Origin of the sequence: uncultured Muribaculum sp. (assembly GCF_910583865.1) — a bacterium.
GTDB lineage: Bacteria > Bacteroidota > Bacteroidia > Bacteroidales > Muribaculaceae > Muribaculum.
Map to the genome: position 1 here is coordinate 1 of NZ_CAJTYX010000013.1, position 57,671 is coordinate 57,671.

General features: G+C 53.7%; 32 protein-coding genes and 1 pseudogene (1 of these 33 running past the window's edge). 25 read left to right on the plus strand and 8 right to left on the minus strand.

Translation table 11 applies throughout. The features are described 5' to 3' along the window. Positions 1-35 precede the first annotated feature (35 nt). Positions 36-1,214 carry a DUF5127 domain-containing protein gene (locus QZ303_RS04350; RefSeq protein ID WP_295729643.1) on the minus strand — a complete coding sequence of 393 codons (1,179 nt, stop codon included), beginning with the start codon at positions 1,212-1,214 and terminating at the stop codon, positions 36-38. Between the two features lie 446 nt (positions 1,215-1,660). Between QZ303_RS04350 and QZ303_RS04355 the strand changes: the two genes are divergently transcribed. Together QZ303_RS04355 and QZ303_RS04360 are read left to right on the plus strand one after the other, a co-directional pair. Beyond that, positions 1,661-5,644 carry a hybrid sensor histidine kinase/response regulator transcription factor gene (locus tag QZ303_RS04355; protein WP_295729646.1) on the plus strand — a complete coding sequence of 1,328 codons (3,984 nt, stop codon included), beginning with the start codon at positions 1,661-1,663 and terminating at the stop codon, positions 5,642-5,644. 205 nt (positions 5,645-5,849) lie between these two features. Beyond that, positions 5,850-7,367, plus strand: coding sequence for a glycoside hydrolase family 125 protein (locus QZ303_RS04360; protein ID WP_295729649.1), 1,518 nt, complete (start codon positions 5,850-5,852; stop codon positions 7,365-7,367). A 355-nt stretch (positions 7,368-7,722) separates the two neighbouring features. Here the strand turns inward: QZ303_RS04360 and QZ303_RS04365 are convergent, their stop codons facing one another. Next, positions 7,723-9,969: a GH92 family glycosyl hydrolase gene (locus QZ303_RS04365; RefSeq protein ID WP_295729728.1), complete on the minus strand. Its 2,247-nt coding sequence runs from the start codon at positions 9,967-9,969 to the stop codon at positions 7,723-7,725. A 437-nt stretch (positions 9,970-10,406) separates the two neighbouring features. On the opposite strand from QZ303_RS04365, the gene QZ303_RS04370 reads away from it, so the two are divergent. From QZ303_RS04370 to QZ303_RS04395, 7 genes are all read left to right on the plus strand, one after another. Beyond that, positions 10,407-12,215, plus strand: a complete 1,809-nt coding sequence (locus QZ303_RS04370) for a carboxypeptidase-like regulatory domain-containing protein (RefSeq protein ID WP_295729651.1) — start codon at positions 10,407-10,409, stop codon at positions 12,213-12,215. A 34-nt stretch (positions 12,216-12,249) separates the two neighbouring features. Beyond that, the gene (locus QZ303_RS04375; RefSeq protein WP_295729654.1) at positions 12,250-13,695 is read left to right on the plus strand and encodes a glycoside hydrolase family 76 protein; all 1,446 of its coding nucleotides are present in this window, start codon (positions 12,250-12,252) and stop codon (positions 13,693-13,695) included. A gap of 23 nt (positions 13,696-13,718) precedes the next feature. Continuing rightward, positions 13,719-14,423, plus strand: coding sequence for a carboxypeptidase-like regulatory domain-containing protein (locus QZ303_RS10600; RefSeq protein WP_363322817.1), 705 nt, complete (start codon positions 13,719-13,721; stop codon positions 14,421-14,423). 35 nt (positions 14,424-14,458) lie between these two features. Further along, positions 14,459-16,879: a SusC/RagA family TonB-linked outer membrane protein gene (locus QZ303_RS04380; protein ID WP_363322816.1), complete on the plus strand. Its 2,421-nt coding sequence runs from the start codon at positions 14,459-14,461 to the stop codon at positions 16,877-16,879. A 21-nt stretch (positions 16,880-16,900) separates the two neighbouring features. Then, positions 16,901-18,958: a RagB/SusD family nutrient uptake outer membrane protein gene (locus tag QZ303_RS04385; protein ID WP_295729657.1), complete on the plus strand. Its 2,058-nt coding sequence runs from the start codon at positions 16,901-16,903 to the stop codon at positions 18,956-18,958. A gap of 42 nt (positions 18,959-19,000) precedes the next feature. After that, positions 19,001-19,816 carry a DUF3823 domain-containing protein gene (locus QZ303_RS04390; protein ID WP_295729660.1) on the plus strand — a complete coding sequence of 272 codons (816 nt, stop codon included), beginning with the start codon at positions 19,001-19,003 and terminating at the stop codon, positions 19,814-19,816. Between the two features lie 104 nt (positions 19,817-19,920). Beyond that, positions 19,921-23,340: a glycoside hydrolase family 76 protein gene (locus QZ303_RS04395; RefSeq protein WP_295729663.1), complete on the plus strand. Its 3,420-nt coding sequence runs from the start codon at positions 19,921-19,923 to the stop codon at positions 23,338-23,340. Between the two features lie 157 nt (positions 23,341-23,497). Here QZ303_RS04395 and QZ303_RS04400 read toward each other — a convergent pair whose 3' ends face one another. The 5 genes from QZ303_RS04400 to QZ303_RS04420 all read right to left on the minus strand — a co-directional run bounded on the left by QZ303_RS04400 (position 23,498) and on the right by QZ303_RS04420 (position 31,446). After that, positions 23,498-23,968: a DKNYY domain-containing protein gene (locus tag QZ303_RS04400; protein ID WP_295729665.1), complete on the minus strand. Its 471-nt coding sequence runs from the start codon at positions 23,966-23,968 to the stop codon at positions 23,498-23,500. Positions 23,969-23,990: 22 nt separating this feature from the next. Further along, positions 23,991-29,750 (minus strand): alpha-2-macroglobulin family protein, encoded by a 5,760-nt coding sequence (locus tag QZ303_RS04405; protein ID WP_295729667.1) that lies wholly within the window; start codon positions 29,748-29,750, stop codon positions 23,991-23,993. Between the two features lie 174 nt (positions 29,751-29,924). Continuing rightward, positions 29,925-30,407, minus strand: coding sequence for a Spy/CpxP family protein refolding chaperone (locus QZ303_RS04410; protein WP_295729669.1), 483 nt, complete (start codon positions 30,405-30,407; stop codon positions 29,925-29,927). A 13-nt stretch (positions 30,408-30,420) separates the two neighbouring features. Then, positions 30,421-30,837 (minus strand): hypothetical protein, encoded by a 417-nt coding sequence (locus tag QZ303_RS04415; RefSeq protein WP_295729671.1) that lies wholly within the window; start codon positions 30,835-30,837, stop codon positions 30,421-30,423. A 48-nt stretch (positions 30,838-30,885) separates the two neighbouring features. Further along, on the minus strand, positions 30,886-31,446 hold the full coding sequence (locus tag QZ303_RS04420; RefSeq protein ID WP_295729673.1) for a sigma-70 family RNA polymerase sigma factor: 561 nt from the start codon (positions 31,444-31,446) through the stop codon (positions 30,886-30,888). A gap of 132 nt (positions 31,447-31,578) precedes the next feature. Here QZ303_RS04420 and zupT point away from each other — a divergent pair, with 132 nt between their 5' ends. From zupT to QZ303_RS04455, 7 genes are all read left to right on the plus strand, one after another. Continuing rightward, positions 31,579-32,379, plus strand: a complete 801-nt coding sequence (gene zupT / locus QZ303_RS04425) for a zinc transporter ZupT (RefSeq protein ID WP_363322815.1) — start codon at positions 31,579-31,581, stop codon at positions 32,377-32,379. A gap of 178 nt (positions 32,380-32,557) precedes the next feature. Beyond that, positions 32,558-32,956 carry a T9SS type A sorting domain-containing protein gene (locus tag QZ303_RS04430; protein WP_295729676.1) on the plus strand — a complete coding sequence of 133 codons (399 nt, stop codon included), beginning with the start codon at positions 32,558-32,560 and terminating at the stop codon, positions 32,954-32,956. A 10-nt stretch (positions 32,957-32,966) separates the two neighbouring features. Further along, entirely contained in the window at positions 32,967-38,924 is a 5,958-nt protein-coding gene (locus QZ303_RS04435; RefSeq protein ID WP_295729679.1) for an FG-GAP-like repeat-containing protein, read from the plus strand. A 2-nt stretch (positions 38,925-38,926) separates the two neighbouring features. Then, complete coding sequence (locus QZ303_RS04440; protein WP_295729682.1) at positions 38,927-39,508, plus strand: hypothetical protein; 582 nt, start codon at positions 38,927-38,929, stop codon at positions 39,506-39,508. A 441-nt stretch (positions 39,509-39,949) separates the two neighbouring features. Beyond that, the gene (locus tag QZ303_RS04445; protein WP_295729686.1) at positions 39,950-40,162 is read left to right on the plus strand and encodes a hypothetical protein; all 213 of its coding nucleotides are present in this window, start codon (positions 39,950-39,952) and stop codon (positions 40,160-40,162) included. Between the two features lie 94 nt (positions 40,163-40,256). Beyond that, complete coding sequence (locus tag QZ303_RS04450) at positions 40,257-42,572, plus strand: TonB-dependent receptor (RefSeq protein ID WP_295729689.1); 2,316 nt, start codon at positions 40,257-40,259, stop codon at positions 42,570-42,572. Between the two features lie 15 nt (positions 42,573-42,587). Next, positions 42,588-43,502, plus strand: coding sequence for a hypothetical protein (locus QZ303_RS04455; RefSeq protein WP_295729691.1), 915 nt, complete (start codon positions 42,588-42,590; stop codon positions 43,500-43,502). 73 nt (positions 43,503-43,575) lie between these two features. Here the strand turns inward: QZ303_RS04455 and QZ303_RS04460 are convergent, their stop codons facing one another. After that, the gene (locus QZ303_RS04460; RefSeq protein ID WP_295729694.1) at positions 43,576-44,793 is read right to left on the minus strand and encodes an MFS transporter; all 1,218 of its coding nucleotides are present in this window, start codon (positions 44,791-44,793) and stop codon (positions 43,576-43,578) included. A gap of 310 nt (positions 44,794-45,103) precedes the next feature. Between QZ303_RS04460 and QZ303_RS04465 the strand changes: the two genes are divergently transcribed. The 9 genes and pseudogenes from QZ303_RS04465 to QZ303_RS04505 all read left to right on the plus strand — a co-directional run. Next, a complete protein-coding gene (locus QZ303_RS04465; RefSeq protein WP_068961348.1) occupies positions 45,104-45,340 on the plus strand; it encodes an acyl carrier protein in 237 nt (78 codons plus the stop codon). Between the two features lie 48 nt (positions 45,341-45,388). Further along, positions 45,389-46,654 carry a beta-ketoacyl-ACP synthase II gene (gene fabF / locus QZ303_RS04470; RefSeq protein WP_295729702.1) on the plus strand — a complete coding sequence of 422 codons (1,266 nt, stop codon included), beginning with the start codon at positions 45,389-45,391 and terminating at the stop codon, positions 46,652-46,654. A 114-nt stretch (positions 46,655-46,768) separates the two neighbouring features. Beyond that, positions 46,769-47,491: a 2-C-methyl-D-erythritol 4-phosphate cytidylyltransferase gene (locus QZ303_RS04475; RefSeq protein WP_295729705.1), complete on the plus strand. Its 723-nt coding sequence runs from the start codon at positions 46,769-46,771 to the stop codon at positions 47,489-47,491. Between the two features lie 58 nt (positions 47,492-47,549). Next, positions 47,550-49,640: an ATP-dependent DNA helicase RecG gene (gene recG / locus QZ303_RS04480; RefSeq protein ID WP_295729707.1), complete on the plus strand. Its 2,091-nt coding sequence runs from the start codon at positions 47,550-47,552 to the stop codon at positions 49,638-49,640. Between the two features lie 258 nt (positions 49,641-49,898). Next, the gene (gene ndk / locus QZ303_RS04485; RefSeq protein ID WP_295729709.1) at positions 49,899-50,363 is read left to right on the plus strand and encodes a nucleoside-diphosphate kinase; all 465 of its coding nucleotides are present in this window, start codon (positions 49,899-49,901) and stop codon (positions 50,361-50,363) included. Positions 50,364-50,510: 147 nt separating this feature from the next. Further along, entirely contained in the window at positions 50,511-51,326 is an 816-nt protein-coding gene (locus QZ303_RS04490; RefSeq protein ID WP_295729712.1) for a peptidoglycan DD-metalloendopeptidase family protein, read from the plus strand. A 129-nt stretch (positions 51,327-51,455) separates the two neighbouring features. Further along, positions 51,456-53,144 (plus strand): family 43 glycosylhydrolase, encoded by a 1,689-nt coding sequence (locus tag QZ303_RS04495; RefSeq protein WP_295729714.1) that lies wholly within the window; start codon positions 51,456-51,458, stop codon positions 53,142-53,144. 457 nt (positions 53,145-53,601) lie between these two features. Further along, positions 53,602-57,231, plus strand: a complete 3,630-nt coding sequence (locus tag QZ303_RS04500; protein WP_295729718.1) for a discoidin domain-containing protein — start codon at positions 53,602-53,604, stop codon at positions 57,229-57,231. A gap of 286 nt (positions 57,232-57,517) precedes the next feature. Continuing rightward, positions 57,518-57,671 (plus strand): annotated as a pseudogene (locus tag QZ303_RS04505) (carbohydrate-binding protein); its annotated part runs 269 nt beyond the window's last position; the annotation flags it as partial.

Consider the following 57,671-nt stretch of genomic DNA (forward strand, 5'->3'; position numbering starts at 1 on the left):
TGCCTTTCAAGATGTTGGACTCTCTGATTTATGGTTTAGCGGACAGTAATAATTATGAATCCCATCCTCTCCCCGCTTTCGGTCACAGGGTTGCCTGCGATGAACGCACGTCGGGCGGCAATGCCGTCGGCCAGGAAGGGGGTTGTTCCGAGCGTGTCGGTGGCCAGATAGAATTTACCCCAGTCGATGCGCACGTCGTCGCCGGCCTTGTTGAGCGGGTTTTGCTCTACGTTGGTGGCCGTCACGGCACAGAGTCCGGCGGGAAGGTTAACCACCTCCATGGTAGCGTTCTGTGCGGAGGTGTTGAGCGCCCATTCCTTGCCGGCCTCGATGTACAGCTTCACGTCGTGGGCCTTGCCGTCGTTGCTCTCCACGTCATAGGTCAAGTAGTTGACCGGGCGCGATAGCAGGTCGAAGTTGTCGAGGAATGCAGGAGCGGTGAACTTCACGGAGAGGTCTACCGGACCGCACGTGAATGTATAGAGTGTGTTCATAGGGTCGACTATCGCCGATGTCTGTGTGGCTTCCTCGTCAAGGAAGCGCGAGTCTGTCACCTCGCATTCGATGCCGTAGTCAAGGAATGACAGCCCTCCGCGATCCCGGCACCATGCAGCTATCACGTTGTCCTGTGGCTTCAGTGTGGCTTTTACCTCGTCGGAAAGCTCGACAATCTGGTCCTTGTGGCATTGGTTGCCGGTGTCGACCACCTTTATTCCGTTGACATATATGATCACGTCATCGTCGTGGGAATAGTTCAGGAAGAGGGGCTTGTCCTTTACGGCAGGATCGATGTCGAAGTTGCGTCGTGTCCAGATGAATTCGGTGTCCCAGTTTGTTTTGGCCAAAGCCTCGGCAGGCACTGTGCCGAATGCGCCTTCGCCTTTCGTCCACGAAGAGTCGTTGAAGTCGGGCTTCATCCAGTCGGCTGCCGGCTCGGAGGTGACATAGCGTCCGTCCCATGCGCCTGTAACGGCGGTGGGCACGATTACCGACAGAATGGGTGCCTCCTGCCCCATGAAGCGGTAGACTTTGCCGTCGACTTTCACGGCACCGATCAGAGGGAAAGGTTTGCCTGTCCAATGGCATACGCCTGCTCCGTAGAGCCGGTCGGCCGGCATCCACGCGCTGGTGTATGGGTCGATAGTGACGAGGGGATAGGATGGTGCCCGTAGCGCGGTACGTTGTGCCGCGTCCGCCTTGTTGCAGCCTTGCATGGCATAGGCGGCTCCGGCCAGGACGACCGCAGACGCACCAAGTGATAACAGATGGTTTAGTTTTATGTTGTAGCGGGTAAATATTTTGACCCTCTAAGTTACCCACATTATCGATAATACATTGTGCTGCATGCCGCCAAATACGTCCGTAAACGTCTTGAATACATTTTTGGCAAGAATGGACTACAATTATCACTGACCTATTTATGAAAAAAAGCTAACTTTGCAATGTGAATGCTTGTTTATGCGATCATCATTCCGACGATTATAATACATATCGCTCCATTCCACGACCGATCTGCCTATACCATTATAAACCATATATACCCTCTTTCCGAAAATAATCGATGCGACATAACGCGACACATCAATCCCACGCACAATTCCAAATCCTTATATCAGCCGTCCTGGTTCTCATTTCCGTTATCAGCGCCGACGCATACAATATGCGGTGTATCACCAACAAGGACGGAATGACCAACAGTGCCGTGCTTTCCTTATGCCAGGACTCGGTCGGCTTCCTTTGGATAGGAACCTGCGACGGTGTCAATGTATATGACGGCGTGGCCGTTCATTCCCTTTCCGACATATTTCCCCAGAGTCCGCTTTCGGGAAACATAGTCGAGGGGATCATGGAGTCGCCCGGCGGTATCATGTGGATACGCACCAACCATGGGATCAACCGCCTCGACCGGCAGCGGGGCGAGATACTCGTGTATCCTCAGTTCCAGGGGAGGGAGATTCTTCGCAAGAACAGCCGGGGCGAGGTATTTGTCGTGGGTGAGAACAGACGCATCTACAATTTCGATGACTCGGAAAAAGAATTCAAGGAGATCGACGACATTTCGATTGACCGCGACACTATTTACGAAATAGCATTCGTGGCTGACAAGTTGCTGGTGTTTTCGCACGGAGGTATCTATTCCAAGGGGCTTGAACTGCGCAGGCAGGGATATTTCGGAGGCTCCACCACCACTCTCAGCACGTCGCCGCTGATTTTCGCCCGCCAGAGGGGTCGGGATGTGATCACAATCGATTCCGGGTGTATGGCGCGCCGTTTCAATGTATCGACATATTCCAACGATTCGCTGCTGTCGCTGAAGAATCTCATATCGCAGAAGGGCGTCGTGTCGGACATGTCGTTTGACCGCGACAGCAACCTGTTCATCTCGTTCGAGACTTCCGGAGTGGTCAAGGCAGATAAGTCGCACGATTACCGGATACATGATCTCGGCATAACTGCCGGCGTGTTCTGTCTGTCGGCTTCCGAGCGTCAGAACGTGGTCTGGATCGGATCTGACTGTCAGGGACTGTTTACATATTATACCGGCCAGTACGACATCACGACTCTTCCTTTCTCTCATTTCAACGATATCGTTTCCCATCCGGTGAGATCGTTGATAATCGACCGCGACAACACGCTTTGGATGGCCACGAAGGGCGACGGCCTGCTGGAAGTCAACGATTTCGACCACCACACAGGCTCCTATGGATCGATGAGGTTGCACACGTCGGCCAACTCGCCGCTGCGCCACAACATGGTTTTCGCCCTTGCGTCGAGCCGCCGGCATCCGTGGATGTGGATAGGCTCGGAAGAGGGCCTTAACTATTATGACTACACTACGCGCCGCGTGATGGCAATAGATCCGGGAGTGAGGCTCAGATGGGTGCACGGACTTTATGAGCAGGCAGATTCCATATTATGGATAGCCTCCATAGGGCAGGGTGTGTGGATAGCCGTAATAGACAGCGCCGGCGGTACGCCACGTGTGAAGTCGATAAAGCAATACACTGTAGACGATGGCAACTTCTCGTCCAATTATTTCTTTTCCCTGTCGGTCGATGACAAGGGGGAGCCGGTGTTCAGCAACCGTGGACTCGGTGCAGTGGTTTTCGACAGTGATAATGATTCTTTAAGGATCGTCAAGCTGGATGGGGACTATGACACACAGACAGTCAACGACGTATTTACGACCATAAAGGAGGGCGACAGCTATTGGCTCGGCACAGGACATGGGCTTCTTAACAAGACTCCGGACGGAGAACGTCTGTACTACGGGCGCGACAAGGGCTTTGCCAATTCCACGATCCACGCCATACTCAAATCCAATGACGGCAACATCTGGGTGTCGACCAACCGGGGTCTCGTGTGCTTCGATCCTGCCACGGAACGGGGCAATCTGTTTGACAAGGACTTCGGTGTGACTGTCACCGAATTCAGCGACGGGGCGGCATGCACCGACCGCGACGGATGTCTGATGTTCGGCGGCATAGACGGCATCACACTTGTGGCTCCCGACAAGAATTATGTGGCCGTAGATGACTATATCCCGACCCCGCGCCTGATAGGTTTGCTGGTAGATGGTAAAAACGTGGGACTCGGGGATCGTTTCGACCGCGACAGAAATACCCTAACTCTTTCTCATGACCAGCAGTACTTCACTCTGCTTTTTGCCACATCCGACTTTATCAATGCTTACAATAGCAGCTACTACTATTCCCTCGACGGGAAGGAATGGGTGATGAACGGGCGCGACAATTCGTGGTCGTTCACGGGCATGCCACCCGGCGACTACAAGTTGTATGTAAAGTATGTCGACCTGCAGACCGGCTTCGAGGGGAAGCCTATGATGGTCAACATGAGAATCACGCCGCCATGGTATCTTTCCACCATTGCCAAGGCACTCTACTTGCTTTTAGGATTAATCATTATCGGGGCCGCCGTCTACTATCTGCTACGCAGGCAGAAGCGCAGGCAGCAACGTGCGTTCGCCGACATAAAGGCGGCCCATAAGGAAGAGGTGTATGAGGAGAAACTCAAATTCTTCACCAACATCACCCATGAATTCTGTACTCCGCTCACGCTCATCTACGGACCTTGTGAAAGGATTCTTTCCTATGAAGGTGCCGACGGATATGTCAGGAAATATGTGGGGCTTATCCGTAGCAACACCCAGCGTCTCAACAATCTCATCCAGGAAATCATCGACTTCCGGCGCATCGAGACCGGCAACAATCGCCGTAAGGTGCGACGCATAGATGTAAGTGACTTGTGCAACGACATCATACAGTCGTTCTCTGACCTGGCGGAGCGCAACAACGTTAATGTCATCAACGAGGTAGCGCCCGACATAATATGGAATACAGACTATCGCTCGATAAGCAAGATTGTTACAAATCTCGTGTCGAACGCCTTCAAATACACGGCTCCTGGAGGCACTGTCAAGGTGGGGCTGGCGATGAAAGACTCGCATCTCCTGCTTACCGTGTGGAACACCGGAAAAGGGATCAGCGAGGAGGACAAGAAACGTGTGTTCAACCACTATGCCATCCTCGACAACGTGGAAGAGAAGGCCACGAAGGGCCTTACCGCACGCAACGGGCTTGGCATGGCCATATGCCATTCGATGGTGGACATCCTTGAGGGTAATATTGAGATTGACAGCAAGGTCGGTGAATATGCATGCTTCATCGTGACCCTTCCGGAACTGGAGCTTGACACGGAAGAGGCTGTCGACAGCCGGGAGATGGAATCTCCGACGATTCCGGCTCCCGATCAAATCGTCGGGTACGGTATAGGCGCCGACGGCGTGTCCGCGCCCGTATCCTCCGTCCCGTATCCCAAGGCCGGCTCGAAGGATGCCGTAAAGATACTTATAGTCGATGACAATGAGGACATGCTAACCCTTCTTGCCGACAGTCTCTCTGAATACAAGATAATAAAAGCCACCAACGGCAAGGATGCCATAAAAGAGTTGGTCGACTCGATGCCTGATCTGGTGATTACCGACATAATGATGCCCGGTACCGACGGTCTGGAACTTACGCGCCAGATAAAGTCCAACCGCCATACCATGCATGTGCCGCTTATCATCCTGTCCGCGAAGAATTCAAATGAGGAAATCGTGGCAGGCATCGAGACCGGTGCCGATGTCTATATATCCAAACCGTTCAGTTTCAGTTATCTCAGGGCTGTGATCAAGCGTCTGCTCGAACACAACAGCAAGCTTAAGGAGTATTATACTACATCGGCAAGCGCCTATGAGTACTCCAACGGCAAGCTCCTTGATCAGGAATCGAAGGATTTCATGAACAAGATCACCGCGTTTATCGATGATAATATCGACAATCCTGATCTTTCGCCCGAGATGATAGCGCATCACATGCGCTTCTCGAACCGAAATCTCTACCGCAAGTTCAAAGAGATGGGACTTGCTTCGCCAAATGATTTCATAAAGGAGCACCGTCTTGACTTTGCAGCTCGGTTGCTCTGCACTACCAACCTCACCATACAGGAGATAATCTACCGTAGCGGATTCTCCAACCGTTCCCACTTTTATAAGGAGTTCTTCAAGCGTTTCGAGAGTACTCCCAAGGAGTACCGCAACGCCCACAGGCTGAAAGACGATTCCCTGACCGGCAATGGTTGACGGAAAAGCGTTGCACAGGTGTCGTTTGTCGCTCAGGAATCCATGCCTTAGGATGTGTCCGATTCCGCATAATTTGTATGCATCCGCGCATGTCGCCATAAATTACATAGTTGGCCGTGGTAGATACACCGTTTAATGTATTACGTGTATATCTTTGCACCGAACCTCAGAAGGGTGGAAACACCCAGTTAATTCACGGTGCATAATGGATAGATATACACAACTGACCTTTGCCGGCGCGATGTTACTGTTTGCCGCGCCACAGATAAATGCCTCAGAGCTGTCTTTGGCGGCTTCGGTCTGCGCCGCAGACAACACCGCCGTCAACCATGCATTCACCTGCCGTCGTCCGCCTGTCGGAGAGCGGCTGTTCCGCTCCATTGCCGTGGAGAACGAGATAGCCCGGGTAAAGCGCCTGCTCACCAATCCCAAACTCGTGTGGATGTTCGAGAATTGCTTTCCAAACACGCTTGACACGACCGTGCATCACCGCAAGGACGCTAAGGACGGCATGAACGATACGTTCGTCTATACGGGCGACATACACGCCATGTGGCTGCGCGATTCAGGAGCGCAGGTGTGGCCCTATGTACAGCTTTTAAACGACGATCCGCAACTCAAGGACATGGTGGAGGGCGTCATACGCCGTCAATTCAAGTGCATATGCCTTGACCCCTATGCCAACGCCTACAACGACGGTCCTACGGGCGGTGAGTGGATGTCCGACCAGACCGACATGATACCCGATGTGCATGAGCGCAAGTGGGAGATCGATTCGCTCTGCTATCCGCTGCGTCTTGCCTACGAATATTGGCAAAAGACGGGTGACACCTCTATTTTCGACGCTACATGGCTTGAAGCCATCAATAAAATATACGCCGTTTTCATCGACCAGCAGCGGCGTGAGGGGAGAGGTAAATACCAGTTCAAGCGCAAGACCGACCGTGCACTCGACACCCTCAACAACGACGGCTGGGGTGCCCCCGTCAACGGTGGTTGCGGTTTGATAGTGTCCTGCTTCCGTCCGTCTGACGATGCCACTACCTTCCAGTTTCTCGTGCCTTCCAACTTCTTTGCGGTGTCATCGCTTCGTAAGGCTGCCGAGATCCTCCGCAAGGTCAACCGCGACAAGGTTCTTTCCGGGAAGTGCGACGCGCTTGCCGACGAGGTAGAGGCGGCTCTGAAGAAATATGCCGTGGCCGAGCATCCCGAGTTCGGCAAGATATATGCATTCGAGGTTGACGGTTTCGGCAACAAGCACCTTATGGACGATTCCAATGTCCCCAGCCTGCTATCCATGCCATATCTTGGAGATGTGGATGCCGATGACCCGATATATAAGAACACGCGCCGCTTTGTATGGAGCAAGTATAATCCATATTTCTTCAAAGGTAGCGCCGGGGAGGGAATCGGTGGTCCGCACATCGGCTACGACATGGCATGGCCCATGAGCATCATGATGAAGGCTTTCACCTCCTCTGACGACAATGAGATAAAGGAGTGCGTCACACAGCTTATAAACACTGATGCCGGCACCGGTTTCATCCATGAATCATTCAACGTCAACGATGCCAATGATTTTACCCGTCCGTGGTTTGCATGGCAGAACACGCTTTTCGGAGAGCTTATATTAAAGCTCGTGAATGACGGAAAGGTCGATTTGCTCAACTCTATAGAATACAATGGGTCTCACGCCGTGATGGCCTATGACAGGAAGCCGTGAGGCTCTCTAAGGAAAAAATAAAGGCTGAAGATATAGATAAATAGGTTTTGATAAATTTCTAAGGTAGGGAATTCAATAGATTGTTTTGGCGGCGATGTGTCGGGAATCCTGCGCATCGCTGTCTTTTATGCATCAGTTGGCATGCTCTCAAGCACATAAAAATTGTCCGACCTGTAAGACCGGTCAGACAGGTCGGACAGGTCCGATGATTCGTCCGATCCGTTAGACCCGTCAGAATTGTCAGACCTGTCCGACTCGTCCGACAATCCCGGTCCTCCCGGCCGGGCAAAAAAACAGCGGTGTGTCGAATTTCGACACACCGCCACCGGAGTTTATCCGAAATGATAAGTAGTTATTATTCAGGTAGCTCGTTGGAGAAAGAATAGGGTGCTGACGAGGCCGATACGCCTCGTGTCAGCGACGGGGCGTCCTGCATGGTGAATTCAAGATGCGCACCATCCATTAGCTCTTCTCTGGTCAGATAGTTGCGGTCAATATTCTTGCCGTTGAGCGTGAGCTTGCCAACGTAGCGGTTCTCGTAGCTGTTGGCCGGAGCGTTGATGGTCAGAGTGTTGCCATTCTCCAGCTTGACTGTAGCTTTCTTGAAGAGTGGAGCGCCGAGTGCATATTGCCCGCTGCCGGGACACACCGGATAGAAGCCGAGCGCAGAGAATACGTACCAGGCTGATGTCTGGCCGTTGTCCTCGTCACCGCAATATCCGTCGGGATTGGGATTGTACATTCGGTCCATCGTTTCCCTCACCCAATGCTGTGTTTTCCAGGGCTGAGCGGCCCAGTCGTAGAGGTAGATCATGTGCTGTATCGGCTGGTTGCCGTGGGCATAGTTGCCCATGTTCATGATCTGCATCTCGCGGATTTCGTGGATGACGGAATTATAGTAGCTCTCGTCGAAAACCGGGGGTACCGAGAATACTGAATCGAGCATGCACACGAACTCGTCGTTGCCGCCCATCAGGTTGATGAGTCCCTTCGGGTCGTGGAACACCGACCAGGAATAATGCCAGCTGTTGCCCTCGGTGAACGCGTCGCCCCATTTCAGCGGATTGAATGGTGACTGGAACTTGCCATCTTTGTTTTTGCCCCTCATGAGTTTGTGCTCGGGATCGTAGAGATTGCGGTAGTTCAATGCACGTTCTGCAAAGGGCTTCAGCTCTTTCTTCGACTTGCCGAGAGCCTGACCGAGCTTGTAGATGCACCAGTCGTCGTAGGCATACTCCAGCGTGCGCGCCGCATTTTCCTTTATGTCGACATCGTAAGGCACATAGCCGAGACGGTTGTAGTATTCATGGCCAAGACGGCCGGTCGAGGGGACGTCGGGATGAACGTTTTTCGTGCCGTTGACCACACCGTCCCAAAGTGCGGCCATATCCTGTCCGCGCACTCCCGAAAGGTAGGCGTCGGCCACAATCGATGCCGAGTTGTTGCCCACCATGCATCCTCTATGTCCCGGGCTTGCCCATTCAGGCAGGAAACCACTCTCCTTGTAGGTATTGGCCAGCCCCTCCTGTATCTTTGTGTTGACCGAGGGATACATGAGGTTGAGCAGCGGGAAAAGGGCGCGGAACGTGTCCCAGAAGCCGGTATCGGTGTACATATAGCCCGGTAGCACCTTTCCGTTGTATGGGCTATAGTGTACCGGCTGTCCCTCAGCGTCATATTCGTAGAAGCTGCGCGGGAACAGCACCGAGCGGTAGAGGCACGAGTAGAACGTGCGCAGGCGGTCGATGTCGTTGTCCTCGATGTCAATGCGCCCAAGGGTCTCGTTCCACTTGTCGCGGGCGTCGTTTTTCACCTGGGCAAAGCTCCTGCCGTCAAGTTCCTTGAGGTTGCGCTCGGCCTGTTCGGGGCTTATGAATGATGAGGCTATGCGTGCCGTCACTTTCTCACCCTTGCCGGTCGCAAACCCCACGATGCCGCCCGCATGGTCGGCGGTTGTGGAGAGAGTACCCTTCCTGATTTCTCCGTCGGCCACCGTGGCGGCATAAGTGAAAGGCTTGTCAAACTCTATTACGAAATAGTTGCGGAAGTTGTCGGGCACACCCCCGGAATTCTTGGTGGTGTAGCCGGTGATGCGGCGTTGCGAGGGATCCACGGTCACCTGCGAGCCGTTGTCAAACGGGTCGACCACTACTGTCGACAGCTCGCTCTCCGGGAATGTGAACTGCATGATGGCGGCACGTTCGGTCGGGGCGATTTCCGCCACCACGTCCCAGTCGGCGAGATATGTGCGGTAGTAATACGGCCTGGCCACTTCGGCCTTGTGGGAGAACCAGCTTGCGCGCTCATCCTCGTCGAATACAACCTTACCGGTCACGGGCATGATTGCAAACTGAGCGTAGTCGTTGATCCAGGGGCTTGGCTGGTGGGTCTGCTTTATGCCACGTATTTTGTCGGCATCGTAGGTATAGGCCCAGCCGTCGCCCATCTTCCCCGTCTGCGGGGTCCAGAAGTTCATGCCCCACGGAAGGGCTATGGCAGGATAGGTGTTTCCCGTGGAGAGGGAATGTTTCGACTGGGTGCCGACCAGGGTGCTTACATAGTCGACCGGGCTTTCGACAGCCGAGGCCGAGAGAGCCAGCATGGTTGCTGAAAAGAGGCCTGCAAGGTGTCGTCGATCCAGCGAAATGTTACGGAACTGATTCATGATAATGAAGGTTGATTTAGTGGCGAAGTTAAGATATATAGCGGTATGGTGTGTTCTCATGACTGCCAAGTTTGTATGGATACATGCCAATTTGTATTTTATAATTATGGATGCGGCTGAATACCAGTATGATATACTGCGCTGCCATGTGCTGTCCCTGTCATGACGCCGAATTGGGCGCAATTTTGCCAAACTTGTCCCCTGTAGCGACAAATACAAATTATGCAAAAACGGATTTAATATTACACAAAAGAAATTAATTACTTTGCGACATCGTTAAAATACCTTATTCATGTTGAGACCGCTTCAGGACTTCCGGCGCATTCACCATGAACACACCAAAAGCAAATTTTTATAAACCAATAATCATCATCATGAAATTAAGAAAAGCTCTCGGATTCATCAGGCTCTTTGCCCTGCTCGGCTGCATCGCCATGTTGGCACAGTCGTGTTCTGACGATGACAAGGAGACCTTTGGCGACAAGATTGTCGGTCAAGGTTCAGTCTCCGGTCTTGTGACTGACGAATTAATGACTCCCATACCAGGGGTGACAGTCACTGACCGTCTCTCATCCGTCTCGGTCACGACGGGTACCGACGGACGCTACGCACTTTCAGGTGTGGATATCCACAGTGAAGGCCAGCCTGTGCTCTTCGAGAAAGAAGGCTATGAGACGGTGTCAGTGACTCTGACGCCCTCAAGTTTCGGAAAGTCGAATTCGGTTGAGAATGTAGATGTACAGATGGTCTACGCCAATGCATCCATCAGCGGTCATATCACCGACGCGCAGAATGGCGACCGTCCGTTTGAAGGTGTCACCGTCAGCGTGACGGCACAGAAAACCGCTACCACCGATGCCAACGGCTACTACGAAATCTCCGGACTTGTGCTTCGTGACTACACTGTCACCATTTCCAAGACAGGATGTGCCACGGTGACACGCAAGGTCGCCATGTCCGACTTCGTCGATGGCAAGGCTGTGGTCGATGCAAGCATAGGCGGTGTTGAGATTCTCCGCGGACTCACGGCCGCCGATCTCGCCCTCGCTCCACGCTGGTATAATAATGAGTACAAGGGTGGCCGCAACGCAGATGCTTACCCGATGTTTGACTGGTCGGTCGACTACATGGCCACATGGACCACATGGACGGGTGACTATCAGGAGCAGAACGAAGGATCCACGCTCCGCATCCGCAATAATGCCGAGGGTCAGAAGAACCCCGCCGACACCAAGAACTTCGACACATTCGTCTATGGACGCAAGCTGATTACTGCCGACAACAGCATAATGACCGTCCAGGTACGTACCCACCAGCCGCCATGCTCATGGGGTGTACAGGTGATCGACCTCACAGCCGCCGAACCGCAGGCCGAACTGGTAGGCGCGATCCGCGTGTGCGACACCGGTTCTTACATGAACGAGACTTTCGATCTCTCCAAGTATATCGGCAAGGAAGTGGTGATAGTCATCGGACAGTTCCGTATGGAGACCGGCGACTACTGGCACCAGCTCGTGCTGCGTCGCGTGGCTTTCGCCGGTGAGGCCTTCACCGAATATACCCAGTGGCTTCCCGGTGCCGATGTCGCCGGACTCGAGAACTGGCACATGACCGAATCGATAGTGCGCTCTTCGATGCCTCAGGACCGCACTCACTTCGTGGGCCAGGGCCCTTCAGGCAATCGCGATGACTATCAGCCTGCCTATTCGCAGTGGGCGGAACTCGGCCATGCCATGGCTTACTGGACATTCATGCCTCTCCATAAGGATCCCGAGGCATTCAACGGCGACGGCTACCTGATCAAGACCCGTGGTAACGAAGCGCCCAATACGAAAGAGCCGGAATCGTACATCTACGCCAAGTTCTCCATCAAGGGGGGTGCCGACAAGTTCAAGTTCACCACACGCAACTATGGTTCCAACTACACCTTCTTCAAGCTCACCGCAATCTCTATGGACTGCAACGCCACCGCGCTCGCTCCTGTCAGCAACACAGCCAACGAGGCCTCCGCTGCCGACGACGGATGCTGGAAGTTCAAGCACGACGACAACAAGATGTGCGACTTTGTCTACGACCTTTCGGCCTATGACGGTCAGGACGTGATGATCCTGATATCCGTGCACAACGGTGAGCTTAACGGCGACGAGAACAAGCTCGTGATCGGCGCGATAGATCTCCAATAATATCCATATCCGATATAACCAATCTCAAAAAACAATGAACCGACACATAATATCGGCTACAGTTTTGGTGATGGCGGCATCTGCCTGCTCCTCCGACGGTCCTGAAGAAAACGGGACGTCGAAGGAGCCGGGAGCGCCGATTGTCGCCGGATCGGTCGCCGAACAGAACACCTTGCGTGCCATTTCCATTATTGATGCCGCTGTCGACAACTACTTCGACAAGCAGTCGATGGCCATGAGCCGCTACTACAATCCCTACACCGGACAGAAGTCGTCCGAACTGGGAAGCGTGTGGATGTACACCGGTGCCATCGAGGCCGTCAACGCCACCCTCAGGGCCATGAAGGCTCTCAAGGCCGACGGAAACAGCGCCGTCTATGACAGCAACTGGACACGCTACACACAGCTCCTCGAGAGCCTTGTCGACAACGCAGACTACTATGCAGGCACATACAGCCTCTGCTCATATACAGGCACCAACACCTGGACCGTCTACGCCGTCAACCGTACCTCCGGCAAAGGTGGCGCCGACGTGACGGGCGTACTCAACGTCTACGACGACCAGGAATGGTTTATCCGCGAGCTTATCGAGGCCTACCGCGTGACCGGTGCCCCGAAATATCTCGAGAAGGCCGAATATCTCGCTTCCTATGTGCTCGACGGGTGGGATTGCACCCTCGACGGCAATGGCAAGGAGTACGGCGGCATCACCTGGGGACCGGGCTACGTCACCAAGCATTCCTGCTCCAACGGCCCGATAGTAAGCCCTCTCGTATGGCTCAGCGATATCTACAAGGGTAAAAACGATGAGATCACCTACCGCCGCATAGCCTCCGACAAGAAGCGCTACGACGTGACGGAGACCAAGGCCGACTACTACCTCAGGATGGCGCGCAGTGTCTACGACTGGCAGAAGTCACATCTGCTCGACGCCTCCAAGGGTGTGTATTTCGATATGCTGGGCGGAAGCGGCGACATCGCCTACGAGGAGATCGACGGTGTGCGCTACCGTGCGCACAACCGCGAGGACGGCCCTTCGGGCAAGGCATGGAGCTACAACACCGGCAGCATGCTCTCCGGAGCCACCGATCTGGCGCGCGCCACCGGAGAAGCCTCCTACAAGGCCGACGTGAACGACCTTGTGGAGAAGAGTTTCTCCTACTTCCTCACTCCTGATTCCTCCAAGCCCGGATGCTACACACTGGACATGTCGGGGTTCGCCACATGGTTCAACGGTGTGCTCATGCGCGCATATGCCGAGGCCTACGACGTGTATCCATCCGCCGACAAGGGCTGTCAGGCGTTCCAGAACAATCTCGACTACGGTTATTCCCACTACCTCTACGCGAACATGCTCCCCGTGAGCCTTCTCGGAGGATGGAACCGCGACAGGGCCAAGTGCAACACCGAGGCCATGTTTACCTTTACGTTCGCGGCAGAGTATGCAGTGCTCGCGCAGCATGAGTTGAACAAGAAATAATCATCAATCAACCAATCATTCATATGTTCAGAATCTTTAACCTAAAGACCGGAATGATCCTGTCGGTGCTGGCGCTGATTATGACGCTTGTGCCCCTGGGGGCTTCCGCTCAACGGACCGTTACCGTAACAGGTACGATCGTCGACCATGAAAACGAACCTCTCATAGGCGCGTCGGTACTGGTCAAGAACACCACCAACGGTGTCGTCACCGACATCAACGGAGAGTACACGATCAACGCTCCCGCCGATGCCACTCTCGTCTACAGCTACATCGGCTACACGCCGGTGGAGGAGAAGGTCAACGGACGCACATCGATTAACGTGGTCCTCAGCCTCGACGTCCAGATGATGGACGAAGTAGTGGTAGTGGGCTATGGTGTGCAGCGCCGCGGATCGATCACCGGCGCCGTATCGGCCCTCAAGGGCGACGCCATGATCAAGACCAACAACGAGAACCCCCAGAACATGCTTACCGGTAAGATTCCCGGCGTGCGTGTATGGCAGAAGAGTTCCGAACCCGGTACCTACAACAACAACTTCGACGTGCGCGGCCTTGGCAGCCCGCTCGTGGTCATCGACGGCGTGCCCCGCACGGTCGAGGACTTCCAGCGCCTCAACGCCAATGACATCGCCGACGTGTCGGTGCTGAAGGATGCCGCTGCCGCCATCTACGGTGTGCGCGCTGCCAACGGCGTCCTCCTCGTCACCACAAAAACGGGGGGGTAGGGGCCACTAAAGTAAGCTATAACGGCTCATTTACAATGCAGAAGCCCTCGCGCATGCCTCGCCTTGCCGACGCTGCGGGCGCCATGACACTCTACAATGAAAAGTCGCGCAACAACATCAACGGCGGCTCAATCATCTACACTCCCGAGGACTTCGAGGCTTTCGCCAACGGCACACGCAAGCAGAGCGACTGGAACAGCCTCGTCATCGCCGACTGGGCACCCCAGACACAGCACGACCTCAGCATCTCCGGCGGCAACGAGCGCACCCAGTTCTTCGCCTCGATGGGATACATCTACCAGGAAGGTATCTTCAAGTCGGGCGACCTCAACTACAATAAGTTCAACATCCGCTCGAACATCTCCACCAAGCTTTGGAAGGGTGTGAAAGTCGACCTCAACATCGCAGGCATGTCCGACAACCGCAACACTCCCTACTATAGCTCGGTAGACCTCATCCGCAACTACTGGGCGCAGGGCGTCCTCCATCCCGCATATGCCGATCCGGCAGGAACCATGCTCAACTATGCCGGTCTCGACCTTGAGAAGAACACCGTGGCCATGATGACTTCCGATATATCCGGCCATCGCAAGTACCGCAAGAAATCGCTCCAGACAGGCGCCACACTCAACCTCGACTTCGGCGAATGGTGGGCACCGCTCAAAGGTCTTGTCGGCAAGGCTCTCGTAAGCTACGACTATCAGGTCGACAACAACGAGATCTACCGCAAGGAATACTATCAGTATGCCCTCGCTTCCGACGGCTCATATTCCCAGAAGGTCTTTGCTGGAAGCTCCCCCTCCAATCTGCGTCGCGAATTCTACGACAAGTCGCAGCTCCTCTCGCAGTTCACCCTCAACTACAACCGTACCGTCGCCGAAAAGCATCATGTGGGCGCTCTCGTCGGCTGGGAGACTACAAGCCGTCACGGCGATAACTTCTATGCCTACCGCGACCTCGCATATTCAGTGCCCTACCTTCTGGCAGGTGTCGAGGACGGTCAGGTCGGATCTATGAATTCCGGCACCGGCGACCTATATGACTCGGCCAACGAGGCTCTTATAGGACGTCTCACCTATGATTTCGAGAACCGCTACCTCATCGAGGGACAGTTCCGTTACGACGGCTCGTCTAAGTTTGCCAACGGCCATCGCTGGGGTTTCTTCCCCTCGGTGTCGGCAGGATGGCGTGTCAGCGAGGAGCCTTGGATGAAGGATCTTGATGTCAACGCCTTCATCGACCAGCTGAAGCTCCGTGCCAGCTACGGTGAGATGGGCGATGACGGCTCGATCAACTACGAGTGGCTTCAGGGTTACACCTACCGTGGCGGAACAATCGCCGACAACGGCAACTACAACGGCTATTCTCCCGGCTTTATCTTCAACGGCAAGTACACCTATGGTGCCGAGCCTACAGCCATACCCAACCCGGCTCTGTCGTGGTACAAGGCCAAGACATTCAACATCGGTGTCGATTTCGAAGGTGGCAACGGTATTATCGGCGTCACCGCCGACTACTTCGTGCGCAACCGCAGCGGCCTGATGGAACGTCGTGGCGGCGAGCTGCCCACCGTGGTAGGTGCCACCGCACCCAAGGAGAATGTCAACTCCGACCGTCATCTCGGATTCGAGGTGCAGCTCTCACACCGCTACTCTATCGGCGACTGGTCGTGGAGCGCGCGAGGCATCTTCTCGATTACCCGCAACAAGTATATCACCGCCGTGCAGAACGGCCCGTACTCCAACTCCTACGACAAGTGGCGTCACGACAACCTAAACAACCGCTATCAGGGCGTGCAGTTCGGCTATGAAGGTGCCGGACGTTATGAGAACTGGTATCAGATCTGGAATGAGAAGCTCTATACCGAGCGCGACGTTGTGCCCGGCGACTACCGCTACAAGGACTGGAACGGTGACGGTGAGATCAACGACCTCGACGAGCATCCCTACGCCTACGACCAGACCCCATGGATGAACTTCTCGCTCGACCTCAACCTCCGCTGGCGCGACATCGACTTCAACATGCTCTGGCAGGGCTCGGCCCTCGGCTCGATGAAGTATGAGGAACCTCTTTACGCCATCTGGGGTTCGAACGGCGGCGGCGCTCTCGAGCAGTTCATGGACCGCTGGCACACGGTGGATCCCAACGCCGACATCTACGATCCCAATGCCGAATGGGTAAAAGGCTACTACGCTTTTACGGGACGTTCGCCCAAGGCCAACTCTGACTTCAACCGCGTCTCTACCGACTATCTGCGTCTGAAGAGCGTCGAGATTGGCTACACGCTTCCGCGCAAGCTCCTTCGCGGCAACACGGTACGTATCTACTTCAACTGCTACAACCCTGTTACCTTTACAAAGGTGAAGTTTGTCGATCCCGAGCATCCCGATTCCGACCTCGGCCGTCTGTACCCGCTTAACCGCACCTATACTATTGGTTTGAACCTCTCTCTCTAAATCACTAACTTTGCAACTACAATGAAAAAAATCATCATAGCCGCCATGCTGGGTTTAGGAATGCTGACATCGTGTGTGGATCTTGACATAGCTCCCAAGAACATGATGACTTCCGACGACCTCCTGTCTAACGAGGCGGGCATGGAAATCTACCTGGCGGAACTCTACAGCAATCTTCCTCTGGAGGATCTCAAATATCTCCCCGAACGCGGTCTCGACTACAACGGCTGGCTCTGCTCGAAGGGTATCGAGGGTACCGGCGAGGCTGTAGGACGCGACGGACTCGTGCGCACGTTCACGGGCGAGTCGTCGAACTACTGGGACCGTGCGTTCCCCATTATCCGTAAGTGCAACTTCCTTATGGAGAATCTTCCCCAGTATAAGGGCAACTACTCCGACGTGGCCTACAACAACTATCTCGGACAGGCCTATTTCTGCCGTGCGATGATATTCACCCACATGGCCATGCGCTTCGGCGGTTTCCCTCTGGTGACGCGCGTGATCAACTATCCCGGCGACGCCGAGCTTGAAGTGCCTCGCTCTACCGAGGAGCAGGCCTGGGACCAGATTCTTTCCGACTATGACATGGCTGCCGAGCTTCTCGCCCCCGAGAGCCTCAAGCGCGGTTACGTCAACCGCTATGTGGCCCTCGCCTATAAGTCAAGCGCCATGCTTTATGCCGGTTCTGTGGCCAAGTACAATCAGACCGTCGACGGTCATCTCACCGGATTCGGCAGTAAGACCGGCGTGCGTGTGATCGGCTTCGACGAGACCCGCTGGGAGGCCGCTTCCAAGAAGTATTTTTCCGAGGCCTATAAGGCTGCTTCGACGGTGATAACCGACGGCAAGTACGCCCTTCATAAGGCAAAATGGGTGGCCGGCGACGCCCAGGCCCAGTTTGAGAACCTTGTCGACATGACATCGAATCTCAGCAGCCCCGAGCACATATGGGTTAAGGAGTATCTCTACCCCACCACCACCCACGGCTACGACAACTACAACGGTCCTTATCTCCCGGGCGGTGCATATCCCTATCATTCTCCCCTTAGCTGCGGCACATGCCCGACAGCCGACTTCGTGGAGCTTTTCGACGGCTTCGAGCGCTATTCCGACGGCACTCTGAAGGTGACCACCGGCGACAACATCATGGAGGGCGAATACCTGATGTTCGACGATCCCTATGACTTCTTCAAGAACGCCGAACCCCGTCTGCGCGCACAGGTGATCTTCCCCGGTGACTATTTCGCAGGGCAGAAGGTCGAGATGTATGCCGGATCCTACACAGGTAGTCTCCCCGCTACCCATCTTATGGATGACTACAGCTACGGACAGGCTGACCAGAGCTATACCAACGGACCCAAGGGTGGACAGCTCGTCATGAGCTCGTCACCTACCGAAGTAAAGTATGTGACTGCTCCCGACGGATCGCAGAAGCGTGCTACCGGTCCTTGCGGACCTTACAAGGACTGGGGTGAATCCGGCGTATCCGGTCTCGTTACCCGCAAGTGGCTCGATCCCGACTTCCGCGGTGGCCGCGAGGGTGTGTGCGACCAGCCTTATATCCTGATGCGTTATGCCGAGGTGCTTCTCGACGCCGCAGAGGCAGCCGTTGAGCTTGCGCTCGCAGGTGCTCCCTCTCCCGACAATACCGACATGCTCGCCGTGGCTACCCAGGCTATCAAGGATATCCGCGAGAGGGCCGGTGCCGACCCGCTCCTGGGATCACTCACCGGTTCGATTGAGAGCCGCAACATCGTCCGCAAGGAACGCCGCAAGGAGCTTGCCTTCGAGCATCAGGTGAAGTGGGATCTCCGCCGCTGGCGCGTGCAGCACTATGCCGGACGCGACGGCTTCTGGGGCGAAACCCGCAATAAGGACAAGTTCAGCGACAACAACAATTACCGTTGCCGCGGCCTCTATCCTTTCTATTGCACAGAAAACGGCAAGTACTTCTTCGACACCCATTTCCAGAACATGGCTTCCAAGCAGTTCAGCTACAATCAGGTAGACTACTACTTCGAGGTTCCCGGCGGTCAGGTGGCAAAGAGTCCTGTGATTGACCAGCAGCCCAACCGTTAACAACATCAGCTCATGGTTTGACTTGAATAATTTGAAAATACAATGAAAAAAATCTCAATATTTGGCGCAATAGCTGCTATTATGATGTCGTCGTTAAGCTCATGCAGTCTCTTCGAGATGGACAACTACGACGAACCGGAGGAGACCATCTGGGGCGAAGTCGTAGACGTGGCCACCGGAGAGCGCGTGCTCACCGACCAGGGCAGCGAGGGTATCCGTGTGCGTCTCACCGAACTCAGTTGGGGCGACAATGTGCAGCACAACCCCGACTTCTTCGCGATGCCAGACGGTACTTTCCAGAACACCAAGATCTTCAAGGGTCATTATTATGTACGTATCGACGGCCCGTTCATCCCCATCGTCCGCGAGACTCCCGACGGCAACGTCATCGAGGATGGCGGCAAGGAGCTGGACATAAAGGGCAAGACCACCGTGCGATTCGAGGTGCAGCCTTTCCTGAAGGTGGAATTTGTCGGCACTCCGACCGTAAGCAACGGCCAGATCAAGGCCAAGGTGAAAGTGACACGCGCAGTGTCGCCCGAGGAGTTCCGCGCCAAGATCGAGCCTACGCGCTCCGACTATTCCGACAACCTGCTCAATGTCACCGACGTGCAGCTCTTCGTAAGCTACTCCCATTCTGTGGGTTACCGTGCCCGCGACGACCGTTGGACCAATGGCTTGAAATATAACGGCTCTTCCTTCGACGAGCTGCTCGGGCAGCCTGTGACTATCACCTCCGCAGGTGAGATCCCCTCCGGCCGCAGGGTATATATCCGTGCCGCCGCCCGTATCAACTACACTACTGCCGAAGTATATCGCTACAACTATAGCGAGCCTATGGAAGTGCTGATTCCTTAGGCCTTGGGCATAAGATTAGTCTATGACAATCGGGCCGCGTCGGACGGGGATATCTCTTCAGGCGTGGCCCGGTTTTTACTTATACAAAGACAAAAATTTCGATAATGGATAGAAAAACATGTGCGTTTATTGTCACCGCGATGCTGTTGCCGGCAGTGGCGCGTGCCGACGTAAAGACTACATTTCAGACCTCGCGGGAGTGGCGCCCGACAATCGATAACCGCGCCGATGCCGTGATGGTCTACGGTGTCGGTGGGAATCCTTCCGACAAGCATCGTAAAGGCCACACCTTCGAGGACAGGGTGAAATCATGGCGCGACCGAGGATATACCGTGCATTTCATGACGGGAATCGCGTGGGGAGAGTATCAGGACTATTTCACGGGCGAGTACGACGGTAAGCGCCACCTTGACGAAGGGCAGGTGACACAGCAGGGCGACACGATATGGCACGGTCACATGGTGCCCTATATAGTGCCCACCGCCAATTTCCTCAAGTATCTGAAGGAACGCCACATCAAGCGTGTGATCGACAACGGCATAGACGCCATCTTCATGGAAGAGCCTGAGTTCTGGGCAAGGAGCGGCTACAGCGATGCCTTCAAGAAGGAGTGGAAAGAGTACTATGGCACGGACTGGCGTCCGCAGCATGAGTCGCCTGAGGCAACCTATATGTCGAGCAAGCTCAAGTATCATCTCTATTACAGGGCGTTGAAAGAGATATTCGACTATGCCAAGGAGTACGGACGCTCGAAGGGCATGGATGTGAAATGCTATGTCCCCACTCATTCGCTTGTCAACTATTCGCAGTGGCAGATTGTGAGTCCGGAGGCGAGTCTGGCCTCGATGCCGTCGTGCGACGGATATATCGCGCAGGTGTGGACCGGCACTTCGCGCGAGCCTAACTATTATGACGGACGGCGGCGTGAGCGCGTGTTCGAGAATGCCTATCTCGAATACGGCTCGATGGAGGCCATGACTGCCCCGACGGGACGCAAGGTGTTTTTCCTGACCGATCCTATCGAGGACTGGCCGCGCGACTGGGAGGACTACAGGCAGAACTATCAGGCGACGTTTACGGCCCAGCTGCTCTATCCGGGGATTGCCGACTATGAGGTGATGCCTTGGCCGGAGCGCATCTACGAGGGTCTTTACAAGAAGAGCGCCAACTCTACTGAGAAGGCGCGCATACCTCGGTTTTACTCCACGCAGATGCAGGTGATGGTCAACTCCCTCAACAAGATGCCTCTGTCGGGTAACAAGGTGAGCGGCACGCCGGGCATAGGCGTGTTGATGGGCAATTCGCTGATGTTCCAGCGCTTCCCGATCCATGAGGGTTACGATGACCCGCAACTGTCTAATTTCTACGGCATGGCTCTCCCGTTTGTGAAGAAGGGGGTGCCCGTGCAGACCGTGCACATCGAGAATCTCGGCTACGGTCCGGCGCTGGCCGACATAAAGGTGCTGATGATGAGCTATTCCAACATGAAGCCGCTCGATAAGGATGCGCATTCTTTCCTCGCCCGTTGGGTGAAGGATGGCGGACAGCTCGTGTACAGCGCCACGGATGCCGACCCGTTCCAGGGTGTGGGCGAATGGTGGAACAGCAACGGCATGTCCTACGCCACGCCCTCGGAGCACCTGTTTGAGTCGATGGGGCTTGAACGCCGTCCGGCGGAGGGCAACTACAAGGTGGGTCGTGGCAGCGTGACCGTGCTGCGCCACGATCCTAAGGAGTATATCCTCAATGAGGGTGGCGACAAGAAGCTTTTTGACGAGGTGTGCCGCCTCTATGAGCGCGAGGCGCATGCCGGACGTGTGGAGACCAAGAACAATTTCCGCCTCGACCGAGGGTTGTATGAGGTGATCGCCGTGGTCGACGAGAGCGTGAGCGACGAGCCTGTGCGCGTCACCGGTCCTGTGATCGACCTATATGACCCTGAACTGACCGTGCATACGGTCTATACCGTGGCCCCGGGCCATCATGCGCTGCTTGTGCATCCGGGGCGCATCATCGATCGCACGAAGCCACAGGTGCTTGCATCGGCTTCGCGCGAATATGACGAGAAGTCGACGCCCGGACATTTCAGCTATGTGGCGAAAGGTCCGGTGGAGACTTCAGCCGTGGCGCGCGTGTACCTGCCTGTGCGTCCCGAAAGCGTGAAGATCGACGGCAAGGAGACATTCGATCCTGGTGAGTGGGATGAGTCAAGTTCGACCTACCGCACGCGGTTTGAAAATTCGCCGGAGGGTGTGGCCGTGGAATTCGCGTGGAATCCTGTCGCTCCGTTGCCGTCGGCCTATGCGATGGATGACGTGTGGGAAGCGTATGACGGATTCAACAACGTGTTTCTCGATACCGACAAGATGATTTATCGCAACACATCCGCCGACCCGCATGCCACCGACCGCTTTCATGGGGCGGCAGCCATATGGTGTCAGCCGATGTATGCCGACATGGCCCTTAACGCCGCCGCGCTTGCCCGTAAATCCGGCGACAAGGCGCGTGCCGACAGATACGACAAGCTCGCCCGTGACATTCTCGACGGGAACGTAAAGCATTATCTTGATTTTGACTTCGACAATGGCGATGAGACGCTTGGATGGTTCATCTACGATGATATCCAGTGGTGGACAATCACCATGGCCCGCGCATATCTACAGACAGGCGACGAGCGTTACCGCCGTCTGGCCGAGCAGAGTTTTGCGCGCGTGTGGTACGGCTCGCCGAAAGTGGGCGATACCGGCAGCTACGCTGACCCCTCGAAGGGACTTGGCGGGGGCATGTACTGGCAGTGGCAGCCTTTGCGCAATCCTAAAGCACCGAGACCTTCCGATGCAAAGATGTCGTGTATCAATTTCCCGACGGTGATAGCCGCGATGCTTCTTTCCGAATCGGAGCCTGCCGACCGTAAGGCCGACCGCAAGCCTCTGAAGTGGAAGAACGGCTATGGCAAGTTCAAGCGTCCGGCATGGGAGACAAAGCAGCGTTATCTTGACATGGCCAAGGAGATTTACGACTGGAGCGTGGACTCGCTCGTTGATACGACAACAGGCCGGGTAGTAGATCACTTCGCTGGGCATGAGCGTCGCGGAGGTTCGTTAATCTACAACCAGGGTACGTTTATCGGTGCGTCGGTGCTTCTCTATCTCGCTACCGGCGAGCAGTGCTACCTTGACAATGCCATAAAGGGTGCGGAGTACTCGGTGGGCGAGATGTCGAAAGAGCATGGCATGCTCCCGTGGGCGCATGACCGCCGCAATCCGATGGACCAGGGTGGCCTTGAGCAGGGCATTTATCCCGCCATATGGGCGCAGTACATGAAACTTCTCGTCGATGAGTGCGGGCAGGAACAGTTCCGGCCTTTCATAGAGAAGAATATCGTCAACGGCTGGGCGCGTCGAGATCCGTCGCGTGGCATATGCGACGGCGAGTCGTGGAACCAGACCCCGGAGGGTGCGGTGATCGGCAGCTACTCGGCCTCGTCCATCCCGGCACTAATGCTCCTCTTCCCTCCAAAGTAATCTCAAAAGAAGGGTGTTGTACTGCCACACCCTTCCGTCAGATACAACGGAGGTGTGTCGATTTTTCGACACACCTCCGTTTCGTGTATGGATAAGGCCGTCCGACGGTCCGACCGGTATGACAATTTTGGCATACTGCCTTTTGGTTATGCAATTATCAGTCGGCAATCCGGTTGCCGCAATAGTAGGTGTTCCAGTTATCGTGTGCGTAGCCGTCGCCGAGAGTCTCGAATGAATTGACTGAAGCTCCGTCAATCTTTGCTCCGAGATAGTAGGCGTTCCAGTTGTCCTTGGCGTATCCGTCGCCGAGATATTGGAAGGAGTTGACCGAAGCGCCGTCGATTTTACGTCCATCGAAATAGACGTTCCAGGCGTCGGCTGCATATCCGTCGGCGAGGGTCTTGAAGGTCATGGCGGATGCGTCCTTCACGAGGTGTCCGTTGAAGTACACCTTGTCGTTGGAAACAATGTAGCGGCATCTGTCGTGGCGCCCGCAATGCCTGTGGCCGTCCTCGGGGCATTCGTAGGCGCGGCCGCAATGTGGACGATGGTCCGGACACTGTGCCGTGAGGGTCAGTCCGGTGGCCATGAATATAGTCGCTAACAGTAATGATGCTGATTTCAACATGGGGGATATCTATATTTTGTCATTATTGGTTTATATGCAGTAGCGTGCCGGAGGAGTGGGCGGTGAGGGAGGGTGCGTATTGGCTCTGGATCGTGGCTATGCCGGAGGAGAATGTGCCCGCGTTGTTGACGTTGAGGAGATAGCTCAGGCGGTAAGTGCCCTTCGGCAGGCGGGTGATGAAGATGTTGGTGGCCGCATCGCGGTTTTCGCGGTAGAAACAGAGTCCTTCGGACCAGATGGGGGTAGGCAGCTGGTCGACCGGTTCGAGGCATGCCGCACGGTTGTCGACGATGGCGGCATAGTCGATGTCGCGTGCGGCAACGATGGTGAGGTTGACCTGAATCACATCGCCTGTGCGCAGGGTGTCTGCATCGACCCATTTCTCACCGTCGGGGGTGGGGACACGCTTGTAGATGGCCTTTTCTATCGAGAGGTCATCACATGACGCTGCCTTTATGTCGGTCATCACTCCGGTGTAGCGGCTGATGACGGCGCCCCACGACGGGCCGGCCTGCGACTTGCCTATGGCGAGGGTCTTGCCGGAAGGACGCAGCGACGTAATGTCAGTGCGCATCTCGCCGAGGAGTGATTCGATCCTGTCGGGCATCACCTTCTCCTTGCCGACCTTTATGACTACGGGTGAGGCCGGACGCGTCCATTTCGTGCCGGTGCGAAGTATAGAGGCGATTACTTGCGACGTGACTACCGAGGTACCCCAATCGGTGGCCTCTTTCTGTATTATCATCCATTGGCGTATGAGGTCGATGTCGGGCGACGAGGGGTCGACGGCTGCGAATGCATCGAGAATCAAGGCGGTGGTGCCTATGCGTCCCATCGACCACCACGACTGCGTGTCGAGCGACGGCCACCACATGCCGCGCTCGGGAGTGGTTACGGCGAAGTCGCGTAGTGAGGCTACGGCGAGACGGGCAGCTTCTGTCTGTCCCTGTGCCTTGAATATCAGGGCCGCGATAGCCTTAGAGCCTGCGGGCATGTCGCGCCACGACTTTAGCAGCGAGGCCACGGTGCGCGAGGTGAGGGCTGTGCATTCTCCGGGTCGTTCGGTGTCGGGGTAAAGGGCGCGGATGTAGACGTAGGTCTCGTCGGTGGAGTCGCGGTGCTTGCGTGCGTATGCGGCTACAGTGCTGTCGGTGTAGGCGAGGGCCTTGTCGATGATGGCGGAGAGGTCCTTGTTGTCAGGAAGCCATCCGAGCTGCCGGAGCCGGCCGAAGGTAAGAAGGGCGTTTTCGGTGGCCCAAAGCGACGACTGCATGTAGAGCGGTGTCCAGGCCAGTCCGCCGTCGTCGCATTGGAGCTTCTTCAGCAGGGCTATCGACGCGGTATAGGTAGAACTGATCTCTTTCGGGTCGAACAGCAGGGAGAGGCGCTCCATGCGTTCGGTCTGTGAGCGTGCGTCCATCATCCAGGGTGTGGCGTTGAGGAGCACGATCTTCAGGTCGGCGTTGCGCTCAAGCATAGACGTGAGTGTCGAGTCGGAGCGGTCGGAATGGCTCCATTGGCGCAACGCTTCGGCTATGGCCGGCTGGTCGCGGAGCAGCCCGTCGGCCACGGCTGCCGAGAATATTGCTGCGGAGGCCGACAGCGCGTCGCGCGACTCTCCGGCGCGTATTCTCGGGAGGGCGGTTGCCACGTACCATGCCGGATTCTCGCAGAACTGCAGGGTGACGCGTGCCTCCTTGCCCATCTTGGGGAGCTTGACGGCCCAGTCGAGTGTGTCGGCGGGTATGTAGAACGGTGTGGATTCCACCACCGGCTGCGACGCGGGGAGCACGGGTATCACGGTCTGCTCGCCGTCGGCATAGCGTCCTGCCGATGCCTTCACCCGGTAGCCGAGCATCAACGCGTCGGCGGGAGCGTCGATGTCGGTGGATATGATGGTGGACCCTTGCGGGGCAACATCGACGGTGTAGTCACGTGAGTCGAGCACCTCCCCTGTCGCGGGGTCGAATATCTCTACGCTGACGGCGACCGTAGAGGCGCTGTCGGCATTGTTCATGACGGTAGCCTTAACTACAGCCTTGTCGCCGTTGCGCAGGAAGCGCGGCAGGTTGGGCTGCACCATCACCGGCTTGGAGGCAATCATCTCGCGTGCGGCTGTGCCGGCAATCATGTCGGCATTGTAGGCGATGGCCTTGAGCGCCCAAGTGGCGTTGGCGTTGGGAGCGGTGAAGTCGATGCGCAGCGAGCCGTCGGCCTCTGTGGTGAGCATCGGGGCAAACAGCGCCAGAGGGGTCTCGGCATCGCGGTAGGCGAACTCGTCGCTTTCCTTACGCGCCGCCGGAGCGCCTCCATCCATGTCGGCCGAATCTTCGGATACAGCCTCTTCCACCTCAATGCTTTTCTTGTGCTCGCGCACCACGTTTTTATCATCTGTACCGGCTGCCATCATAGGCGCTTGTTCCACGGCATTGAACACCCGGTTGGTGGTCGCCATGGTATTAATCACCTCCTCCTCCTTTACTTCGTCTTTCGCATAAACGCTGGTCGCGCCGTAGATTCTGCTTCGAAGCATTCTGACGACACCTTCGCCTATGAGCGGACGTCCCCATGTAATGTAAGAGAGTGTGGGCATCGACGGACATGTGAAGCGCTTCACGGGGAGCGAGCGTGAATTGTCATGCCATCCGAGTCCATTGTTTATGTTCATAGAGGGCACGGGGTAGGGTGAGCGTTGCGGATAGAGGGAGAAGCGCTGCGGTGTGATGGCGTCGAGGGCCTTGTTGTATATGTCGAGCATCAGCGCGGCGCGTTGCGGGGAGGAATCCTTGCCGCCGGTGACGCGCAGTGTCCATCGCTCGGTGTCGCCCGGGGCTATGCGGTCGCGGAAGCTCTCTATGGCTATATCGAGAGAGGAGATGACGTTGTCGCGGGTGTAGTTGACTTGCAACTCATCGTATTTGTAGCCGCGTGCCGTGGCCATGATGAGCGTGGCTGTGGGGGTATCGGCAGGCAGGTCGCGGGTGAAGCGGTGCATGCCCGGGCCGACTGTTATCCAGCCTTTGTCGATTACACGGTCGCCGGCGGTGAGGATGTAGAGGATCCACGTCTCGGGCGCGGTGGTTGCATAGAGCTGGTCGATCCCACCGGTGGCGGGGATAGTGGCCGAAGTGGCCGGAAGCCATAGCAGGAGGTCGGCCACAGGAGACGCTGTGTCTGATGGCCGGTAGAGCACTACGTCGGCGATGGTAGCGGGGTCGGCGAGAGTGGTGTCGGCGGTTGCGACGCGCAGGGAGTAGACGCCGCTCTTGAGGGCAGTGACATCTATTTCCGGCTTTGCGGACTCGAATGTGCCGCGTGCGGCCACTGTGGAATCTGCGCGCAGGAACTCGTAGGTGATTGTTGCGTCGCGTTTGACTCCGTTGACGGTAGTGAGGTCAAGGTTGAGACGCAGGGGTTTGTCGGCATCCACGTTGAGATTGGCGAGGGCCGCGTTGAGCAAAAGCTGCTTGCCGAGGGTGAATGCCGTCGATGCGGTGCGGTTTTCGCCTGAGGGTGATGTGACGGTGATGTCGGCGGTGAACACGCCCTTGTCGACCGGGGCGCCGGAGAGGAGGGCATCAGTGCATATTATCGTGAAACGACCTTCGGCATCGGTGGTATCGGGGAGCGAGGCGAATGACACGGGTGTGTTCCACCAGGCCCGGCCGCCTGCCGAGAGGTTGACCGACACCGTGGCGTCGGCTACGGGAAATCCGGAGTATGTGACGGCACGTCCTTTGACGGTGACATCCCCCTTTTCCGGGGTATCGCGCTCCACGTCGGTCACTTCGATCATGTAGGTCGGGAGCTTGTAGTCGGAGACGGTGAAATATACGTTGCTCCAACGCTGTTTCTTGGCAATGGCATCGTCGGTGAGGGTGAATCGCAGGGAATAGTTGCCTGTCAGACCTTCCTTAGGTATGTTGAAGCTGCCCTCGGCACGTCCGAACAGGTCGGTGGTTACGGTAGCGGTGTCGACCGGCTGCATGTTGGCGTCATACATCACCACGCGCATTTCTGTGTCCGGCATGGGTTTGGATGCCTGCTGAAGGAACGATTGCGCTATGGCCGCCCATTCCACGGTGTCACCCGGATGGTAGAGCGCGAGCGAGGTGAATCCCTGCACGCTATAGGCACGTGACGGGTCGTTGTAGTAGTTGTTCATGCCCACCGATTCGGCGAAGCGGTCTGTGCCTTTCTGCGCGAATATGGTGCGTGCCTTGGGGTTGATCTGCGCCATTCCGTCAGCATCGGTGGTCTTGGTGTCAATGAGGGAGAACTTGCGTTGGCGGTTTTCATAGCCGTAGCCTTTAAGCGTGGCCCCTTCGACGGGGCGGCCTGTGGCGGGGTTGACCACGAATGGCCATGCCTCACCCTTGAACGAGAGGGAGCCGAGGCGCAGGGCCGAGCAATGGACGTAGACGTAGTTGCCTGTATCGATGGTCTGTTCGGGAAACACGGCGGCGACGATATATGTGCCCGGAGTGTCGAGCACCACCTTGCGGGTGATGTCGGTGCGGAAAGGCGCGACGGAATCGCAGGTGACACGCACGCTCTTCACCAGTCTGAGTTGCGGTATGTTCTTTTTCGTCACCTCATATCCCCAGCTCCATTCTCCCCATTTGTATGGTGCGGAGTAGACGTTGACAGAGAAGTCGCGTGCATTTCTCACGCGGAGATTGAGCTGCAGGGAGTCGCCGGGCATCACTGTCGAGGGGTATCTGACCGTTACGGCAGGCTGCTTCATCCAGGCCATGTCGCGCTGCAGCCATCCGTTGCGGAAGTAGCGTGGATGGGCGGCAATCTGCTCCTCGCATGCGGCGATGAACTTCTTTATGATGGGCAGTGGTGCTTCGTCGTTGCTCACCGTGCCGTCGGCCTTGATGAGGATTTCGGCGGCATATGGCGAGGCCTTGTGTGTTTGCCACAGGGAGTAGAGCGCGTCGAACATGCGTGTGCGTGTCTGCTCCATCTGCTCGCCGCGCGAGAAAAGGTTGTCGTTGACAAATTCCAGGCGGCTTAGGTCGGCGGCTATGAGCGCGGCGGGACGCGTGCGGGCATGGTCGATCCATGTCGAATAGATGTCGAGCACACGTCGCGCCAAAGGCTTCTGCACGGTGACGTGCATGGCCAGGAAATCGCCCCATGGGCAGAGAAGCCGCAGGGGGAGCATGTCGGTCTCGCCAAGTTGCGGCAGCAGTGAAGTGGCCTGCGAGGCCACGAAGTCGAGCACGGTGGGGTACATGTCTGCAATCCTGCGGTCGACCGAGATTACCTTGGCGTAGGCCGACAGGGATGTGGCCGCGAGCGCGTCGGGACGTTCCATGGCGCTGTCGACAAGCGCCGTGATTGTGTCGCGCCATTGTGTGCCGCTCCATAGCTTGTAGTCGGATGTGTCGGCGGCAGGTTGTTCGCAGCGGTCGTAGTTCCAGCGGTTGCGTTGATAGAGCGCAAAGTACATCTTTGCAGTAAGCAGGTCGACAAGGGCCTTGTCGGCAGGTCGTGTGAGCGTCCTGGAGGTGCGGCGGCAGTCGGCGAGCACGGTCGATGCGCTGTCGGGGTCGATTTCGGTGAGCGCCATCGAGAGGTTCATGAGCGCGCGCAGGGCGAGAGGCCCGTTGTCGGCGGCTATGGCCTTGTCGAGCATCGTGCGTGCTCCGGAGGCAACCTTGGTGGGAAACGCGAAGTCCGGCTTGGCGTAGGAATCGGCGGCTGTGGTGGCTGCGACGAGGGTGAACGTCGATGCCATGGCTGCCATGAATATGAGAATTCGGCGTAGCATAGGGGGAAGTGTTATTCGGTTAAATAATGGAGAGGAGCGGGGGCACGAGGCCATCATATAGAACAAGCGGCAGGGCTATGAGGGTTCATTGCTGATTGCCCGGCGCCTGCCGCTTGGTGTATGTGTGGGAAATGGGATGATGCTGTCGGTGACGGGAGCGTCGGAGTGTGTGGGTCAGTCGGCTTTTCTCTGCTTCATGCGCGAGTGCTGTTTCATCACCTCTCTTGTGAAGCGGCGTTCAGCCTGGGTCAGGCGATAGAGCTGCTGCGGGGTGAGTACACCTTTGAATTTGGCATAATACTCTTTTTCGGTCTGTACCTCGCGTGCGCGGGTTTCGAGCACGGCTTCGGTGGCTTTCTCGTATTCGAGGTCGCTTACCGAGGCCTTGCTGCGGTTGATTTTGCGTTCAAGCTGACGGCATTCGTGCTGCGACTTTATGTTGATCTCGTTCATAGCGTCGTAGAGCGGGAAGAACTTCTGTTGCTGTTCAGCGGTGAGTCCCAGCTCTTTTGTGAGGAAATCGTGTTTGTAGACACGCATCTGTTTGAACCATTCCTGGCGATTCATCTTGTTGTCGGGGCATTCCTGGGCCATCGTCAGGGCAGACGAGGTGAATGCGGCCAGCAATATGACAATTGATATAATGCGGTGTATCATAAGTGAACTTTGATTATTCCTGGGAGTATGAATCGTCGATACTGAATGAGGCCGGTGTATAGCCGTCCTCGTACATCTCTTCGAGAAGGTCGTATTCGTCGACGTCGGAGTCGTAGTACTGGTAGACCTGGTCTGAGGCGAGCACCTTGGCTATGGCGGGATTGTCGGACATGCGCTTGTAGGATGGCGTGCCGGCGATGTCGTTGAACATCCACATCATCAGCCACACTCCGCCGAACATGGCGGCCATGTAGGCGTAGGGGCGCACCTTCATCCAGAGGGTGCGACGGCGTGGAGTGTCGGTTGCCGTCTGCTTCTGCGGCAGGCGTTCCATCATCGATGCGGCGAATGTGTCGAAGTAGCCTTCGGGCACGGTCATGCCGTCGGTGCGCGGCAGGCGCGGGGATATGTCGTGACGTTCGCGATTCATGATCAACATGTTTTTTCTGATGATTTGACTAAGGCATTGGGATGAGGTTTAATCGGAATCGGCAAAATATTGCTCGATTTTTTTCGCGGCGTGGTGGTACGACGCTTTCAGCGCCCCTACCGACGTGCCGAGTATCTCCGACATCTGCTCGTATTTCATCTCGTCGAAGTAGCGCATGTTGAACACGAGCCTCTGTTTCTCGGGGAGCGAGGCTATGGCCTTTCGGAGTTTCAGCGCCAGCTCGTCACCGTCGACGTAGGTGTCAGCCTCGATAAGGTTGACCAGATGCGACTCCTCGTCGTCGAGCGACAGGTGCATCCTCTTGCGCTCCTTGGCCAGGAAGGTGATGCTCTCGTTTATGGCTATCTTGTGGAGCCACGTTGATAGCTTGGCGTCGCCCCGGAAGTTTTCGATGTTGTCCCAGGCTTTCAGGAATGTGTTTTGCAGCAGGTCGTTGGCATCCTCGTGGTTTTCGACCATGCGACGTATCTGCCAGTAGAGTGGCTGCTGGTAGATGGCGATCACTTCGCCGAATGCCGCACGGCACTGTGCGGGGTCGCGCAGCCGGGCTATCAGGGTCGGATCGTCCGTTTTGGTGTCGTCTGCCATAGGGGTGTCGGGGAAAATTTTTCTGCGAAAATACGTATTCTTTTCGTAAATTGGCGGCGTGAAATTGTTAAAGTGTTAAAAAACGGGCGTGAGCCGCAAAATGAGTCTCTACGTCCTTGATTATATTGCATCATGATGACTTTAGACAACATAGTAGTGGCGCTCCTGCTTACGCTTGTGGCCGGTATGGCTACGGCGGTGGGCGCTCTGATGGCTTTTTTTACCAAGAAGGGCAACAATCATCATCTCTCGGGAGCCTTGGGGCTTTCGGCGGGTGTGATGGTATATGTCTCATTCATGGAGCTTGTGCCTGATGCCGTGGAGGAGATGGGGGCCGTGGTGGCCGACCCGAGGACGGCGATGTTCTATGTGCTGCTGAGTTTCTTCGGTGGCATGGGTCTTATCGCGCTCATCGACTGGCTTGTGCCTGAGGACGAGAACCCCCACGAGGTGCATCTGCGCGGGGCGACGTGTCCAGACGGGAGCCGGTTGAAGCGAACCGGGACTATGCTCGCGTTCACCATCGGCATCCACAACTTTCCGGAGGGAGTGGCCACATTCGTCTCGGGTCTTGAGGGCGCCGACATAGCGCTGCCGATAGTGGTGGCGGTGGCCATACACAACATCCCTGAGGGGATAGCCGTGAGCGTGCCCATATTGCAGGCAACCGGCAATCGGCGCAAGGCATTTTGGTACAGCGCCCTGTCGGGACTCGCTGAGCCTGTCGGCGCGTTGTTTGCCCTGCTGTTCCTTTTGCCGCTGTGGACTCCCGTGGTAAGCTCCGTATGCCTGGCCGCAGTGGCGGGCATCATGGTCTACATAGCTTTCGACGAACTCCTCCCCAACTCCGAGGCCTATGGCCATCACCACTGGGCCATCGGCGGTGTCATCGCCGGCATGGCCGTGATGGCCTTCGGCCTGCTGCTCTTCTGAGTTTGGTAGCCTTGATCGAGACGTTGCTGTGGAAATTTGTAGCAAATCGGGCTGCGCTTATAAGGGATTAATCTGCTGGTGTAAATTTTAATATTAATTTGTAATGGTAAATTCTTGTTAATTTGAAATGGATTTAATACTTTTGTGAATCTAATAACCGAATAATATCAGAGTGACTATGAAATGCAGCGCACTTCTCCTCATTTCCGCCATGTCGGTCCTCCCTATGCTTGGCGAAGATACCTATATCTATCAATACGATGCCGCAGGCAATTGCATTGGACGCTTGCTCAGTACATCGGCCACACTGGCGGCACACAAATCGCAGCAACAGAAAGAGGCTGCGGTCGAGGTATTCCCGTTGGAGACCGACGGTGAATTCTTCATATTCCTTGACTCGACGACCGGCGAGGAGAACTCTTTCACCATGTCGAGCATCGACGGCATGCGCACCAACAGCGGGAAAATTACCGAGGACATTACCGGGGTGGATATCTCATCGTTCAAGAGCGGTATATATTCCCTTGGGGTGACCTATGCCGGCAATCTGTATTCATTCAAGATCATAAAGAAATAACACAAGTACTATGAAAGCATATGCATTCCTATGCGCCATGGCTCTCTGCATGTCTGTGCATTCCATGGATTTCAATCCGTCCGACCATCTGAAAGGCGGCAAAGCCGGAGGTGTCGTGGGCAATATACCGATGGAGATAGGTGTGGACAACACAGGTGCGGCCACGTTCTCCATACCTATCGAGTTGCCACAGGGTTGCGGAGGCCTCACCCCCGAGCTTTCAATCAACTACAACAGCATGGGTGGCAATGGCATGTTCGGGCGCGGTACGGAGCTTTCGGGCGTGTCCGCTATCTACCGCACTGCCGCCACGCGGTTTGTCAACGGCTATGACCGTGGTGTCATGTTCGACTCCGACGATGCCCTGTGCCTTGACGGCCAGCCGATAATCCGCAACACTGATAATCCCTTAAAGTATCACTGCCGCATCGGTGATGTCTACGATATCACAGCCGACAATGCCGACAATCCTACCCGTTTCACACTTCGCGACGGCAACGGCATCACCAAGGAGTTCGGCCTTACCGAGAACTCAAGGATGCTTGGTTATAAAAGTCAGATAAACACCAATACTTATGTGTTTGCATGGCTGCTTGAAAAAGTAAGCGACAGCAACGGAAATTACTATACCATAACTTATAAGGATATAAACCATACATTGAAAGGCGTTGCCATTGAAAAGATCGAATATTCCGGCAATGAGAATGCCGGGGTCTCTCCTCAGATGGAAGTCAGGTTTTCAAACTATGGAAGCGACAAGGGTGAGACGGTCTACCACGGAGGGAAGCCATATTGGCAAAAACGTAACTTGCATTCCATAATGGTCTTTGTCGGAGGTGAACGGATTAAAAAATACGAATTTTCCTATAGCTCCGGCGGTGACCATACTTCAAGTTTTTTAGAATCGGTGAGTTTGGAAGGCTCGGAGTGGGGAATAAGAACCAATCCGATTGAATTTACATGGCAGCATTCTTCTTCGGGCATAAAGGATCCGGTGCGTAATACCATTTCGGGAATTGGATCGTCCGGAGCATATTTCGGTGACTTTAACGGTGACGGTTTGCCCGATTTGCTTGTGACACCTACCGATAACACCTCATGGAAAAACTTCAAATATTACCTGAATGACGGCAATGGTGGATTCTCATTAAAGAAAGAGTTCGATATCACTTTGAAAGGAGGTATTAATGTTCTACCTAATAAGACCAATAAGCTTGTTGGAACATATGTTGCAGATTTTAATGGAGATGGTCGCGACGATGTAATGTTCGAGGGTCTTGTCATAGGCGAAAGACGACGGATGGAGATATATCTTTCTGACGGCAACGGATTTTATGATAGTGCCATAGATCTTGACTTTACCAATGACAATGCCCGTATAATAGGTGATTTCAACGGCGACGGGGCAGCCGATATTATGTTTGCCGTTCCCGGTACTACCAGTGCGCATTTCCATATTTCGCAACTTTCAGACAAAATGATTACCCCTATGGCACTGGCATTTGAGGCATTCGTGTCCGAGCCGTGGGAGGAAATACAGACCGGCAATTTCGACGGAGGCCATGATACGGATATAATCAATCTGCAAAAAGACAGCCATATATGCTATGCCGTCAACGAGGAAAAACGCGTTTTGGAGATAATCCACAGGGGCGGATTCCCCACCCGGTCAGAAACCCATTATCTTGGCGACTTCAACGGCGACGGCATGACCGACGTGGTAATGACAACATACAATGGAAACAAGTACCTGATGCGGGAAGCTCCCGTAATGTGCCTATGCACCGGCACCCAGTTTGTCACGGAGAACATGGAACGTTACGGTACGTCTGTATTCCGTTATGACAGAAAGGTGCTGGTCACAGATGTCAATGGCGATGGAAAAGATGACTTCATATCAATTCCAAACAGTAATTCCTATTCAAACGAGTCGATATTGACACTATTCAGCCAGGGTGATGGACTCAGATACTATCAGGACATGTATATTTCTTCTGATATTACCTTTGCCGACAAGTGCTATTACAGCATGCAGGATATCTATGGCGAAGGTAAGCACACACTGTTCGGCCTACCTCATACCGATGAAAGGATTTCCGGAGAATACCTCATCTACAACGAACGCACCCCTTGCGAGAACGTCATAACCGGTATATCAGACTGCATGGGGAATACCACCGAGTTTCAATACGAGCGTTGGACCGACTATACCAATTCCCCGTTCATCGAGGTATGGGAAGATTACCCGTATTCGGGATGCAGCATGGCCATCCCTTTGGTGAAGAAGATGTCGCAATCCAACGGACGCGGCGGCATGCTTACCACACTTTATGAATACAAGAACGCCCGCACCCATCTCGGCAAGATGGGATTCCTCGGCTTCAAGAACGTAATGACTACCAAGCCGGAGGAGAAGATGGTGCGCAATGACAACTATATGCTCGATCCCGATTACGGCATGCTTAACGTACTGAGTACCATTTATACCATTGATGGCCAGCGGCTACAGATGGAAAAGAATGTATATGACACGCAACCATCCCCGGCAGGTACGATAATGGTGCAGCCTGTGGCGAATGCCCGCCATAGCTATTCACCTGTAAATTTGTCAAACTACCTTACGGTCAAAACAGGAAGAACATATGATAAATGGGGGAATATATTGACAGAACGGGTCACGACCAATGACAAGCATAAGCAGATAACTACTTATACCTACAGTTTGGAAGAATCTCTCCATTGGATGCATCGTCTCGCTTCTCGACAAGTTGAGACATCTGTCTCCGGCGGTGACTCGCATATAGAAAAAGAAACTTATTTGTACGCAGGAAGTTTGTCTGACCAATCCTTGCAAACATCTCGTAAAAGCTCATACTTCGACGGCAATGAGACGCATAGAGAAGAGTATGGCTACGACACGTTCGGCAACTGTGACTCGACAGCTACCGGAGGTATCGCCTCGAGTGTGCGTAGTATAAAAAGGACATATACACCTGATGGACGCCTGTGCGTAAATGAGCAGATGCCGATGAATTATTCAAAGGCTTACCAATATGATAATTTCGGTAATCCATTGGTCGTATCGGCTTCGGACGGATTGATTGACTCACTTGCCTACGATTCGTTCGGCAACAATATCTCTACAAAAAAGATAGGAGTGACCACGTTGCAAGGCTCGGTCTGGAGCAGCAACATTCCGCACAATCCCGACCATGGAGCGTATTGCCGATACACCAAATACGGCTCCGACCCATATCGGTTGACTTTCTTCGACACGAAAGGTATAAAATTGCGCGAGTGTTACGATATGGCCGGTAGAACCGTAGCTGTCGACTATGCTTATGACGATTTGGGACGACTCCTGTCCGAAAGCCGGCCGTACTATATTGATAGCGAGGATAAGAAGCTTACAAACTACACATATGATGACTTCGGCAATCTTGTGATGACCGTATATCCTAACGGCTACGTTCAATCTATGGAGTACGACTATTCGATCGATGGCATAGCTGTTACCTCTACTACCGAAAAGGGAAGCACTATTCAGATGCACGACCATTTCAACCGCCTACTATGGAGCGAAAACGAACTTGGTGAGCGTGTAGACTATTCTTATGATGCCGTAGGGCGGTGTATAAGTGCGGATATTGATAGGCAGTGTACTTCATTTTTTTACAATATAATAGGAGGAACTTTCCAAAGAACCGTACAAAGCCAAGATTTCGGAACTGTTAATTATAGAAATGATGAATTTAAGCAAATTAAACGGAGTACGCGAGATTATATAGGGCAAACATCATATGCATACGACCAACTTGGAAATGTAAGAGTGAAAAGTACTCCTCATGCTGGACGTTTTTCGTATAATTATTTTGATGGTCAACCATTTTGTCTTGCTGAAGTAAAAGATTTGTATAATACCTATTTTCACTTTTATGATTATGACGAATATAATCGTATAAAAGAAGAAATATTATGTTTATATAACGAATTTTATGGGTTTTCTTATAAATACGATAATAATAAGATTAAAGAATTCACTTATCCGAATGGATTAAAACTTTCGTATGAATATTCTGGCGATATAGTCGTTTGTATAAGAAACACATCGGATAATACTGTAATATGGAAAGCGGATAGCTTGGATGCGTCAGGTAGGCCAATATCCTGTTCGTATGGAGATTCCATAACAGCATATTATCAATACGATTTATCTACCGGAGGCCTTCTTAAGGCAGATTATGGGTCAATATTGTCAATTCTCTATACTCGTAACAATCGAGGTATTATTGATTCACGGCGAGAGGGGCCTGATTTCTATGAATATGGATATGACAAATTGAATAGGTTATCTTCTGTGTCTCATAGGTTCGAATATGTCATAGATCACCCTTTTGTGCCCGGGTATCCTATTGAGCCGGGAATACCGCGTGATTCTTTAGTCGTAAGACCGTTGTCATTTGGGAGCATAATTCTGCCTAAAGATACCTTGTCTCATATAGCGAAGCCTATTTATGACAATAAAAATACTTATAGATATGATAGCCAAGGCAATATAAGTGCGATTGTCCAGAATGATACAGTTGGTATAACATATCGAGAGAATTCTACGCATATCTATAGCAATGAACTTGATTCTGCAATGATGAGATGGAATCGGCTCACAATGTCGGCAATAAATCGCATAGATACGATATCGAATGATTCTTATTCATTGGCATTGAAATATGGATCGGATAATATTCGTTTTAAGAGTGTTCTCATGTCTGATGACAGCACGACAATAACACGCGATTATGTTTCAACATATTATGAAGTAATAAAAGCAGGTGGAAAAAGTATACCAATATGCTACATCTATGCCAATGACAGATTGGTAGCTCTTCAAGCGCAAGGGCATATCTATTATGTATTGACCGATCACCTCGGTTCAGTGATGCGCATTGTCGATGGAGAGAAGAATGTTGTCGCTTCCTACAGTTACTCCGAGTGGGGTAAGCGCTATGTGGGTACGCTAAAGACCGAGGAGCATCCATGGGTGAAATACTTCAACCGTGGCTTCTGCGGACATGAACATCTGCCCGAGTTCTCGCTCATCAATATGGGTGCGCGCGTCTATGACCCCGTCGACATGCGCTTCCTAAGCCCTGATCCGTTGGTGCAGAACCCCGCACTTCCCCAAAACTTCAACCGCTACTCTTACTGCCTCAACAATCCCATAAACTATACCGATCCTAACGGTGAATTCTTTATAATAGATGATTTTATAGTAGGGTTCTTTAGTAGCCTCGTCACCGGTCATGGTCTTAAAACTGCGGTTAGGGAGGGTGCTCGACGTTCTTCTTTAAGTATCAAGTTGTTGGGCGGATTGTTTAAGACTGGCTATAAACATGGATTCTGGAATCGCACTCTGGAATTATTCTCTCGCTTCACATGGCAGCTGCCTCAGACTTTGCTGGGTTATGAATGGGCTGCGATGAATAATACATTCGGATGTGTCGATGATGTGCAGTATTATGGAGGGACTACTGTAGTGACCTCTAAGATGATGTCCCATTCTACAGCAGTCACTATGGGTAACTATATAGTAGGTGGAACTGATTTGGAGGCAAGTCCGTATAATTCATTGTTCCAGCATGAGTATGGCCACTATCTTCAGAGCCAAAAATGGGGTCCGCTATGGATCAATGCTTTTGGAGTTCCAAGTTTGGTTAGCATGGCGTATGATAAAGTGACTGGAAAGAAAACACATAAATGGTTTTATACTGAAATAGATGCAAATAAACGAGCATATAAATATTTCAGTGAAAGAATACCGGGATATCAATTCAGCAGGAATCCTGCCAATCAAGACGGATGGTATATCGACAGACATCCAATACATGGTCGTTCATCAATTATAGGAGAAAATAATAACTCAACTAATGGAAATCTAAGTACTTTAATCAATCTATTAAACATAAGATGAGTATGCGTATAATAAAAATAATGCTATGCAGTGCGTTTGTCCTGATGACGATGATAATGGGTTCATGTTGTGAACCTGAAGAAATGTGGACTATAGGAAATCATGCCAAGTTTTCTGTGCAGGTAATCAACACATATATCAAAAACAATGAAACAGTTGTCGAGGAGGCTCAGATAGGGCCATTCCAAGGAATTTACATAGCATCCGATGATGTTGTTGATGTTACTTCGTTTTTAAACAGAGACTGGGCTTTTTCGGAACGCCCCGGTTTGACACTATACTTTGTTCCATGCTTTGAGGGCCTTGATGAGTATCCGTTGTCTGAACGTTGGAAGTTCGCAGCAGCATCCATTGTTTTGAATGAGCAATGGATGAGCAGTCATGATTGGCATATTAACTTTCCGGAGGACTGCGTTGTCAATCCCGATTTGTGGAAGCTCTACGACCTCGACAAGTTCGTTGAGTGGTACGGGCCGCTCAATGCGCAGGGCTGGGACGAAGTGTGGCGCAAGTGGGAGGAAAGCAAGCGGACCGGCGAGGTCGAGACGGAAATGGCAGCTTTTCTTCCGTTGTGCTGCGAATAGGAGCTGACGTGCCGAGGTGTGGAAGTATATGGCCGGCGGGGAATCTTTTCTAATCGATCTAAAGCTTTAAATATCAAATGAAATTATACGAACAGGCTCATTTTCTTATTGATATCCATATTGATACTTGTCATTAACTTTGGCTGTGAACCATTTGATCCTGTCGCAGTATGGGTTATTGATAATAAATCTGCTATCAATATATCCGTACAGACTAAGTATGAATATGAGGATAGGTTTGAGGAATGTCCTTATGTGCGTACTGTTGATGTTAATGCTATGTCTGTATGTCAAGTCAGGACTACGAGCTATAATATGAGGGAGATCCAAGAGATGCTCAGCCATTACATTCGACTGAATTTTAGTGTGTCAGATTGCGGCTTGGGGGGCGACAAGAAAGATGATATTTGTATCGCCTATTGTAATCTGACTAAAGATTGGTTGATAGAACATGGGGAGGTAATCAACTTCCCGGAGGACTGCACGGTGAATCCCGATTTGTGGAAGATCTACGACCTCGACAAGTTCGTTGAGTGGTACGGGCCGCTCAATGCGCAGGGCTGGGACGAAGTGTGGCGCAAGTGGGAGGAAAGCAAGCGGACCGGCGAGGTCGAGACGGAAATGGCAGCTTTTCCTCCGTTGTGCTGCGAATAGGAGCTGACGTGCCGAGGTGTGGAAGCACGTGGGCGGCGCGGAATCACAATAAATGGGGATTGCGGGGAAGATGCGGGGTGAGTAACTTTGCGGCATGATGAAGAGATGGAATGAAACGTCGCGTGGCGCGAGAGCTGCTGCGCTTATATGTGCGTCCAGACGGATGGCCGTGTCGGCGATAGTTGTCGCAACCGTGGCAAATGCGGCTTATGGCGCCGACAGGGCTATGCCGGAGCCTTCGGGTGCGCCGACGGAGTGGGCCGACACGACAGTGACGCTCGGCGAAGTGGGGGTGACGGCCATAAAGGCCACCGCCGCCATCGACCGCCTGCCGGTGGCATCGACCGTGGTGGGCGAGCGCGAAGTGGAGCGCCTCAACATCACCACCATCAAGGGTATGAGCGAGGTGGCGCCCAACTTCTACATCCCCGACTACGGGTCGAGGATGACCTCGTCGGTCTATATCCGTGGCATCGGGGCACGTATCGACCAGCCGGTGGTGGGGCTTAACGTTGACAACGTGCCCTATCTAAACAAGGACAACTTCGATTTCGACCTGAGCGACATCGAGCGCATAGAGCTGCTGCGCGGCCCGCAGTCGACCCTCTACGGGCGCAATACCATGGGCGGCCTCATCAACATATACACCCTTTCGCCGATGAAGGTGCAGGGGGTGCGCGCCATGCTGGAGTATGGCAGCCGCAACAGCGTGCGTGCCGGGGTGTCGTACTACGGGCGTGTAAACCGCCGGCTCGGCATGGCGGTGAGCGGCAATTTCAGCCATACCGACGGATTCTACCGCAATCTGCACACCGGCGAGAAATGCGACAAGGAGAACCAAGGCTCCGCCCGCTGGAAAACGGTGTGGCTTCCGTCGGAGCTCGTCAGTGTGGAGAACACGGCTTCCTTCCAGATCGTAAGGCAGGGCGGATACCCATATGAATCGCTTGAGACACGGCGTATCGACTACAACGACACATGTTTCTACCGACGCTCGTCGTTTACCGACGGGCTTACCGTGCAGTGGAAGCCGTCGGAGCGCGTGGCGCTGTCGAGCATCACGTCGGTGCAGTATGTCACCGACAACATGACCCTCGACCAGGATTTCCTTCCGCAGGACTATTTCACGTTGACGCAGCGCCGCCACGAGTGGGCCTTGACGCAGGATTTCGTGGCGAAAGGCACGGCGGGAGAGCATTACAGCTGGCTCGCCGGCCTGTTCGGATTCCACAGGCACACGTCGATGTGGGCGCCGGTCACGTTCAAATCGACAGGCATCCGGGAGCTTATCACGTCGAATATCCCTTTGCAGTCGGAGTGGCACGGCGACAGCTTCGTGCTCCACAGCGACTTCTCCGCGCCTGTCGACGGCGGCGCCATCTATCATCAGGGTTCCTGGCGGCAGGGACGCTGGACATTCACCCTCGGGCTGCGCCTCGACGTTGAGCACACGGCGCTTACCTACAACAGCCGGTGCAGAACGGGTCTGACGGTGCATGTGCCGATGGGTCCGATGGGAGTGCGTCCCGTGAGCCGCGACGTGGATATAGACGAGCACGGACATATGTCGAAAACCTATGTCGAATTCCTCCCGAAAGTGGCAGCCACCTATTCATTCGGCTCACGAGGCGAGAGCAATGTCTATGCCTCCATAGCCCGGGGCTACAAGTCGGGTGGCTACAACACGCAGATGTTCAGCGACATCCTACAACAGACGATGATGGCGCAGCTCGGGCGTGGGAACGGAGAACTTGATGTAGACGATGTCACCTCCTACCGTCCGGAGCAGAGCTGGAACTATGAGGCCGGTGCCCACCTGTCGCTTCTCGGCGGGGCGCTGTCAGTCGACGGGGCGCTGTTCCTGATCCAATGCCGCGACCAGCAGCTGACCGTGTTTCCCGAAGGGAGCCAGACCGGACGCCGCATGACCAACGCCGGCCGCACGCGCATCTATGGAGCGGAGCTGTCGGCACATTGGCGCACTCCGCTTGACGGCTTGAGCATCAGCGCCTCATACGGGCATACCGACGCATGTTTCCGTAGCTATCGGTCGGGCGACGAGGATTTCCGCGGGAAGCAGATACCGTATGCTCCGAAGAATACGCTTTTTGCAGCTGCCGACTACCGTATCGGCGTGGATGGCAAGATGTTAAATGATGTTATTCTCAATGTCAACTGCCGTGGCACGGGTGACATCATGTGGGATGACCAGAACACTGTGAAACAGCCGTTTTATGCCCTTATGGGCGCATCAATCACCTTCGAGGCGGCGAAGTATTCGCTGTCGCTATGGGGCGAGAACCTGACCGGCACGCAATATGACACATTTTATTTCGTTTCTATTGAGAACTCCTTCGTGCAGCGCGGAAAGCCTTGCCGTCTGGGAGCTACGCTAAGACTGAAATTCTGAAACAAAAACATTATTATGAAATTGACTAAGACACTATTGACCGGATTGCTCTCTGTCGGCATCCTATCTTCTTGTAACAGCAAAAGCGATGATCCAAGGTATGAGATGACGATTCCGCGTACGTTGCTTGTTAAGACGTCCAACAGTGCCACATCGCAGTCTGCCACCACACTTACCTCGGCAAAGGTTGGCCTTGACCTCTATAATAATACTACGGCCACATTCAGCGTCAACAATGTGCGTATGCCCAACGGATCGATGGAGGTGATAAGCGCCGGGCCGATGAAGTACACTACCAATTCCATCGGTTACCGCTTCATTCCTCAGGCAGGCACCTCTTATTCGGGCGTGAGCGATCCATCGGAGTTCGATTTCTATATGGGAGGAATCAATCAGGTGAATTCCCGTCTTAAGATTGAGGATGGCGATATGTCAGTGCTCGGCTACAGCAACACGATGTACCTGTTCACGTCTACCACCGTCACCGGCAACGGAGCACCGTTCACCACTACCGAGGCCAACAAGAATGTCATACAGTTTATCATCCAGAACGGTGACATGGACGGACAGTTCAAGTCTACATTATACTGGATGAAGCCCTTTTTCTCCAATACTGTTACCGATGAGTCAAACATGGGCATAGCCGGACTGTCAGCTAATGTCAATATCGACAACAGCACGCTTGAAATTGTCAGCGGCGATACCCCGATTGTCCCAAAGAAGGTTGAGGACGGTTCGGCAACCCTTACCACTGACATGACGGCCTATAAGGTGAGCAATCTGCGCCTGACCATAGGTGATTTCTCCGGCTCAGTGAACCGTCTTGAGTTCGATCTTGAGCATACTCCGGCAGTAGCCGAAGGTGAGACTCCCGTCACCAACAGCTACCATGTCAGCGCCGTTCTGCGAGAGTCTCCGGACAATAACTGAAAAATTGCATTACATACATAATCCGGCGGGGTGTCACCATTGGCATCCCGCCGTTTTTATGTCAGAACGGGGGTCAATCCTCGTCGTCGTAGATCTGGCGTGTCAGGAAGAAACGTTTGGTAAAGAGGAAGAAAAGTGCCGTACCGGTAGCCTGCATTACGGCCGTGGTCCAGAATGCGGCGCTGTAGCCGGCGTATTCCACGAGCATTCCTCCGGCGAGAATACCGAGTCCCATGCCGGTGTCCCAGGATGTGAGTATCGATGAGTTGGCAGTGCCGCGCTGGTCATGCCGCGCCACGCGCACAAACATCGTGAGCATGGCGGGATACATGTGACCGTTGCCCAAGCCTATAAGCATAGCCGACAGGAAGTAAGCCCACGGTTGTTCCACTGCGGCAAAAAGCGTGTAGCCCAGGAGCGACAGCACTACCCCTTCGGCGCAGTTCGCTGTAAGCTTGCCCTGGCGGAGGGCCTTGGCGCCCTGAAGCCTGGATGCGAACAGTCCGAACGACAGGAGCATGAAGAATATCCCCGTGCCGTTGGTGATGCCAAGTTCTTCCTTGCCGTAGATGGCTACATAGTTGCTCATCACACCCCAGCACAATCCGAACAATGAGATGTTGACCGCCATGAGCCATGCGCGTGTGAGGAAGAACCGGTCGAGGCTAAGCTTGGCTTTCTTCAGTACAGGCTTTCTCGGTTCCATCTTTATTGTCGACACGGCGTAGAAGCCAACCATGGCGAGTACCAGGGCGATCCAGAACAGCAGCTCGAAATTGTCCGTGGCGGAGTATATGTAGATCCCGGTGGTGGGGGCGAAGGCCATGGCGAGGTTGTTGCTCAGACCGTAGTACCCTATCCCCTCGTTGCGCCTTTCCGACGGAAGCACATCCATCGCCACGGTGCTGTTGGCTACGGTGACAGCACCGAATGGAAGTCCATGCAATGTCCTGACTATGGCGAACATCAGCACCGTGCCTGCTCCGATATATCCGGCAAACAGTATGAAAAAGAAGAAAAAGCATGTCACGAGCACCTTCTTACGGTTGAATGTGTCGACAATGAATCCGCTGAATGGCCTTACCAGAAGTGCGGCCAGCACATAGCCCGAAAGTACTATGCCGATAAGGTCCTTGTCGGCGTTGAACTGAGCGTCAAGATATATCGGCAGTAAGGGCGTGAGTATGTAGAATGAAAAGAACAGCAGGAAGTTACCGGTCATGGCACGCATGTAGTTGGCGTTCCATAGCTGCGAGTCCTCTCTTTTGTCGTTCTTTATTTCAGTTATCATAGGTTACGGTCCTTATATATTAATGTGTGAGAAGTGGCGTTGCGGCCGATTACGGCGCTGCAAAGTTACTAAGCGGCGGAGTTAAACCGCTTTCGGGTGATATATAATGTAACAAAAATGTAATTGATTAAGTATTAGTGATATGCCTTAATAAATGTAAAAGCATGGGAAAACAGACCAAAAAATCGGCCAAAATCATTGTTTTGCGCACAAAACGACTGTTTGTGCATAAAAAAGTTTTAGTAATTCGATTAAAATTACTTACTTTGCACTGCAAAATCGCAAATCATTAATTTTAAAATTTATAACTATGTCTGAAATTGCATCTCGAGTAAAGGCTATCATCGCCGACAAGCTCAATGTTGATGAAACCGAAGTAACCGAAAACGCAGAATTCACCAAGGACCTCGGCGCAGACAGCCTCGACACCGTAGAGCTTATCATGGAGTTTGAGAAGGAATTCGGCATCTCTATCCCCGATGACAAGGCCGAAGGCATCACCACTGTCAAGGATGCTATCGACTTCATCGAAGAGGCCAAGAAGTAATTCCGGCTTCAGCTTCTAACAAAACAGACTGTAAATCTAACCTCACTAATGGAATTAAAGAGAGTTGTCGTAACAGGACTCGGAACCCTCAACCCTCTGGGCAACGACGTGGAAACCACGTGGAAGAACGCCCTTGATGGAGTGAGCGGAGCCGGCCCTATTACACATTTTGACGCCTCTAAGTTCAAGACACAGTTTGCCTGCGAGGTTAAGGACTTCAACACCAACGATCATTTCGATCGCAAGAAGGCCCGTCAGCTCGACCTATACGCACAGTATGCGCTCGTGGCTGCCAAGCAGGCAATACAGGACGCGGCCCTCGACTACGAGGGGCTTGACAAGAACCGTGTCGGTGTCATCGTGGCTGCCGGCATCGGTGGTCTGCATACTTTCGAGGAGGAAGCGGGCTACTTCGCCCTCCACGGAGAAGAACAGGGGCCAAAATACAATCCTTTCTTCATCCCCAAGATGATCGCCGACATCGCAAGCGGCCATATCTCCATGGAGTATGGCTTCCACGGCCCTAATTACGGCGTGGTGTCGGCTTGCGCCACTTCCACCAACGCGATCATCGACGCGTACAACCTCATCCGTCTCGGAAAGGCTGACGCAATCGTCACAGGCGGTGCCGAGGCGGCCATCTACCCTGCGGGTGTAGGCGGATTCAACTCCATGCACGCCCTCTCCACCCGCAACGACAGCCCTGCCACCGCTTCGCGTCCGTTCAGCGCCTCGCGCGACGGATTCGTGATGGGCGAGGGTTCGGCGGTGCTCATCCTCGAAGAGCTTGAGCATGCCAAGGCACGTGGAGCCAAAATCTACGCTGAAGTCGTAGGTGGCGGAATGTCGGCTGATGCCTACCATCTCACTGCTACCCATCCCGAAGGGTTGGGCGCCAAGCTTGTGATGGAGAATGCGCTTGAGGATGCGGAGATGAAGCCTGAGGATATCGATTATATCAACGTGCATGGCACTTCGACACCGGTTGGCGACAAATCGGAGGTGAAGGCTATCAAGGAGGTGTTTGGCGATCATGCCTACAATCTCAACATCAGTTCTACCAAGTCGATGACAGGCCATCTCCTCGGCGCTACCGGAGCCCTGGAAGCTTTGTTCTGTGTCAAGGCTGTGCAGGACGATGTCGTGCCTCCTACCATCAACCATGCCGATGATGATCTTGATGAGGAGATTGATTATAATCTCAACTTCACCTTCAACAAGGCTCAGAAGCGCACCGTCAACGCCGCGTTGTCCAACACGTTCGGTTTCGGCGGCCACAACGCTTCGATCATTGTTAAGAAGTACGCTGAATAATCTTTATGCTTGCAGGCCTCTGTCTGCGTGCTGCTGATTATAAAATCTTATTATAGCGGTGTGCCGGAATTTTCGGTACACCGCTTTGCGGTTATTCATACACACTCTAAAGTCATGTGTGATCTGCCAAATACATTCAATATAATAGTCGCCGCAGGTAGCGGTTCGCGGTTCGGTGCCTATCTACCGAAGCAATTTTGCCTTTTGGCCGGACGTCCGGTGCTGTTCCATACAATCGAGGCGTTCAGACGGGCGTTGCCCGGAGGTGAGATACTGCTCGTGATCAGCGATGCGCATCGCGATTTGTGGCATGGCCTGTGCGACCGTCATGGCTTCGAGTCGCCGCTCATTGTTGGCGGTGGCGCGAGCCGCTGGGAATCGGTGCGTAATGCCGTCATGGCGATTGAAGCTCCTACGTCGGGCGATGTCATTACAGTGCACGACGGTGCTCGGCCTCTTGTGTCCGACCGGGTTATCCGCGAAGCCGTGATTGCAGCGGCACGCGACGGCGTGGACGGCGCAGTTCCGGCGGTTCCGGTAACCGACTCTGTTAGGATGCTCGACGATGATGGTGGGTCTGTGCCGCTGGTACGTCAGCGCCTGCGTGCCGTGCAGACTCCGCAGGCATTTCCGGCACATTTGCTCCGTGAGGCCTACGAACTGCCTTTCTCGACAGAATTCACCGACGACGCTTCGGTGATGTCAGCTGCCGGTCATTGCGGCATAGTGCTGACGGAAGGTTCATGCGAGAACATAAAGATAACGCATCCCGATGACCTTGCTTTGGCGGAGATGATACTGGCCCGTCGTGAGGGAAGCGCCGTGCGCACGGTGTGATTGCGTGAAAATGCCATTACGGGATAGGCTGATGGAATGACAATATCAATGTAGGTGGATGGAAAAGTTGCGCAACAGCAATGTCATGTATCTGCGCGGGATAGGACCGCGACGTGCCGAACTGCTCGACAAGCAGCTCGGCATACGCAGTTACCGTGACCTGCTGTATCACTTCCCGACGCGTTATGTCGACCGCTCCATGATGTATCGCGTGGCCGACTTTGACGGCGACATGCCGATGGTGCAGGTGCGCGGCAGGTTCATCACCATGAACGAGCAGGGCGACGGTGCCAAAAGACGTCTTGTCGGACTGTTCACCGACGGCACGCAGATGATGGAAGTGGTATGGTTTCGCCGCATCAAGCAGATCCGGGAAGCCTACCATCTCGACACGGAGTATGTTCTGTTCGGTAAACCGGAGGTTTTCAACAACCGCTGGTCGATGGTGCATCCTGAGATCGACACTCCGCAGTCGTTGACTGCGGCACAAGGTCTGAGAGGGGTCTACTCCCTCACCGAAAAGCTGACCGCTCAGGGGATAGGCACACGACAGCTGTTCGGTTGGGTGCAGAACGTGCTCGCCGCCACACCTGTGATCCGAGAGACGCTTCCACAGTCCATTATAGCGCGCCTGCGTCTGCCCGGGCTGCGCGAAGCCCTTGCCGACATACACAACCCGGCATCCAACGAACGGCTGCAGGCGGCACGACTGAGGCTGAAGTTCGAGGAGCTGTTCTACCTGCAGCTCGACATTCTCCGCTATAGCCGCCGGCGCAATGCTTCGATAGGCGGTTTCCGTTTCAGCCGCGTTGGCGACTATTTCAACCGGTTTTATTTCGAGCAGCTGCCGTTCCCGCTCACCGGGGCGCAGAAGAGGGTGATAAAAGAGATTCGCGCCGACATGGGGAGCGGTCGGCAGATGAACCGCCTGCTCCAGGGCGATGTAGGCAGCGGAAAAACTCTCGTGGCGCTACTTACCATGCTTATCGCCCTCGACAACGGCTACCAGGCATGCCTTATGGCGCCTACGGAGATTCTTGCCACACAGCATTATGCCACACTTAGTGAGCTTGTGGCTCCTCTCGGCGTGAACGTAAGATTGCTTACCGGCTCCACGCGCAAGAAGGAGCGCGATGTCATCCACGAGCAGTTGCTCGACGGCAGTCTGCACATTCTTGTCGGCACGCATGCCGTGATCGAGGACAACGTGTGTTTCCGCAATCTCGGCTTTGTGGTGATCGACGAGCAGCATCGTTTCGGAGTGGCGCAACGTGCGCGGCTCTGGGGCAAGAACAGCTGCGTGCCGCACGTGCTGGTAATGACAGCCACTCCCATACCCCGTACTCTCGCCATGACAGTCTATGGCGACCTGAGCGTCTCGGTCATTGACGAACTTCCGCCGGGACGCAAGCCTGTCACAACGCTTCTGCGCTATGAGGAGAATCGCGAGCAGGTATATCGCTCGGTAGGGCGGGAGCTTGCCGCAGGCAGGCAGGTCTACGTGGTGTATCCTCTTATCCAGGAAAATGAGAAACTCGACCTGCAATGTCTGGAGGAGGGATATGAGCGCATCTGCGAGACATTTCCGAGCTATAAGTCGAGCTTTGTCCACGGGCGCATGAAGCCTGCGGCCAAGGAGTACCAGATGAGTCAGTTCGCTTCGGGAGAGGCTCGTATATTGGTAGCCACCACGGTGATAGAGGTTGGCGTCAACGTGCCCAACGCGTCGGTGATGATTATCGAGAATGCCGAACGTTTCGGCTTGTCGCAGCTGCACCAGCTCCGCGGCAGAGTGGGACGGGGAGCGGCGCAGAGTTTCTGCATACTCATGTCGAAACGTAAGATTTCGGGCGACACGCGCAAACGGCTGGAGGTGATGACATCGACCACCGACGGTTTTGTTATAGCCGAGGCCGACATGAAGATGCGTGGTCCGGGCGATATCGAGGGCACGATGCAGAGCGGTCTGGCATTCGACCTCAAGATAGCGGATCTCGCGCGCGACGGCCAGATCGTGGAGCTTGCAAGGCGTGAGGCCGAGGCTCTGCTGGAGGCTGACCCTACGTTTTCGTCGCCCGACAATGCCGTGATTGCCAAAGAACTTTCGGCCAACACATCACGCAAGGTCGATTGGTCGCGGATAAGCTGACCGGGTTGATGTCAGCATCGATTGCTGAAAATGTTTTTTAACGTTTGATTAAGGCTGCGCAACATTCGCGCAAGCAGATTTGTTTAAAATATGTTGTAAAACATGTTTTAATAACTCGTTGATTGTCAGTGCGTTCTGGTGGTATTTTTGATATGCTTGTTGTTTTTCACACTTTTTAGCCGCCTTGATTCGGCCTAAACGGGCAAATTGTGTTATATTTGGGAAACGGACGATAGAAATGTTAAAAATCCAATTCTCATGGAGCAGACCTTAGTAATACTGAAACCGGCGGCAGTGCACCGCCACATCATGGGCGAAGTGATCTCCCGTTTTGAAAAGAAAGGGCTTTACATCACCGGTATGAAGATGATGCAGCTTGACGAGAGCATATTGCGTGAGCATTACGCGCATCTTGTCGAGAAACCTTTCTTCCCTTCGCTTCTGGAGTCGATGATGTCGACCCCGGTAGTCGTGATGTGTGTCGAGGGCAAGGATGCCGTCGAGGTGGTGCGGCTCATGGTCGGTGCCACCAACGGGCGCAAGGCGTTGCCCGGAACCATCCGCGGCGATTTCTCCATGAGCGGTCAGGAAAACATAGTCCATGCTTCCGACAGCGTGGATAATGCGCAGATCGAGCTTGCGCGCTTCTTCCGCAAGGGGGAAATTCTCGATTACAGGCCGTCGGATCTGAGATTCTATTACGCACCGGACGAATCGAAGTAACGACAAAAAAAGAAAGAGGAAATGCAGTTAAATATAGTAAAGATATCAGCCACATTACTTTTAGGATTAGCAGCAATTTTACCGGCTTCGGCGCAGGACTTGCGTCGCCCGGCACAGCATAACGCAAACCACGAGGATCTTCTCGCCATGCAAAAAACGATTTCTTCGGAAATCAAGCTGAAGGAGACCCTCGATTATATGGACGATCTTTTCAAGGAGGAGGAAGCTCCTGAAAATGACCTCTACGAGACATACAAGAACGACCGTACGGTCAATCCGTTCCGCAATGCCGACGTCCCCGAGACGGCAGTCATCGACGTGACTGAATTCTGCATGCCTACCATGGGCTATGTGACATCGCCCTACGGCTATCGTCGTCGCTTCCGCCGCATGCACAAGGGTATCGACCTCAAGGTGCAGATCGGCGACACTATCCGCGCGGCATTTTCCGGCTATGTGCGCCTGACCAACTTCGAGCGCCGTGGCTACGGCAACTACGTGATCCTAAGCCATAAGGATGGCTTCGAGACCATCTACGGCCACTTGTCGAAGTTCCTCGTAAAATCGGGTGAATACGTGAAGGCAGGCACTCCCATCGCTCTTGGCGGCAACACGGGCCGTTCTACCGGACCCCATCTCCACTTCGAGACACGCTTCATGGGCTATGCGATAAATCCGGCGGCCATATTCGACTTCGAGAACAAGACCACGCACACCGACACATATACCTTCAACAAGGCCACGTTCAAGAATGCACGCGACTACTCCCCGAAGAGTCGGTCAAAGTCGTCACTTGCTTCGAAAAGTTCAAAGAGCACTGCCGGCGGCGCGTCATACAAGGTAAGAAAAGGCGACAACCTTGGCAAGATAGCGCGTGCTCATGGCACCACTGTCGCTGCCATCAAGAAGGCAAACGGCCTCAAGAGCGACAATATCGCAGTAGGCCAGCGTCTGAAACTGTAGGTGTCAGAAGCCGTACCTGAGGTAACCCAGACCTTGGTAACCTGACATATATTAAAGATAACACACGGGAAGTAGATTATTCATAGGTCTGCTTCCCGTATTTTTTTCGAAACGATAATTTATTGCGATATGAAACGATTATTTATGGCTACCGCCTTGGCTGCGGTAGTAGCGGCGGGTTGGTGTGGTTCTAAAGACCCCATAGTGGCTAACCCGATCAGCCTCAATTATCAGTTCGGAATGGGCGGTGGCGACGAGCGCTCGCGCCGCGAGGCCGCCGATCCAGTGATTGAGATGTGGAATGACGATTACTATCTCTTTGCGTCGAAGTCAAGCGGCTACTGGCGTTCTCACGACCTCGCATCGTGGGAGTATATTCCCGCGCCGTCTATTGCCACCATCAATGAGTATGCGCCCACGGTGTGTGCCATTGACGGCGAATTCTATTTCATGGCTTCCGATGTCAACCGTATATTCAAGACCCTCACTCCCGAGGATGGCAACTCATGGGTGGAGGTGGAATGCCGGTTTCCGATCAAGCAGCATGACCCGTGCTTGTGGCAGGATGATGACGGACGTGTATTCCTATATTGGGGCTGTCATGACAAGGAGCCGATTTATGGCGTGGAGGTCGATGTGGCCGACGGCTTCGCTCCCAAGTGTGAGCCGGTGGTACTTATCGACCACAACATAGACAAATATGGTTGGGAGGTGCCCGGCGCGAACAATGAAGAGACCTTTCATCAAGGATGGAACGAAGGGCCTGCGATGCTGAAGCAGGATGGCAAATATTATCTCCAATATGCGGCTCCGGGCACGCAGTGGCGTATATACGGCGACGGTGTATATGTCGGTGATTCGCCACTCGGCCCGTTCACCTACATGGAGAGCAACCCGTTCTCCTTCAAGCCGGGTGGATTCATCGGGGGCGCAGGCCACGGCCACACCTTCCGCGACCGGTATGGCAACCTCTGGCATGTGGCAACGATGAAGATATCGGTACGCCACTGGTTTGAGCGCCGTTTGGGACTGTTCCCGGTGGTGCTTGACAGCAAGAAAAATACTATGCGCGCCATTACGGAATGGAGCGACTATCCATTCACGATACCGCAGCGCCGGTTCGACGCATCGAAGAAACAGTTGTCGTGCGGCTACAAGCAGCTTGCCGCCGGGGCGCAGGCGAAAGCATCATCTGAGAAGCTCGGACACGCAGCCGCCTCGGCCACCGACGATACAGTGGAAACATGGTGGGCAGCCGGGAGCGGACACAAGGGAGAGTGGCTGGAGGTGGACCTTGGCCGCGAATGCCGCATCAAGGCTCTACAGCCCAATTTCGCCGACGACAGCATGCAGGTGTTCGCCCCGTATGATTTTCCGGTAGTCTACAAATATCATATTGATGCTTCGAAGGATGGGAAGAGTTGGACTACCATGATCGACCGTAGCGCTAATACCGCCGACATGCCTCATGAGCTTGTCGTGCTCGACAAGCCGGTGGCCGCACGTTACGTCAGAATAGTCAACGACGAGGACATCGACGGAAACTTCTCGCTTTACGACTTGCGCGTGTTCGGCAGCGACAGCCGTAAACCTCTCGACAAAAAAGTGGCCAATACGGTGACGCGTGATGCTTCCGATCCGCGCCATATAATCGTGGAGTGGACTCCGGTCGATGGTGCCGAACGTTACATAGTGCGGTGGGGCGTGGCCGGATCGCGCCTGAGGCCCAACAGCGACGAGGTGCGCGGCACCACCGTCCTCGATGCCCGCTGGTACAACCGCGACACCGCCTATCACTTCGAAGTCACAGCCTACTGATAAAGTTACAACCTTATGAGCGGGAATAATACCCCGTTTCTTTGCGCACGGCATGCCTAACTGCGGGCATGCCGTGCTTGCTTTAGCCATAGTTTATGTCGGAATTCAGTGGTCTTGGCGAGCGTATACCGGCAGATAGGAAGAATGGCGTCGGTTTATGAAAGAATAGCGTCGGAGGATGTGGGTCGGTAATTCTAACTTTGGTTGGGTAAAATAACATATAATCGGCGATGGCCGGGCGTTAGTCAATACGTATTTTCCAGTGTGAATTACACAATATGTATTGATAATATTACCATTGTCGGTATGTGTAACTGTGATAACTGTATTTGAAAATTTATTATGTAAAATTTAATTTTTGTTTAAGTAATTTCTGTGATGAGTGTGTGTCTATTGTAGACTCATCGGGAAAATGAGTTTAAATTTTCAAACATATCTTTAACCAATTCTTTTACACATGACATTAAAACAAGCAGTAGCGCTGTCTACATTCTTAGTGGCATCGGCCGTCGGAGCAAATGCACAGCAGCCGTGGGCCGGATGCTGGTTTCCTGATGATGTGAGGGACTGGACTCCGCAATATGACAGGGATGCCAGATTCAATAAGTCGAGAGTAGAGTTGAAAAAACGTATATCCACCCCGGGGGCTATGAAAGCCAATTCCGAACAGGGCACACTTGGTCATGTCATGGTCGCATCCGTATCGTCCAAAATGTGCGGCCAGTGTTCCGCGCAGGGATTTGACAATTTCATCGGCTATAATCCCACCTATTGGCAATACATGGACAAGATGGTCAACTGGGGAGGCGCCGATGACGAAGGAATAATCGTGCCTCCTCCCGCCGGAACCATCGACGCAGCCCATGCACAGGGTGTCAAGGTCTACGCCAACATGTTCTTTCAGGCCACAACCAACGGTAAGCCCTGGGCAAAGCAGATTCTTACTGAAGAGAACGGTGTCTATCCCTATGCAAGAAAATTGGTGGAGATGGCGCTTTATTACGGTTTCGACGGATATTTCATAAACGACGAATCTAATCAAGGACTCCACTCCTATTGGACATCGTGGATAAAAGACTTCTATAAGGCATGTGACGAGGTCGGCGACAACAACCTCGAGATCATCTGGTATGACGCAAGCGACAAGCCGGATATTGAGAAACTGAACACTCATCCCAGAACGTCGCATTTCATCGATTACCAGTACTGGTATAACTATGACATGAATTTCCATAATCTGGCATCGCAGATCAACACCACGTTTGAGAATACCTTCAACAAGGTCTACAATGGTGTCGAGTGTGCCATGGAGGGCTATCAGGGATTTGGTGCACATCTTGACCGCAATTTCCCGCGCAACGGCGAGCATATAGGCTCTATGGCCTTGTTCTGTCCTGAGGAACCCCATTGGAAGAATTTTGTCAACGGGCTGTTCTTCACCGAGAATGCCCGTGGCGAAGAGGCTTACAAGGCGATGAAGTCGACATTTGAACGCGAGCGCGCCACCTGGGTCAACAACTCAGGAGATCCCTCCACCACGTCCACTACATGGCGCGGCATCTCGGGCTGTGTGGTCGAGGCTTCTACGATAGACGGGTTCCCCTTCATCACCTCCTTCAACGTAGGCAACGGCAAGCACCGTTTTGCCCAGGGGAAGAAGCTCTGCACACGCGACTGGAGCTTTGCCGGAATGCAGAGCTATATGCCGACGTGGCGATATTGGATAGAGGGTGGTGACAAGCTTGTCGAGTCGATTGATTGGGATGACGCATACTCCGGCGGTAATTCGATAAAGATTTCAGGCACGCTGTCGGCAGGCTCTCATCTTATGCGCCTGTTCAAGACCATGGCCGCCTGTGATGGTGGAGAACTGAAGCTTACCTACAAGAGCACCAATACTGTAGTTCCCGTCCTACGTTTGTCGACCACATCGAGCACGAATACAGATATCGAGATCTCCGCGAAAGGCACTTCCACATCTAACGGATGGACCATAGCCAACTATGATCTTTCGTCGGTCAAGGGCAAGACAATCTATCTGGTCGGATTCGACCTGAAGGCCGACATCGAGCTTGCCAACTATGAGATGAAACTCGGACAGCTTACGATTACTCCCGCAGGGTATTCTCCGAAGCCAGTAGAGATCAGCGCTCTGAATCTGGAGAACAAGCTTGGCAACAAGGGCGGCGACATGCGCCTCACATGGGACTGGGCCGACAACAGCGACCTTGATCATTTTGATATATATGTGGTGTCACCTTCCGGCAACCGCACGCTCGCAGGTCAAACCAGAGGCGAGGCGTTCTACATCCCCGAGATAGTGCGTGACGGCAATGACGTAAATGTCACCATAGAAGTGGTGTCAGTAATGAAAGATGGCAAAGAGGGTGTAAAGAAGAGCGCCGTGGCAGAGTTCGAGCCTGAGACCGCTCCGGTGGTCACGATTACCACCTCAAGCAGCTATGCCAAGAAGGGTGATGTGATAACCCTCACAGCAACGGGCACGTTCAATCCCACATCATGCCGTTGGGAGATTCCAGAAGGATTGACTCTGGAAAATGGATCTTCCATAACCGATTTCAGTGTCCGCGTAAAGGTGGATGCACTCGGCTCGTTCAAGGCCAAGGCTTTCCTCACCAACAATATCGGCGAAGGGTCTGCCGAACGTTTCGTGGTGGATGGACTTTCCGATGATGCTTACGCAGGCGTATCAAACGTGGCATTGCTGAAGAAGATTGTCGGCGAGAGCGCTCCGTTCCAGTCCAACCAATCGGCGGAAATGCTCGTTGACGGAGACAAGACCCCTGTCAATTCGGATGAAAAGTGGCATTCTGTTTCCAAAAAGCCGTTTGCGGAGATTGACCTTCAGGATAATTATAAGATTTACGGGTTCGGACTGTTTGATTGCAAATCAGGCAACGACAATAGCGCCAATCTGCCCAATTACAAAATCGAGGTGAGCCGTGACGGGACAGACTGGACCGAAGTGGTCGATCACCGTAACAGCTCTGACGAGAATGTCAAATACGATTACATAGAGCCTGTCGTGGCTCGCTACGTTCGTCTCGCACCGTATCATACCAACACGATTACTACACGCGTCTGGGAATTTGAGGTATATGGATGCGATGTCACATCAATGACCATCGACTGCCCGGCGGAAATCGTTGTCAATGTCAATGACACAAAGACCTTCAAGGTAGGATACAACCTCAACGGCGAGGCACGCGCCGACAACTTCGGACTTACCGTGGAGGGCTCCGACAATTCCGTCAGGGTTGAAAGCGTGGTCGAGGACAAGGCCCAGAGTGCGTTCGATGTCACGATAGCGGGTGGTGATGTATATCGTATCTCATCGTTGAGCGTATTGCTGACCAACGGCGAATTCAGCCGCCAGCGTGATGTGAAGGTATATGTCGAGGATCCTGCGGAAGAAAGCCTTGCCAAGGGCGTGAAAGCGACCGTCTACCACTTCAACAAAGGGATGGATCCCAATGCCCCCATGACATTCTATTATGGCTCGCAAGCTTACACGAAGCTCGAACTGAATAACCTTACCGACGGCGATGTGACAACGGATGTACTCACCTCTTTGGAAAAGCCGTCAACGTACACCTACGACCTTTATGTAGACTTTTCACTGAAGGAGAGCGCCAAGATCGGTCGTGTGAAGATTTCATTCCCCTACAATAACTATGCGGAGAATGAAAACGGCACAATGTTGGAGATTGTCGATGCATTTATCATCCAGGATGCCCGGCGTGCTTCCTCAAACAAGTACACCGACCTCGGATCGGCAAAGAACATAGGCAGACGCGATTATTATCAATACGTGTTTGACGAGCCTGTCGATGTAAAGGATTTCCGTATCCGTTTCAACATCAAGGCGCTCGCATATCCTGCCCTTGCCGAAATAGAGGTGTATCCCTATAAGGAGACTACAGGAATAGAGGAAATCGAATCGGGTTTCGGGATTGCAGTCTCCGCGATTTACGACCTATATGGCCGCAAGGTCGAGAATCCGGTCGCAGGCATATATGTAGTAGTGTATGCCGACGGATCGACAAAGAAAATCTACGTAAAATAAATTTACCATTAACCTGATATATCTAATGAATTTAAAGCAATTTCTTGCAACATCAGCTCTCGTCCTGGCCGCTTTCGGCCCGGGCGAGATGCTTGCGCAGCAGCCGTATGCGGGTTGCTGGATGCCGAGTTATGTCAAGACATGGACTCCGGAGTCGGACCGCGATGTGAAGTTCAACCGTTCGCGAGTACCGTTGAAGAAGCGTGTAGTCACCCCGGAAGTGATGAAGGCCAATGCCGACCAGGGCACTTTCGGGCAGATTATGCTGACGTCGGTGACGGCAAAGATGTGCTCGCAGACATCGGCACAGGGTTTCGATAATTTCATAGGCTATAATCCGACTTACTGGCAGTATGTCGACAAGTTCGTCAACTGGGGTGGTGCCGACGACGAAGGCCTTGTCGTACTTCCTCCAGCAGGCACGGTCGATGCCGCGCATG

What these genes read in the sequence shown, in the direction of transcription:
- QZ303_RS04495 (WP_295729714.1), top strand. Translation starts at nt 51,456, where the DNA reads ATGAAACGATTATTTATGGCTACCGCCTTGGCTGCGGTAGTAGCGGCG.
- QZ303_RS04430 (WP_295729676.1), top strand. Translation starts at nt 32,558, where the DNA reads ATGAAATGCAGCGCACTTCTCCTCATTTCCGCCATGTCGGTCCTCCCT.
- QZ303_RS04490 (WP_295729712.1), top strand. Translation starts at nt 50,511, where the DNA reads ATGCAAAAAACGATTTCTTCGGAAATCAAGCTGAAGGAGACCCTCGAT.
- QZ303_RS04360 (WP_295729649.1), top strand. Translation starts at nt 5,850, where the DNA reads ATGGATAGATATACACAACTGACCTTTGCCGGCGCGATGTTACTGTTT.
- QZ303_RS04415 (WP_295729671.1), bottom strand. Translation starts at nt 30,837, where the DNA reads ATGAATCGCGAACGTCACGACATATCCCCGCGCCTGCCGCGCACCGAC.
- QZ303_RS04400 (WP_295729665.1), bottom strand. Translation starts at nt 23,968, where the DNA reads ATGTTGAAATCAGCATCATTACTGTTAGCGACTATATTCATGGCCACC.
- QZ303_RS10600 (WP_363322817.1), top strand. Translation starts at nt 13,719, where the DNA reads ATGTTCAGAATCTTTAACCTAAAGACCGGAATGATCCTGTCGGTGCTG.
- QZ303_RS04410 (WP_295729669.1), bottom strand. Translation starts at nt 30,407, where the DNA reads ATGATACACCGCATTATATCAATTGTCATATTGCTGGCCGCATTCACC.
- QZ303_RS04365 (WP_295729728.1), bottom strand. Translation starts at nt 9,969, where the DNA reads ATGCTGGCTCTCTCGGCCTCGGCTGTCGAAAGCCCGGTCGACTATGTA.
- QZ303_RS04500 (WP_295729718.1), top strand. Translation starts at nt 53,602, where the DNA reads ATGACATTAAAACAAGCAGTAGCGCTGTCTACATTCTTAGTGGCATCG.
- QZ303_RS04420 (WP_295729673.1), bottom strand. Translation starts at nt 31,446, where the DNA reads ATGGCAGACGACACCAAAACGGACGATCCGACCCTGATAGCCCGGCTG.
- QZ303_RS04450 (WP_295729689.1), top strand. Translation starts at nt 40,257, where the DNA reads ATGATGAAGAGATGGAATGAAACGTCGCGTGGCGCGAGAGCTGCTGCG.
- QZ303_RS04475 (WP_295729705.1), top strand. Translation starts at nt 46,769, where the DNA reads ATGTGTGATCTGCCAAATACATTCAATATAATAGTCGCCGCAGGTAGC.
- QZ303_RS04355 (WP_295729646.1), top strand. Translation starts at nt 1,661, where the DNA reads ATGCGGTGTATCACCAACAAGGACGGAATGACCAACAGTGCCGTGCTT.
- recG (WP_295729707.1), top strand. Translation starts at nt 47,550, where the DNA reads ATGGAAAAGTTGCGCAACAGCAATGTCATGTATCTGCGCGGGATAGGA.
- QZ303_RS04435 (WP_295729679.1), top strand. Translation starts at nt 32,967, where the DNA reads ATGAAAGCATATGCATTCCTATGCGCCATGGCTCTCTGCATGTCTGTG.
- QZ303_RS04440 (WP_295729682.1), top strand. Translation starts at nt 38,927, where the DNA reads ATGCGTATAATAAAAATAATGCTATGCAGTGCGTTTGTCCTGATGACG.
- QZ303_RS04405 (WP_295729667.1), bottom strand. Translation starts at nt 29,750, where the DNA reads ATGCTACGCCGAATTCTCATATTCATGGCAGCCATGGCATCGACGTTC.
- QZ303_RS04385 (WP_295729657.1), top strand. Translation starts at nt 16,901, where the DNA reads ATGAAAAAAATCATCATAGCCGCCATGCTGGGTTTAGGAATGCTGACA.
- fabF (WP_295729702.1), top strand. Translation starts at nt 45,389, where the DNA reads ATGGAATTAAAGAGAGTTGTCGTAACAGGACTCGGAACCCTCAACCCT.
- QZ303_RS04350 (WP_295729643.1), bottom strand. Translation starts at nt 1,214, where the DNA reads ATGCAAGGCTGCAACAAGGCGGACGCGGCACAACGTACCGCGCTACGG.
- ndk (WP_295729709.1), top strand. Translation starts at nt 49,899, where the DNA reads ATGGAGCAGACCTTAGTAATACTGAAACCGGCGGCAGTGCACCGCCAC.
- QZ303_RS04375 (WP_295729654.1), top strand. Translation starts at nt 12,250, where the DNA reads ATGAACCGACACATAATATCGGCTACAGTTTTGGTGATGGCGGCATCT.
- QZ303_RS04370 (WP_295729651.1), top strand. Translation starts at nt 10,407, where the DNA reads ATGAAATTAAGAAAAGCTCTCGGATTCATCAGGCTCTTTGCCCTGCTC.
- zupT (WP_363322815.1), top strand. Translation starts at nt 31,579, where the DNA reads ATGATGACTTTAGACAACATAGTAGTGGCGCTCCTGCTTACGCTTGTG.
- QZ303_RS04390 (WP_295729660.1), top strand. Translation starts at nt 19,001, where the DNA reads ATGAAAAAAATCTCAATATTTGGCGCAATAGCTGCTATTATGATGTCG.
- QZ303_RS04465 (WP_068961348.1), top strand. Translation starts at nt 45,104, where the DNA reads ATGTCTGAAATTGCATCTCGAGTAAAGGCTATCATCGCCGACAAGCTC.
- QZ303_RS04460 (WP_295729694.1), bottom strand. Translation starts at nt 44,793, where the DNA reads ATGATAACTGAAATAAAGAACGACAAAAGAGAGGACTCGCAGCTATGG.
- QZ303_RS04380 (WP_363322816.1), top strand. Translation starts at nt 14,459, where the DNA reads ATGCAGAAGCCCTCGCGCATGCCTCGCCTTGCCGACGCTGCGGGCGCC.
- QZ303_RS04395 (WP_295729663.1), top strand. Translation starts at nt 19,921, where the DNA reads ATGGATAGAAAAACATGTGCGTTTATTGTCACCGCGATGCTGTTGCCG.
- QZ303_RS04455 (WP_295729691.1), top strand. Translation starts at nt 42,588, where the DNA reads ATGAAATTGACTAAGACACTATTGACCGGATTGCTCTCTGTCGGCATC.